44 protein-coding genes and 3 pseudogenes are annotated in these 43,654 nt (G+C 50.0%); 6 read left to right on the forward strand and 41 right to left on the reverse strand.

Translation table 11 applies throughout. The features are described from left to right. Positions 1 to 155: 155 nt before the first annotated feature. From G614_RS34555 to G614_RS0117630, 22 genes and pseudogenes are all read right to left on the reverse strand, one after another. Positions 156 to 1,110: pseudogene (locus G614_RS34555) on the reverse strand (AAA family ATPase). A gap of 89 nt (positions 1,111 to 1,199) precedes the next feature. Next, positions 1,200 to 1,382, reverse strand: a complete 183-nt coding sequence (rpmF, locus tag G614_RS0117530) for a 50S ribosomal protein L32 (protein WP_002564324.1) — start codon at positions 1,380 to 1,382, stop codon at positions 1,200 to 1,202. Positions 1,383 to 1,385: 3 nt separating this feature from the next. Next, on the reverse strand, positions 1,386 to 1,913 hold the full coding sequence (locus tag G614_RS0117535; RefSeq protein ID WP_027642992.1) for a YceD family protein: 528 nt from the start codon (positions 1,911 to 1,913) through the stop codon (positions 1,386 to 1,388). Positions 1,914 to 1,969: 56 nt separating this feature from the next. Next, on the reverse strand, positions 1,970 to 2,998 hold the full coding sequence (locus tag G614_RS0117540) for a response regulator (protein WP_027642993.1): 1,029 nt from the start codon (positions 2,996 to 2,998) through the stop codon (positions 1,970 to 1,972). Positions 2,999 to 3,000: 2 nt separating this feature from the next. Then, positions 3,001 to 4,332 (reverse strand): PocR ligand-binding domain-containing protein, encoded by a 1,332-nt coding sequence (locus tag G614_RS0117545; RefSeq protein ID WP_027642994.1) that lies wholly within the window; start codon positions 4,330 to 4,332, stop codon positions 3,001 to 3,003. Between the two features lie 178 nt (positions 4,333 to 4,510). Further along, complete coding sequence (locus tag G614_RS0117550; RefSeq protein ID WP_027642995.1) at positions 4,511 to 5,626, reverse strand: 1-propanol dehydrogenase PduQ; 1,116 nt, start codon at positions 5,624 to 5,626, stop codon at positions 4,511 to 4,513. Positions 5,627 to 5,673: 47 nt separating this feature from the next. Beyond that, positions 5,674 to 7,089 carry an aldehyde dehydrogenase family protein gene (locus G614_RS0117555; RefSeq protein WP_027642996.1) on the reverse strand — a complete coding sequence of 472 codons (1,416 nt, stop codon included), beginning with the start codon at positions 7,087 to 7,089 and terminating at the stop codon, positions 5,674 to 5,676. Between the two features lie 21 nt (positions 7,090 to 7,110). Beyond that, positions 7,111 to 7,935: an ethanolamine utilization protein EutJ gene (gene eutJ, locus G614_RS0117560; protein WP_027642997.1), complete on the reverse strand. Its 825-nt coding sequence runs from the start codon at positions 7,933 to 7,935 to the stop codon at positions 7,111 to 7,113. A 25-nt stretch (positions 7,936 to 7,960) separates the two neighbouring features. Then, complete coding sequence (locus G614_RS0117565; RefSeq protein WP_080664543.1) at positions 7,961 to 8,599, reverse strand: phosphate propanoyltransferase; 639 nt, start codon at positions 8,597 to 8,599, stop codon at positions 7,961 to 7,963. 62 nt (positions 8,600 to 8,661) lie between these two features. Then, the gene (pduA, locus tag G614_RS0117570; protein WP_002568818.1) at positions 8,662 to 8,940 is read right to left on the reverse strand and encodes a propanediol utilization microcompartment protein PduA; all 279 of its coding nucleotides are present in this window, start codon (positions 8,938 to 8,940) and stop codon (positions 8,662 to 8,664) included. Positions 8,941 to 8,983: 43 nt separating this feature from the next. After that, on the reverse strand, positions 8,984 to 10,168 hold the full coding sequence (metK, locus tag G614_RS0117575) for a methionine adenosyltransferase (protein WP_027642999.1): 1,185 nt from the start codon (positions 10,166 to 10,168) through the stop codon (positions 8,984 to 8,986). Between the two features lie 27 nt (positions 10,169 to 10,195). Continuing rightward, positions 10,196 to 11,518, reverse strand: coding sequence for an aldehyde dehydrogenase (locus G614_RS0117580; RefSeq protein ID WP_044918131.1), 1,323 nt, complete (start codon positions 11,516 to 11,518; stop codon positions 10,196 to 10,198). Between the two features lie 27 nt (positions 11,519 to 11,545). Beyond that, positions 11,546 to 11,809, reverse strand: coding sequence for a EutN/CcmL family microcompartment protein (locus G614_RS0117585; RefSeq protein ID WP_002568821.1), 264 nt, complete (start codon positions 11,807 to 11,809; stop codon positions 11,546 to 11,548). A 66-nt stretch (positions 11,810 to 11,875) separates the two neighbouring features. After that, a complete protein-coding gene (locus tag G614_RS0117590) occupies positions 11,876 to 12,424 on the reverse strand; it encodes a BMC domain-containing protein (protein WP_027643001.1) in 549 nt (182 codons plus the stop codon). Between the two features lie 21 nt (positions 12,425 to 12,445). Continuing rightward, positions 12,446 to 13,237: a hypothetical protein gene (locus tag G614_RS0117595; RefSeq protein ID WP_027643002.1), complete on the reverse strand. Its 792-nt coding sequence runs from the start codon at positions 13,235 to 13,237 to the stop codon at positions 12,446 to 12,448. Between the two features lie 94 nt (positions 13,238 to 13,331). Further along, complete coding sequence (gene pduA, locus G614_RS0117600) at positions 13,332 to 13,610, reverse strand: propanediol utilization microcompartment protein PduA (RefSeq protein ID WP_002583259.1); 279 nt, start codon at positions 13,608 to 13,610, stop codon at positions 13,332 to 13,334. 44 nt (positions 13,611 to 13,654) lie between these two features. After that, positions 13,655 to 14,449 (reverse strand): propanediol utilization microcompartment protein PduB, encoded by a 795-nt coding sequence (gene pduB / locus G614_RS0117605; RefSeq protein ID WP_027643003.1) that lies wholly within the window; start codon positions 14,447 to 14,449, stop codon positions 13,655 to 13,657. Positions 14,450 to 14,476: 27 nt separating this feature from the next. Then, entirely contained in the window at positions 14,477 to 15,394 is a 918-nt protein-coding gene (locus G614_RS0117610; protein WP_027643004.1) for a glycyl-radical enzyme activating protein, read from the reverse strand. A 36-nt stretch (positions 15,395 to 15,430) separates the two neighbouring features. Beyond that, complete coding sequence (locus G614_RS0117615) at positions 15,431 to 17,995, reverse strand: glycyl radical protein (RefSeq protein ID WP_027643005.1); 2,565 nt, start codon at positions 17,993 to 17,995, stop codon at positions 15,431 to 15,433. Between the two features lie 185 nt (positions 17,996 to 18,180). After that, positions 18,181 to 18,753, reverse strand: coding sequence for a DJ-1/PfpI family protein (locus G614_RS0117620; protein ID WP_027643006.1), 573 nt, complete (start codon positions 18,751 to 18,753; stop codon positions 18,181 to 18,183). Then, a complete protein-coding gene (locus tag G614_RS0117625) occupies positions 18,725 to 19,216 on the reverse strand; it encodes a EutP/PduV family microcompartment system protein (RefSeq protein WP_027643007.1) in 492 nt (163 codons plus the stop codon). Before G614_RS0117625 ends, G614_RS0117620 begins: the two co-directional genes overlap by 29 nt. Before the next feature lie 31 nt (positions 19,217 to 19,247). Next, the gene (locus G614_RS0117630) at positions 19,248 to 19,628 is read right to left on the reverse strand and encodes a BMC domain-containing protein (RefSeq protein ID WP_027643008.1); all 381 of its coding nucleotides are present in this window, start codon (positions 19,626 to 19,628) and stop codon (positions 19,248 to 19,250) included. Between the two features lie 224 nt (positions 19,629 to 19,852). On the opposite strand from G614_RS0117630, the gene G614_RS0117635 reads away from it, so the two are divergent. Genes G614_RS0117635 through G614_RS0117645 form a run of 3 tightly spaced genes read left to right on the forward strand, consistent with a single transcriptional unit; the run spans position 19,853 to position 22,242 of the window. Next, on the forward strand, positions 19,853 to 21,205 hold the full coding sequence (locus G614_RS0117635) for a 4Fe-4S dicluster domain-containing protein (RefSeq protein WP_027643009.1): 1,353 nt from the start codon (positions 19,853 to 19,855) through the stop codon (positions 21,203 to 21,205). A gap of 17 nt (positions 21,206 to 21,222) precedes the next feature. Next, positions 21,223 to 21,768 carry a BMC domain-containing protein gene (locus G614_RS0117640; protein ID WP_027643010.1) on the forward strand — a complete coding sequence of 182 codons (546 nt, stop codon included), beginning with the start codon at positions 21,223 to 21,225 and terminating at the stop codon, positions 21,766 to 21,768. Between the two features lie 15 nt (positions 21,769 to 21,783). Beyond that, the gene (locus G614_RS0117645) at positions 21,784 to 22,242 is read left to right on the forward strand and encodes a GlcG/HbpS family heme-binding protein (RefSeq protein WP_027643011.1); all 459 of its coding nucleotides are present in this window, start codon (positions 21,784 to 21,786) and stop codon (positions 22,240 to 22,242) included. 133 nt (positions 22,243 to 22,375) lie between these two features. Here the strand turns inward: G614_RS0117645 and G614_RS31995 are convergent, their stop codons facing one another. Then, a complete protein-coding gene (locus G614_RS31995; RefSeq protein ID WP_166430221.1) occupies positions 22,376 to 22,546 on the reverse strand; it encodes a hypothetical protein in 171 nt (56 codons plus the stop codon). Between the two features lie 92 nt (positions 22,547 to 22,638). Here G614_RS31995 and G614_RS0117655 point away from each other — a divergent pair. After that, positions 22,639 to 23,157 (forward strand): annotated as a pseudogene (locus G614_RS0117655) (peroxiredoxin); the annotation flags it as partial. Positions 23,158 to 23,205: 48 nt separating this feature from the next. Continuing rightward, the gene (locus G614_RS35075) at positions 23,206 to 23,424 is read left to right on the forward strand and encodes a glutaredoxin family protein (RefSeq protein ID WP_420341530.1); all 219 of its coding nucleotides are present in this window, start codon (positions 23,206 to 23,208) and stop codon (positions 23,422 to 23,424) included. Here G614_RS35075 and G614_RS0117660 read toward each other — a convergent pair. From G614_RS0117660 to G614_RS0117695, 8 genes are all read right to left on the reverse strand, one after another. Beyond that, positions 23,421 to 24,251: a hypothetical protein gene (locus tag G614_RS0117660; RefSeq protein ID WP_027643013.1), complete on the reverse strand. Its 831-nt coding sequence runs from the start codon at positions 24,249 to 24,251 to the stop codon at positions 23,421 to 23,423. The genes G614_RS35075 and G614_RS0117660 overlap by 4 nt on opposite strands. Before the next feature lie 50 nt (positions 24,252 to 24,301). After that, positions 24,302 to 24,460, reverse strand: a complete 159-nt coding sequence (locus G614_RS31400) for a hypothetical protein (RefSeq protein WP_155245073.1) — start codon at positions 24,458 to 24,460, stop codon at positions 24,302 to 24,304. 96 nt (positions 24,461 to 24,556) lie between these two features. Continuing rightward, positions 24,557 to 25,750 carry an acetate kinase gene (locus G614_RS0117670; RefSeq protein WP_027643014.1) on the reverse strand — a complete coding sequence of 398 codons (1,194 nt, stop codon included), beginning with the start codon at positions 25,748 to 25,750 and terminating at the stop codon, positions 24,557 to 24,559. Positions 25,751 to 25,769: 19 nt separating this feature from the next. Further along, positions 25,770 to 26,765, reverse strand: coding sequence for a phosphate acetyltransferase (pta, locus tag G614_RS0117675; RefSeq protein ID WP_027643015.1), 996 nt, complete (start codon positions 26,763 to 26,765; stop codon positions 25,770 to 25,772). A 125-nt stretch (positions 26,766 to 26,890) separates the two neighbouring features. Continuing rightward, the gene (locus tag G614_RS0117680; protein ID WP_027643016.1) at positions 26,891 to 28,246 is read right to left on the reverse strand and encodes a [FeFe] hydrogenase, group A; all 1,356 of its coding nucleotides are present in this window, start codon (positions 28,244 to 28,246) and stop codon (positions 26,891 to 26,893) included. After that, the gene (gene cooS, locus G614_RS0117685; RefSeq protein ID WP_027643017.1) at positions 28,239 to 30,119 is read right to left on the reverse strand and encodes an anaerobic carbon-monoxide dehydrogenase catalytic subunit; all 1,881 of its coding nucleotides are present in this window, start codon (positions 30,117 to 30,119) and stop codon (positions 28,239 to 28,241) included. The genes G614_RS0117680 and cooS overlap by 8 nt, the downstream gene beginning before the upstream one ends. 185 nt (positions 30,120 to 30,304) lie before the next feature. After that, positions 30,305 to 30,637 (reverse strand): cyclic-di-AMP receptor, encoded by a 333-nt coding sequence (locus G614_RS0117690; protein ID WP_002564328.1) that lies wholly within the window; start codon positions 30,635 to 30,637, stop codon positions 30,305 to 30,307. 93 nt (positions 30,638 to 30,730) lie between these two features. Beyond that, a complete protein-coding gene (locus G614_RS0117695) occupies positions 30,731 to 32,239 on the reverse strand; it encodes a S1C family serine protease (RefSeq protein ID WP_027643018.1) in 1,509 nt (502 codons plus the stop codon). A 259-nt stretch (positions 32,240 to 32,498) separates the two neighbouring features. Between G614_RS0117695 and G614_RS0117700 the strand changes: the two genes are divergently transcribed. After that, on the forward strand, positions 32,499 to 33,815 hold the full coding sequence (locus G614_RS0117700; protein WP_027643019.1) for a nucleotidyltransferase family protein: 1,317 nt from the start codon (positions 32,499 to 32,501) through the stop codon (positions 33,813 to 33,815). Between the two features lie 88 nt (positions 33,816 to 33,903). On the opposite strand, the gene G614_RS0117705 is transcribed toward G614_RS0117700, so the two are convergent. The 10 genes and pseudogenes from G614_RS0117705 to G614_RS27910 form a co-directional block, all read right to left on the reverse strand. Further along, entirely contained in the window at positions 33,904 to 35,124 is a 1,221-nt protein-coding gene (locus G614_RS0117705; RefSeq protein ID WP_027643020.1) for a class I SAM-dependent methyltransferase, read from the reverse strand. A 9-nt stretch (positions 35,125 to 35,133) separates the two neighbouring features. Next, the gene (locus tag G614_RS0117710; RefSeq protein ID WP_049948079.1) at positions 35,134 to 35,823 is read right to left on the reverse strand and encodes an HAD family hydrolase; all 690 of its coding nucleotides are present in this window, start codon (positions 35,821 to 35,823) and stop codon (positions 35,134 to 35,136) included. A gap of 20 nt (positions 35,824 to 35,843) precedes the next feature. Continuing rightward, a complete protein-coding gene (locus tag G614_RS0117715) occupies positions 35,844 to 36,485 on the reverse strand; it encodes a histidine phosphatase family protein (RefSeq protein WP_027643022.1) in 642 nt (213 codons plus the stop codon). A gap of 40 nt (positions 36,486 to 36,525) precedes the next feature. Beyond that, a complete protein-coding gene (locus G614_RS0117720; protein ID WP_027643023.1) occupies positions 36,526 to 37,896 on the reverse strand; it encodes a PFL family protein in 1,371 nt (456 codons plus the stop codon). A 57-nt stretch (positions 37,897 to 37,953) separates the two neighbouring features. After that, positions 37,954 to 38,226 (reverse strand): ACT domain-containing protein, encoded by a 273-nt coding sequence (locus G614_RS0117725; protein ID WP_027643024.1) that lies wholly within the window; start codon positions 38,224 to 38,226, stop codon positions 37,954 to 37,956. Positions 38,227 to 38,284: 58 nt separating this feature from the next. Then, the gene (locus G614_RS0117730) at positions 38,285 to 39,082 is read right to left on the reverse strand and encodes an MBL fold metallo-hydrolase (RefSeq protein WP_027643025.1); all 798 of its coding nucleotides are present in this window, start codon (positions 39,080 to 39,082) and stop codon (positions 38,285 to 38,287) included. A 23-nt stretch (positions 39,083 to 39,105) separates the two neighbouring features. Further along, positions 39,106 to 39,732: a dephospho-CoA kinase gene (coaE, locus tag G614_RS0117735; RefSeq protein ID WP_027643026.1), complete on the reverse strand. Its 627-nt coding sequence runs from the start codon at positions 39,730 to 39,732 to the stop codon at positions 39,106 to 39,108. Positions 39,733 to 39,787: 55 nt separating this feature from the next. Further along, positions 39,788 to 42,580 (reverse strand): DNA polymerase I, encoded by a 2,793-nt coding sequence (gene polA, locus G614_RS0117740; RefSeq protein ID WP_027643027.1) that lies wholly within the window; start codon positions 42,578 to 42,580, stop codon positions 39,788 to 39,790. Positions 42,581 to 42,605: 25 nt separating this feature from the next. Further along, complete coding sequence (locus tag G614_RS0117745) at positions 42,606 to 42,935, reverse strand: anti-sigma factor family protein (protein WP_027643028.1); 330 nt, start codon at positions 42,933 to 42,935, stop codon at positions 42,606 to 42,608. Between the two features lie 99 nt (positions 42,936 to 43,034). Beyond that, positions 43,035 to 43,562: pseudogene (locus tag G614_RS27910) on the reverse strand (helix-turn-helix transcriptional regulator); the annotation flags it as partial. Positions 43,563 to 43,654 lie beyond the last annotated feature (92 nt).

A 43,654-nucleotide genomic window follows, 5' to 3' on the forward strand; every position in this document is an offset into this window, starting at 1 on the left:
AAAAACTACATAGGCAACGTCATGGCGAAGTTACATCTTCGCTCTTTTGCTATGCCATTTTTTATTTCAAGTCTATTATACACCATTTTGGCCGATTTGCGAAGTTTCCTGAAAAGTAAAAAGAGTTCCCATACACGAGAACTCTTCCTTATTTTTTATGCCGCTGCTTTTTTTATATCGGCAATCATTTCTTTTGTCACCGTAATTTCTTTTACATCACCAGCTGGGGCGTGCAACATGATGTCCGTCATGGCAGTTTCCAAAATCGCCCTCAGTCCCCTGGCTCCTGTTTTGTTTTCCTGTGCGATCCTGGCAATTTCCTTTAATGCATCTTCTTCAAATGTCAATTCTACTCCGTCCATCCCCAGAAGTGCCTGATACTGTTTGATGATTGCATTTTTCGGTTTTGTCAGAATATTGATCAGTGCCTTTTCATCTAATTCATTCAGCACGACCGTCACCGGAAGCCGTCCGATGTGTGATGGAGACATTTTCTCCCTTTTTTGCGATCTTATCGATTTCGTCAATATAGATGATCCCCTGCTCAGCGCTTTTAATATCTCCATCGGCAGCCTGGATTAGTTTCAACAGGATATTTTCCACGTCCTCACCGACATATCCCGCTTCTGTTAAGGCAGTGGCATCCACGATTGCAAACGGAACATTTAAGCACTTCGCCAGCGTCTGCGCCAGATAGGTTTTACCTGAGCCGGTCGGGCCAAGCAATAAAACATTTGATTTCCCGATTTCTACTCCATTTGCTATCGGGTGCATCAGTCTCTTGTAGTGGTTATAGACTGCCACCGACAAGACCTTTTTTGCCTCATCCTGTCCGATTACATATTGATCCAGAAACTCCTTAATCTCTGTCGGTATCGGCAGTTTTGTTTTTTTCTTTGTTTTAAGAGAGAAGGTAGTGTTGTGATAAGGGTTACTGCCATCTTCTTCCAATATCCTCATTGCTGTCATTCATCCAGCTTCCAAACACTCCTCACAGATGAATGGACCTGCTGTTTCTTTTGCAGAAATCAATACACCCACTTCATCCGAACCCTTACCACAAAAACTACAGCATTGCTTATTGGCGGAAATTTTTCTATTTGCTGGCATCTGTTTTATGTAAACAAGGGTTCTCAGCTAATGAGCCGAAAACCCTTGTATTTACTAGCAATTTTCATTTTTTATGAAAATTTTGATTCTTAGTCCTCTACAGATACTATCTCGCGCTTGTTGTAAGAGCCACAAGCCTTGCAAACTCTATGAGGCATCATCAGGGCACCGCACTTGCTGCACTTTACCAGATTTGGAGCGCTCATCTTCCAGTTTGCTCTACGGCTGTCTCTTCTAGCTTTAGAAGATTTATTCTTTGGACAGATAGACATGGTTTACACCTCCTTCGACTGTTTAAAAATATCCTGGATAACTGACATCCTTGGGTCAAGTGGCCTATTATCGCAGTCACAAGTCTCGTGCTTGAGATTTGTGCCACATCTATCACAGATTCCCTTACAGTTATCACTGCAGAGAACCGCCATAGGCAGGTTCAAGGTTAACTCATTACCAACCAGCTGGTCGATATCCAGTTTATAACCATTTACGTAGGGCTGCTCGTCCAGATCTTCCACTCGTTCTTCATCACTCTGGTTCATGTCCAGTTCCTGGTCAATCTCCAGATGGAAAGGAACTCTCACAGGGTCAAGACATCTGGCACATGGCATAATCAGAACCAAATCAACGGTTCCCGCTAAGGTCAGCTTCTTATTTCCCATATTTGTTATCACGAATGACAACGGTCCCTTTTCTGCAATGTCGTATACAGCGTCGGCCATCCTGAACTGGGTCATCTCAAGCTCAGGCGTATATGTTTTGGACTTTCCCTCAACAGGAAACAGCTCAGATAAGTTAATTAGCATATTAACCTCCTAATACGCATCTCTTGCATTATACATACCATTGCACATTTTGTCAACTACATTTCCGTTTTTTTTCCAGAAGAATCGTGCCGAATTTGGTTCTTATATTGCTTTACCGTCATATTTTCAAACTTTTTGAAAACTTTGCTAAAATAACTGCTTTCATTGTAGCCCAAACGGAACGCAACCTCCGCAATGCTGTCCTCTGTAAAGTAAAAATAGCCCTTAGCCAGATGCAGTTTTCTCATATGAAGATACTCCGTAACGCTGACCTTAAACTGCTCCCTGAAAATACGGCTCAGATATCCCTGGCTGATTGCACAGTTCTCAATAATACTGTTGAGAGTGATATCTTCTTTTATATGTTTCTCTATATAAATAAAAATATTTTCCAGCAGCGGATAACGGCCGATGCTGTTTCGCCGGAACAGATAATCCATAACCCTGAAGAGCCAGAGTTCTGATGTTTTTCTGTCCGGAATCAGTACCTCATTGATTGGGAACAGTTCTGATATGTTTCCGCTGTCGCCATATACACTCCTGGTGTCCAGCAGGTTCTGTCCCAAATAGGTAAAAAGCTTAATCAGCCGGACGGAATCCTCCCCGCCAATTGCGTAAATTTCATCAATTACACCGGCAATTCCACCATAAAAATCCCCGAAATCTTTATTCCGAAGATAGGAAGCAAGGATTTCCAGTTGGTTCTGCACGGAATCCTCATGTTCTGTTTTGTAATTTTCCAGGATTTTCTTCATACAGCTGTATGTAATCGGCTTTTCCAGAACGTCCTTTACCTGGCTTTGGGCTGCACTTCGAATCAGAACATTGGCAGCATGGGCAGTAAGGATATATATACTAATCCCCGGATTGGACTGGTGAATAATCCTGCTGGCTTCCAGGCCGGTGATTCCCGGCATCTGCATATCCATGAATACAATATCAATCACATCCTCTTTACAGACACGGACCGCACGCTCACCGGTATCTGTCATGGAAACCACTTTGAAAGCACTATCCTTTGCAATCATCACATGCAGCGCTTCGCGCATCAGTATATCATCATCTGCTATCAAAACCCTGTACATGACTACTCAGTCCTTTCTTCATAATGCTCCGGCCACAATAAGATACTTTTCGATCCTTTGTTTCTGTAATTCTCCGTAATAATGCCGTACTCCTTTCCAAACAGTCTTTTCATCTTCTCCTTTGCATATTCCATACCCATTTTTATATAATAGCCTTCATGTTTGTCCTTATAAGCTTCATACTTGATATCCAGCTCTTCTTCCGTAAGTCCCGGGCCTGTGTCATTTATCTCCAGAAACATATTACCACTGTGCATATACCCTGTCACCGTAATTTCTCCGCCTTCCTTCTTCAGCATAATACCATTATAAAAGGCGTTTTGTATGAACGGCATTAAAATATCAGAGGGCATCTTCTGCATATGCAGTTCCTTCGGCACCTGGATGGAATACTTAAGCCGGTCCCCTGTTTTCTTTTTCTGGAATAACAGGTACTGCTCCGCATGCTCCAGCTCTCCGGAAATATGAACAAAGGCACTCTTTTCCGTATATTTATATTTTATATAATCAATATAGGAGCTCAGCAGTTCATTTGTCCTGTCGGCTTCTTCTATGATGGTCAGATTCAGCAGTGATGTCAGCATATCCAGAAGCTCGTATTGGTTGCTCCGCATCTCCAGTTCCATAAACCGCCTGTTAATTTGTGTAATTTCTTTGGCGTAGCTGTGGTTCAATACCTGCAGCTTTTTCATCCGTTTCTTCAGAATATCTTCCTGAAGGTGCTGGCTGACCTCGTTCTCGCTTAGCTGGTTGATTACCAGAAAAACCAGGTTCGCTATATCCAGAAATTTTTCATATGAATAAAAGGGAATCTCATCCAGTAACGGTCTGTATTCCGCAACCGCCTCATCCGCCTTGGCAGCGTGCATGACCGATGACAGCCTGCTGACAGATTCCGGGGCATCATTGCATTGAATCTGGCCTCCGATAAAACCTCCCAGATAATGGCCGCGGACAATAATTGGAATGGCCACCTCCAAAAGTCCGCAGGGACAAAAGTATACGTTTGTCTTTTGTGTAACCGCTGCCTGGATGGAACCGAAGGCATCCGAAGATTTACATCGCTCCATTGCCTCCGGGTTGCTGCGGACCTTTTCACAATAGCGTGAAAAGGAGGTTGCCGATGTAATGGGATCCCCCTTGAAATCAACTGTGATGAAAGCCAGTCCGGTTGCCTTGGAAAGGCTCTCCTGTATTGTCTCCAGCTTCTCTTTTCCGAACAGGTGGATGATATCCAGCTGATTAATACTGTTTTCTTCATTGATGCTGAGATATTCATCCAATGCATCTGGTTCTATCTCTTCCATATGCATCATCTTATGATATTCTGCCATCTGATTAATCCCTCTCTTTATGCCTGTAATTGTTATTTTAGCATCTTTTCACCATTTAAACAATCCTATTCCGGCCTGGGGCCAGGCGGTACAACGGCGTATGGAAAAAGGCCGTGCCAGCTCCTTTTGGGCAGCACGGTCTTATATCCAGCTTGTCATAAGGCATCTTCTCTGTCAATTAATAGATACTTAATAATATTTTCTTAATGGCCTCTGTTCCGGCTTCCCTTGGATTGCCTGCAAGGCAGTTGTCCATCAGGGCGTTATCCGTCATGTTCTGCAGCTGCTCTTCATATGCTTCTCTGCTGATTCCCAGCTCCCTGATAGAGGAAGGCATTTCCATGCACCGCATCAGGGTATGAATCAGCTCCTTTAAGGTGTTGACAGCCATTGCCGGTGATTCGTTCATGTCAACCAACTGGACCTTGTACGCAAGACTTGCGTATTTGTTCATGATATCATGGTTTACACTATTATAATCAATGACCTTATTTAACAGTATGGCATTGGCCAATCCATGGGGAATGTGGAACGTGCCTCCCAGCTGGTGGGCAATGCTGTGGTTCAATCCCAGGCCTGCCGTGTTAAAAGCCATTCCCGCCAATGTGGACGCCTCATGCATCAGGGTTCTGGCCTCTAAATTCTTTCCATCCCTGTAGCATTGTAAAAGCGCCTTAATCAGCAATTCAATTGCCTTTTCCGACAGCGCGTCCGAGAATACATTGCTCCCGTTTGCAACATAGGCCTCCAGGGCATGTGTCAGCACATCCATCCCTGTATTTGCCGTAATGGAAGGCGGTACAGACAATGTAAGCCTTGGGTCAAGGATGGCCACGTCTGCCAGAATATCATCCGATGATATCAGATGCTTGCTCTTACTCTCTGAATCCGTTATGACAGCGGCTGAGGTGACCTCTGAGCCGGTTCCGCTGGTTGTGGGTATGGTGATGAATTTCGGCTTCGGAACCAGATTCCTCACTCCGGCAAAGTAAATCATTCCCTTGGCCGTATCAATGGCAGATCCGCCTCCAAAACCAATGACAATCTCAGGACGTACCTTGCAGATTACGCTAAGCCCCTTTCCCACCACCTCGATGGTGGGATCCGGTATGGCCTGGTCAAATATATCCACGGTATTGCTGGAATCCAGCGCATCCAATATGTAGCTGATTGCCCCGCTCTCTGCAAGGAACTTATCACAAACCATCAGGACCCTTTTTTTTCGGATTTTCCGCAGATATTCCATTGCGTAGCTTCCGCTGCGTATCTTTGTTTTTATATATACATTAGACATTTGCACTTCTCCTTCACATTCAGTCCATATACTGCCGCGTACAGGGATTAACGGATACTAAAGGCATCAGTCATAACACATTTGCGCTTCCTGCAAAATGCCCTGGGGGATGTAAGTCCCTCTCCGGTAGGTCCGGCAATGGTGAAGGTGGTATACCCCTCGCCCCCCACACCGATTCCGGCGTAGGACGGAGCATTTTTGACAAAGATGGTGGTCTCCATAATTTTAGCCATCTTGCTGAGCTTTTCTACATTCCTGGAGTGCATCATGGCTGTGTGACGGTTCCCGTGCTCTGCCTGATGGGCATATTCAATTGCCGTATCCACATCACAGACCCGCACCACCGGAAGAATGGGCATCATCATTTCCTCCTGAACAAGCAGATGCTCCTTCGGAACCTCCATGATGATGACCCTGACACTGGCGTCCGCTGTGATTCCCAGCTTACCCAGGATATAACGGGCGCTCTTTCCCACAAAGGATGTCTTCGGACCTCCTTTTTCATTGGTTACAAGCGTTACCAGCTGCTCCAACTGTGCCGGGTCCGTAATTTGATACGCACCGTTTTCCTTCATGTTGTGAATCAGGTAATCACAGATTGAATCCACAGCAAAAACTTCCTTTTCTGCGATACATGGAACGTTGTTATCAAAACTGCATCCATCCACAATATCTTTTGCAGCCTTTACAATATCGGCTGTCTCGTCAACCACAACCGGAGGATTGCCGGCACCTGCGCCGATTGCCTTTTTTCCGGAAGACAGTACTTTCTTGACAATGGAGGGACCTCCGGTGGCCACCAGCAGACGGACACTTGGGTTCTCAATCATTTTATTGGTATTTTCTATGGACGGCTCTTCCACCATGGTAATCAGGTTCTCCGGGGCGCCGCTCTCTGTCAGGGCTTTGTTCAACAGCTTTACTGTCATCTGTGAAACCTTTTTTGCCCTGGGATGAGGACTGAACACAACTGTATTCCCTCCGGCAATCATGGAAATGGAATTGTTGATGATTGTCTCGGTGGGATTAGTGGTTGGCGTAATGGCGCCAATGACGCCAAAGGGACAATATTCCACCAAAGTCAGTCCGTTGTCACCGGTCATGGCCTCTGTCAGCAAATCCTCCGTACCTGGAGTCTTCTCAGCCGCCAGCCGGTTTTTAATTAATTTATGTTCATAGTCGCCAATCTCCGTCTCTTCCACAGACAGCCTGGATATCATCTCCAGATTCTCTCTTTTAAGAATCGTCCGGCGGATCACATCCACATATTTCTGCCTGTCTGAAATTTTAGAGAATAACAGCTTTTTCTGCGCTTCTTCTGAAGCTGCAATCGCCTCATCCATTGTTTTAAATACGCCATACAGCTCTGCCTTTGGCATTGTAAACTTCTGGGGCTGTTCTGCCTTTATCTCCTTTAAAGCCTGTTCTACCATCTGTTCAATTACTTTTATATCCATATCCAAGCGTATCACACCTTCCTTCATTTATACGGGGCCAGCAGAGGCATTCCATGCGATGCCGAGAGGAGTAACCAAGAGCGCATCATTCGTCTTGACCGTTGTGATGCCCAATGCCTTCTCAAATGTATGTTCAAACTCGCTGAAGCAGCTGGCTCCGCCTACTACATAAACACAGTCCACCTCATATCCGGAAAGGAATCCTTTGACGATAGATGCCATCTTTTCAACCACTGGTTTTATGATTGGAAAGACATCCCTTTCTTTGTCTTTATCTGTTTTCAGTTTTTCGGCTTCCTCAATTGAGATTCCATAATATCCCGCAAGGACCAGAGTCATATGGGTTCCGCCAGTAGGCTCATCTGCGGTAAAAATCACCCTTCCGTCTTTCAGTATGCTGATTCCGGTGGTTCCGCCTCCGACATCCACAACTGCCCCGTCTCTGATTCCCAGCACCGAGGCTGCCGCGGTGGGTTCATCAATCACATGAATCACTTCAAATCCGGCCCCCTCCACCACATTAGCAATACACCTTACGTTTCCCTCGATGATTCCCGGGGGAACCGCGGTGGCCGCTGTTTCCAGGGGCACTCCAAGCAATTCCTCCAGCTGGGCCTTCAGGCGGCGTACGGTCTGCATTGCGCCCACAAAATCCACCACAATGCCGTCCTTTACTACTTTGGAAACAGCGGTCGCGCCTGCAACGGGATGGTTATTCTCATCCGTGACAGCGATTACTATGTTGGCAGTTCCCAAATCCACACCTGTCTTTAACATCCCTGAAAAGGGATTGCATTTGTTCTCCCTTATCAGCTCCGAAAATTCAGACAGCACTTCTTTGGTCATGAGCATATAACCCCTCTTTTCTAAGCTTGATTTATCGCCGGATTATGACATAATCATTGTTCTTAAGCGCACATGCATTGGCTTCATCCACATCCACATGCATCTCCAGTTCAAATTGTTCTGACACCCGGATTAAAACATCTCCAAACACTCCGTGTCTTTCACCGAATGTTTCCACCTCCACGATATCCTTATCCCATACCCCCATGGCCTCCGCCTGCTGCGGCGTCATATGGATATGGCGGAGCGCTACAATCGCTCCCCGGGGCAGCCAAACCGTACCCTTGGGTCCCACCATTTCCAGTCCGGGCGTTCCTGTCAAATCTCCCGACTCCCTGATTGGAGCTTTGACGCCCAGGCGGAAGCTGTCTGTTTTGGATATCTCTATCTGGCTTTGCTTTCTGACCGGTCCCAGTATACGCACCCGTTCAAACTCACCTTTTGGTCCGCGGATTGTCACAGTCTCATTGCAGGCATATTGCCCCGGCTGTTTTAAATCGCTTTTTTTGGTGAGCTGATACCCTTTTCCAAACAAGGTCTCCAAATCTTCCGAAGTCACATGAACGTGCCGGTTGGAAACTCCTACAGGGATTTTAAACGCATTATATTTTGTAATCTTATCTATTACCCGTTCGGTAATCAGTTTCAGCAGTTCTTCATTTACCATCATGTTCAACCCCTTCCGGAAGTTTGTATACCGGCCACGGAAGCCGGTATACACTTACTGGCATATTATAATGATTTCGGTAAAATTTTCTCTACATCCGTATGCGGTCTTGGTATTACATGCTGGGATACTACCTGGCCCACGTTTGCCGCAGCGGCAGCGCCTGCATCAACCGAAGCCTTCACTGCGCCCACATCCCCGCGGACCATAACAGTTACCAGTCCGGAACCTATCTTCTCGTAACCGATAAGAGCCACATTTGCTGCTTTTGTCATTGCGTCCGCCGCCTCAATTGCTCCTACCAGACCTTTTGTCTCAACCATTCCCAATGCTTCATTTGACATATTATTTTCCTCCTGAATGTTATGTTTTATTTAATAAAAAAATCTAAAAAGCCAACTGTTTCAGCAGCCAGGCCTTGTCGGTTTCTTCCCACCTGAAACCCTGGTCATCCCTCCCGAAATGCCCGTATGCTGCTGTCTTTAAATACTGCGGTGTCCGAAGATTCAGTTCTGCGATGTAATCAGCTACCCCAAATGAAAATACGGATTTGACCAGTTCCTCGATGTGGCTGTCCGGAATCCTGCCCGTTCCAAAGGTATTAATGGTAATTGCCTCCGGTTCAATGCCTCCGATTACATATGCCAGCGCAACCTCACATCGGTCTGCCAATTCCGCCGCCACAATATTCTTAGCCACATAGCGGGCCATATAAGCAGCCGATCGGTCTACCTTTGTGGGGTCCTTTCCCGAGAAGGCGCCGCCTCCATGTTTTCCAACGGTACCATAGGTGTCAACCATGATTTTTCTTCCGGTGACGCCCGTATCCCCGGCAGGCCCTCCTATGACAAAGCGTCCTGTGGGATTTACATGAATCCTGGTTTCCGGCGTAATCCAGCGGGAATCAATTACCGGCTCTATGACCGTACAGCGTATGAACGCATCCAGCAGCTCATGGGAAACTGCCTCGCCGTGCTGTGTGGACACAACAACACTGTGAATGCTCACCGGTTTCCCTGCCTCGTCGTACTTCATCGTAATCTGGGTTTTGCCGTCAGGATATAAAAAATCTGTTTTCAGAACCTTCCTCACATAGGCCAGACGTTGGGCCAGGCGATTGGCCAGATGGCAGGACAGCGGCATCAGGCTTTCTGTCTCATTGACAGCATAGCCATACATGATTCCCTGGTCTCCTCCGCCCAGAACCTCCTTCCCGGTTTCGCTGCTTCTGGTGACACCCATGGAAATATCCGGTGACTGGTTATGGATATTGGTAAATATCATACATGTATCAGCGTCAAATCCTTTTCCATGTTCCGTGTAGCCTATTCTTCTGATAATCTCCCTGGCCTTTGCCGCTGCATCCACATGGCCCTTTGATGTGACCTCGCCTGCCAGCATCAGCGTGTTCGCAGATGCCATAGCCTCTATTGCCACCCTGGATTTCGAATCCTGCTCCAAATATGCATCCAGAATGCCGTCTGCAATCTGGTCACACACCTTATCAGGATGGCCTTCGGTTACAGATTCCGAAGTTACGTAATAAAATCTGTCATCCCGTCCTTCCATCATTCCATCAACCTGCTTTCCTAATTACAATCAGCGAATCGAAAATCCACTTGTCAACGTGCATCTTCTCCTGCGGGCAAAATGCCTTGCCGTGGTAGTACCCTCTCCTGTGGTGGTTGCGATTGTAAAGCTGGTATGACCTTCTTTATCAAAGCCGATTCCCATAAGGGAAGGACCGTTTTTAACAAACACTGAGGTCTGTAATTCCCTGGCGGCCCGGTTCAGATGCTCGATGGACTCAGAATGAATGGTTGCCGTATGTTTATATCCCTGCTCCACTTCCAAGGCGATTTCCAGAGCCTCGTCAAAATCAGCCGCCTTTACCAATGGCACAAGAGGCATCATAAGTTCCGTGGTAACAAAGGGATGCATCCGCCCTGTCTCTGCCACAATCAGTTTTATGGCTTTGCTGGCGGGAATGCCGGCATATTCAAGAATCTCCTTGGCGCTCCGGCCTTCCAGTTTCTTATTAATCACAAAATCCTCTGTGACTGCGGCATTCAGAAGTTTCTGGATTTCCGCCTCATTCCGGATATAGTACACACCGTTTTTCAGAAGTTCATATATAAAACGGTCTGATACGCTCTCCTCCACAACCATACACTTTTCTGATGTACACATCAGATTATTGTCAAACGAAGCGCCTCTTACAATATCTCTGGCCGCCTTTTCCAGATTGGCTGTGGCATCCACAATCGTGACAGGATTGGCCGGTCCGGCTCCAATTACCTTTTTACCGGACGTCATGGCCTGGCGCAGGGAACCGCTGCCCCCGGTGCAGACAACCAGGTCAACATCAGGATGGCTCATGACCTCTGTGGTAAATCCCATCAGACTTTCATGAAGGGTGACTACCAGATTGTCAATGCCGCTGATACTGCGGATTGTCTCGCTGATAATCGTGGTCAGGAACTGTGAAACCTTAACTGCTCTCGGATGTGGGCAATGGATGATTGCATTCCCCGCAGCCAGCATACCGATGGTGTTGCTGATAAGAGTCGCGCAGGGATTGGTGCATGGCTGTACCGCACATACGATACCAAAAGAGGAAAGTTCATAGAGTGTCATTCCATGGTCGCCTGTATTGACTTCTGTAATCAGGTCCTCCACGCCGGGCGTTTTCTCGATGGCAAGTTTTATTTTCTGTGCCTTATCCTGGACAATTCCCATGCCGGTTTCCGCAACTGTCATGGCGGCGAGTTCATTTGCAATGGGACGAAGTGCTTTTTTCACTCCTTCCAGGATTTCCTGCCGTTCATTCAGGGTCAGCTTTGTATATCTGCCATAGGCTCCCTTTGCAGCTGCTACTGCATCGGTCACGCTGGAGTAAATACTGCTTTTCATGTCATTCATTACCTCCTTTCCTTAAAAATGACTACACTATATATCCATTGTATCTACGATTCCGATAATTGCCATATCAATGACAGCCTCCCGCTTGGACTGGTCCACACGTACAGAAGAGCCCGAACCAATCAGGACTGTCTCACCAATTCCGGCCCCTACATAATCCACAGCCACTTCCTCTGAATCAATGAAATTACCATGTCCATCAATCCGTCTGATAATCATCAGTTTGTAGCCCACCAGGGAGTTATCTTTTCTGGTAGCCACAACTGTTCCTATTATCTTAGCTAATCTCATGCCATTCACATTCCTTTCACGGAGAATCCGGCTGTCCTATGTCATTACCGGTATTCCTGATTTCAATTAACTGTTTTTTTGCCTTGTGATACCGGTGCCCTTGGCAGATGATGCGCGCCGGACAGCTTTCTTTGGTTTTTCCGCCGGTGTTGCCGCCGGCTCAGACTCTTCTGGCTCAGACTCTTCTGGCCCTGGCTCTTCCGGCTCAGACTCTGATGTCGTGGCCTCATCCCCCGGCTTAAGCGGCTCTGTCTCTGACGGCTGTTCGGTCTCTTCTGTTTTCCCGGTTTCAGTCTCCTCCTGCCCGTCTTTCATCGGAGGGGAAGGCGGTACTGGAGGATCGGGACAGCAGAATGCCTGTTCCACATAATCGGACGGCCTTGGAATGACCTTCCATGAAACCAGTTTATTGTTTGCCGCTCCAATCTGCTTTCCCGCATTGACGGCAGCGTTAACGGCTCCCACATCCCCGGCAATCTTAATAGTCATGTATCCCAGCCCCTTTGTGTTTTCAATCTCCAGAATGCGGATATTGGCTGCTTTGGCCATGGTATCGGCGGCCACAACTGCTGTGGACAGTCCGCTGATTTCCACTAATCCCAATGCCTGTTTCATCCTATCACCTCACTCTCCTTTTTATTTGAATACTATCTTTAGAAATTTCGCCCTGTCTTTTGCCAAATCTGTAACGATATCTCCGGGCTGAAGATATATGACGCCGTCAGAAGCAAATTGTTCCACATTGGACGACGATATTACTCTTTTTTTCTTTTTATCCGGCTCCCGTGTACATGTGCTGTTTTCTGTCCGGCCAGTCGATATGCGGCAGGTCATTGCCAGGTCCGGCCCTTCACACGGTATTTCATAAGGGGCCCTGCCTGAAAACTCCTCTGCGCTGCATATCTCGATTCCAAACTCCAGCGCCTGCCTGTAATACTCCATGATACGTCTCCGGTACGCAGGTTTTTCATTTCCGGAAAACTTTGCCAGGCCCGAGCGAAGAAGTACAACCCGGCTGCCCTGTTCCATGCATTCTGCTATCCATGAAGTCTCATATGTATCGCTGATGCATAATGCTGTTTTCACCAGTACGTCCCTGGGAACTACCGGAAGCAGCGTCACTGCCCTGTCCAGGTCATCCGGCATTTCACCGGAGCGGTACAGGATTTTGCCGAACGATACGGACTGCCTGAGTCTGGCCTCATATCCCATATCCTTCCAGGATGAGGGAATTACGGGAACAATATCATATGCATCCGACCCTTCCATTTCCTTTAGAAACTCCATATACCGTTCGCTCCATGAGGATACGCACAGCATATACAGCGTCTGTCTGGTATCCTTCATGCATTCCGCCCTTTTTTCCGCCTCCAGATCACTTAACACACGCAGTACCAGTTCTTTCAACTGTTCTTCACTGATATTCAATTCTTTCACCTCGTTTCAAGGAATGCCCCTATCCAACGGATAGGGGCATTCCCCGCTGCAACCGCTGACAGATAAGTGATTCTATCTGCTGCCTTTATTCAAGATGTGGAAGAATCTTTTCAACATCTGTATGAGGACGTGGAATAACGTGGGTAGATACAACCTCTCCAACTGCTGCCGCAGAAGCCGCTCCGGCGTCGGTAGCTGCCTTAACCGCACCAACGTCACCTCTTACCATGACGGTAACAAGTCCTGAACCAATCTTCTCATATCCCACCAGTGAAACATTGGCTGCCTTGACCATGGCATCCGCTGCTTCGATTGCACCCACTAAGCCTTTTGTTTCGACCATACCTAATGCATCTGCATTCATATTAGAACCTCCTTAATTGATTCACATTCTCCAGACCGGTCTTACTAGATGTACGGAGTTGTTGTAGACTTCGGTTCAGCCCCCAATGCCCCCAGCATCTTCTTTCCGGCTTCAATGGAAGCCTTCACTGCCTGGCGAACGGCTCCTGAATCACCGGTAAATGTAAGGATAACCTCGTTGGAATAGCTGGTGCCGCAGGACGGTGAGCAGTATCCTACCACCTCCACATTAGCTGCCTTCACTGCAATATCTGCCAGAACCGTGCCGATTGCGGCCGGGCCTGCACATGTCATGCCGAATGCCCTTCCAACCGGTGCGCCCAGCGCCTTTTCCAGACAGTAGCTGGCTCTTGCGGTATACTGGAACTCCAGATGACCTGCATCGTTTCCATATACATCGCCGAAATATTTCGGAAGGACCTGAAGGGCGATCTCAACTGCTCTTCTTGCATCCGACACATCATCTGCACCAATATATATCAAACTGCCGTGTCCGGCCCCGCCTTTTGTATCTCTGGGAAGCTCCACAGAGATAATCTCGGTGTTGGTTGCCTTTACAGCCTCGTCAACCGCCCAAATCTGAGGACCGGCGCCGACTCTTCCGCCTACAATACCGATGGAACGGTATTTGCCTAATTTCATTACATCTACCAGAAGGGGGTCCACACTGGCAATCACAAGTCCGATTGTATCTCCGATTGCTGTTCCTACAAACTCGGTCAGTCCGATATTGCTGCCGCAGCATTCTTCCTTTGGCGCCTCTCCCCTGCATTCCTCCTGCTTGATGCCAAGCTCGTCAGAAACCTGCTTCATTACCTTCTCAATTAACTGCTGATCCATTCTTCTTCCTCCATTCTAAAATCGTGTCTAACCGCCAATGATACATTGAAAACCATAACTCTCCACCACTGTCCTGCATTCCTCCAAATCCTCCGGAGCCAGCGGTTTGACCTGCTTCATCGTATAGTCCTGGCCTAACAATCCATACTTGTTCTCGCCAAAGGAATGGTACGGCAGCAGATGTATGGTCCGTATGCCCACCAGAGTTCTGGCAAACTCCGAAATTGCCTTAATGGCCTCCACCGAGTAATTAAAGCCCGGTATCACAGGAACACGGATTACGGTATTGGATATTTTACAGATTTCGGGAGCATTTTTAATGACCGGTTCATTGCCAATGCCTGTAAACTTTTTATGCTGCCCGCTGTCCATGTGCTTGATATCCAGAAGCACCGTATCCACATAAGGAATTACCTTTTCAATGGCTTCCCTGCTTCCCGCGCCTGTGGTTTCAATGGCAGTGTGCCATCCCTGACCCTTGCACGCCTGCAGTAGTTCAGAAGCAAATTCATACTGTACCAGCGGTTCACCGCCTGACAGGGTGATGCCTCCGCCGGAACGCCTGTAGGTAGTGGCATCCTTCTTCAGCTCCCGGATTACCTGCTGGATTGACATTGTCTTTCCTTTAAGCACCAGAGCGCCCGCAGGACATGCGTTGGCACACTCACCGCATCCGCTGCACAGCTCCCTGTTGACCCAATTTTTATGTTCCGGGCTGATTGCCCCCCTCCTGCAGGCCGTCATACAACGGCCACAATGGAGGCAATCATCTGCTTTATACATGATAACTGGCTTGATACTTTGGGATTCAGGATTACTGCACCACTTGCAGGAGAGAGGACAGCCCTTTAAAAACACGATTGTCCGGATACCCGGCCCGTCATGCAGGGAAAACCTTTGTATGTCGAACACGGTTCCTGTTAAATTATAATTGATTGAATCCACGCCGAACTCCCTTCACTGTATTATGCTGAAACCCCGCTATAAAGTCTGTTCTGTACGGCTGATAATATCATCCTGAACTTCTTTTGCCAGAACGGTAAACTGCGCGCTGTATCCTGCGACGCGGACCACCAGGTCCTTGTAATCCTCAGGCCGCTCCTGGGCGGCAAGCAATGTTGCCCTGTCAATTACGTTAAACTGCACATGCATGCCTTTGTGGTCAAAATAGGAACGCACAATGGATGCGAAGCGCTTCAGTCCCTCGTCTCCTGCAAGTGCGGAAGGAAGGAACTTCTGGTTGTACAGAGTACCGTTGGAATAGTTTGCATGGTCCAGTTTAGCCACGGACATGGCTGCTGCTGTCGGCCCGTTGGTATCCTTGCCCTGTCTTGGGGATACGCCGTCGGCCAAAGGAGCCTTGGCAAGTCTGCCGTCCGGAAGGGCGCCTACGTCCTTTCCAAATAATACATTGGCTGATACAGGATAGCAGCCTGCCTGGAACTGTCCGCCGCGCGGATTCTTATACTTCTCTACCTCGTAGGAATAAATCTGTCCGCAGCGCCTTGCAATCATATCCACCTCATCATCATCGTTCCCGAACCAGGGCGTATTCTCCATCAGTCTCTTAATATGTGCATAATCAGCATTCACGCAGGCTGCTTCTGTCTTGGCCGGCTCTGCCGCTGACGGCCAGCGGCATGCCTGCGTTGGCGCGGACAGCTGTGCCTGAAGGTCTGCCAGATTGATGGAACCGTTATTGCTCAGAATCCGTTTCACTGCCTCGTAAATCTTCGCCTCATCCGTACAAGCATCAGCCGCGGGTGCAAAAGCATTGCATGCATAGCCGAAGTTATTGGCCAGGGCCTCCTTTAACTGGGCCATGGTCACTTCCTTGCTCTCAAATACATGTTTCTTGATAGCACACAGGGAATCGCCGGAATCAGCTACGCCAAATGCCTGCGGTCCTGTAAAGTTATAGATTGCTCCGCCCTCCTGAACGCTCTTTCCTCTTCCGATACAGTCATCAACCAGTGCTGACAGGAAGGGGAGAGGGGCTCTCTCTGCATGTGCGTAGTCAACACAGTTGTCAGCTTCGGCCAGATGATATACGAAATATTCCATCTGTTTTTTGTATGCCGCAAAGATATCCTCCAGGCTGTTAAAGGACGTGATATCACCTGTCTGCGGTCCCAGCTGCTTGTCGCCCACCTTGCCGTTATTCAGGGTGATTTCCAGGACCTTGGCAATATTAAAGAATGCGGCATCATGCCATCCCTCTGTCTTATGCGGGCACTGAGGCTCCACGCAGCCGATGATACAATAGCTTCTGGCATCCGCCAGGGATATGCCTCTGTTGCACAATGCGGGGATGATGACTTCGTCGTTATACATGGCCGGCACGCCCAGTCCAAGACGGGTCACTTCACACGCCCTGTAGAGGAATTCATCCGGTGTGTTCTGGTGAACACGGATGGAGAAGGACGGCGCGGGCAGTGCCACATGGGCAACTGCTTCCATACACATGTAGGAAACTTCGTTGGTTGCGTCCAGTCCGTCTTCTGTCTGACCGCCTACAATCAGGTTCTGGAACACTGCGTATCCTGCAAATGCCTGGGCGGACACCTCGTCGCGTGTCTTGTTGACGTCATTTAACTTAACCCAGATGCAGTCTACCAGTTCCTGTGCAAATTCCTTGGAAATATTCTTGTCTGCCGCCAGATGCGGATACATGTACTGGTCAAAACGTCCTGGTGAAATAGAATGTCCGTTGGCTTCAATCTGAAGGAGAATCTGAACAAACCAGAATGCCTGGCATGCCTCGTAGAAATTGGCCGCACCTCTTTCAGGAACTCTGTCACAGTTGGCGGCAATCTGAAGCAGCTCGGCTTTTCTTACCGGGTCCGGGCAGGACGCTGCCATTTCCCCTGCCTTCGCAGCATAGCGGTGCGCAAAGTTGATGGCTGCTGTATATGTAATCACAAGAGCCTCGTAAAAGTTTTTCTTTTTAATATATTCCGGGTCGCTGGTGTCCAGCTTATCCATTGCTTCAATCACCTGTTTGATGATTCCTGTAAAACCAATGGTCAGGACCTTGCCGTAGTCCACGCACACATGTCCTACGCCGCCGTAGAAATAATTGCCTACTGTAAATACTCCGTTGGCAATGCAGTCCTTTGTCTCCTGAGACATATAGGAGTCGGCTAAAGCGCTGGTGGTCTTTCCTTCCCAGTATTTGAACGCTTCATGCAGTTCTGCCGCGGTCTCTTTTGGTATCTGGAAGGGATCCGCCATTCTGGTGCCCATTGTCTCAAATTCCTTCTCAACCCAGTCATAAGAAAATTCAGGACAAATCTCTGTTGAACGCAGATTCTTTGTAATTGCGCCTACAATCAGCTCATCATCATGAATGGTAATGGGAAGATTGTTGAAAATCTTTTCAGCCGCCTTGGCACGGCGCATAATAGGAGACAGCCCCTCTGTCTCTTTGTAGGACTCTGTTACGAGAACCGCCCTCTCAGACTCAACATACGGAGTTGCATCCACTATTGCTCTCTTAAGACGTTTCACTCTTTCGGTTGGTTCTGTAAACCCCTTTGCTATCATACAAATATCCTCCTTTATTTTGTTTTCTATTTATGGTTTCCGGTTTCCAAGAATGCCCTGCCCACTTCCCCCAGGGCGTTCCTCCTCCTCATAATATCCTATGGAGGCGAAAAATAAGACATATTATTAAAACGTAAAAAAAGTAAAATACAAACTTTCTGTGTATTTGGCGCCTGCCATTTTCACTACAAGGCCGTGACGCCCAACAGCTTCAGAAACCCTCTCAGAATCTCTACATTTCCCGGCCATGCAGGGGATGTTACCAGATTATCACAAATCACCGCCTCGTACGGCTCCTTTTCCATAAAAATGCCTCCCGCAGCCAGCACCTCCGGACGTACTGCCGGATACGCCGTGACCTGTTTTCCCTTCATCACTCCTGCCGCAGTCAGAATCTGTACCCCATGACAGATAGCCGCAACCGGTTTTTTCAGATCCATAAAATAATGTACCATGTCCAGTACCCTTGGATTCAGTCTTAGATACTCCGGCGCCCTTCCGCCTGTAAGGAACAGTCCGTCATACTGCTCCAGCTTCAGGTACTGGAACGAAGCGTTGAGCACAAAATTATGGCCCGGCTTTTCAGAATAGGTCTGGTCACCTTCAAAATCATGGATAGCCGTCCTTATGACATCGCCCGCCTCTTTGTCCGGGCAGACCACATCCACCTCCACTCCAGCTACCTGCAAGGCCTGGTACGGAACCATTACCTCATAGTCCTCCGTGTAGTCACCTGCCAGCATCAACACCCGTTTCATCTGTTTCCTCCTCTTTCTCCCACGGCATCACATCTCCCTCTTCCCTCAGGTAATTCAGGATATCACCCACTCCTTCGCCGGTCACGGAGCTGACATAGAATATTTTTTTGCAGCCCGTAAGCTCCAGCCACATGGCAGCCAGGTCCGGCCTGGCATCCGGCTGGTCAATCTGAGTCACGATTCCTATGACCTCCCTGGTTGCCATGGACACAATATGGGGGCTGTATAATGAATAATCCTCAATGGCGCTTATCAGCAGTCCCACGACATCCGCCTCATAAGAGTACAGGATCAGCGCTCTTGCCAGTGTTTTGTTCTCCGCATATTCCCCCGGTGTGTCAATAATCACATCATAATTATTAATGTACTGGGTCTTATGGTATGTTATCCTCCGGCCCTTCATGGCCTGTGTCAGCGTTGTCTTTCCCGCGCCGCTGCGGCCCACCAGCATGATTTTCTTCATGTTCCATCCCTCCCTGCTTACTGTCATGGAATCAGGCCTTTGTTACCCTGCACACAGTAAAGCCCAGTTCAGACGACGTATACTCCAGAATCCGCTCAAACGCAATATTGACATCAGAAATGGTTCCCGTGATGATGAGCGTGCCGCTGAACCGGTCGATAAAACCAATCTGTATGGCAGATGCCTTGATGGCCAGGTCCGCGGTTATGATCGCTGTCTCACTGGGAGTAAGGGTCAGCACTCCAATGGCTGACCGGTGATAATCAACCCTTGGGTCCAGTCCCAATTTTCTGTAAATAACCTCATCCGGGCTGGCTATAATATGAGCCATGGTAATCTGTTTGCCTGGTACCGATTCCTGTATGATTCGCATTAAATCTCCCTGGCTGACCTTCCAGTCTTTTATTTCCATTTATCCCCATCACCTTTCCGACTTTATTTTTATATTGTAACATCACGCAAAGAGTTTCCCTTAGTAATAGACAAACTGATTTATTGTATTATCCAGACCTTTCTCTTGGAACGGTCAAGTTTGGATAATACCGTTTTTTAGACTGGCCATTCATTGTACGGGATGTCTTTTTTCTTTATAATGAATGAGAAAGGGTGCTTAATGATATACGAAGGGAGATATATATGACGCTGTTAGAACAAATAAAAGAAGCGGGGATCGTCGGGTGCGGCGGAGCCGGTTTCCCTGCCCATGTCAAGCTGAACTGTACCGTGGAATATCTCATTGTCAATGCCGCCGAATGTGAGCCGCTTCTGCGGACCGACCGCTGGCTCATGATTCACAAAGCAAAAGAGATTGTTGCCGCCGCCGGCATGATTGGCGACATGGTGCAGGCAGGAAAACGATATATTGCACTGAAGGAAACATATTCCGAGGAAATTGCTTCCCTGGAGGCCGCTATTAAAGAGCTTGGCAGTTCTGTCAGGCTTTACCGGATGAAAAACTTTTATCCGGCCGGCGATGAGCAGATCATGGTCTGCGATATCACGGGCCGTACGGTTCCTCCTTCCGGAATCCCCCTTGATGTGGGAGCCGTTGTCTCCAATCTGGCCACAGTCCACTCCATTTTCAATGCTGCCCAGGGGCAGCCCTTTACTGAAAAATATCTGACTGTCACAGGCACCGTCGGAGCCCCATGCATTGTCCGCGCCCCCCTGGGAACACCCTTTACAGAGTGCCTTTCCCTGGCAGGAGGAAGTCTGCTTTCTTCCTATCACGTAATCGCCGGAGGACCCATGATGGGAAAATGTTATGATATGAAAGAAGCCGCCGGACTGGCTGTCACAAAAACCACATCCGGTTATATCATTGTGGCTGATGATATCCCCCTGGTAAAACAGCATGATATTCCGGTATCTGTTACCCTGAAACGGGCTAAAATGTGCTGCATCCAATGTTCCTGCTGCACTCAGATGTGTCCGCGTCACCTTACGGGCCACCCCATAAAGCCCCACATGATCATGCGAAGGCTGGCATATGCCCAGTCTCCCCAGGATGTGCTGGAGGACGAGAATGTAAAACAGGCCATGATATGCAGTGAATGCGGCTTATGTGAAACCTATGCCTGTCCCATGGGCCTTCAGCCCCGCCAGGTCAATATCTATATCAAGAATCTGCTCCGGCAGAATAAGTTCCGCTACCAAAAGCCTTCCGGAACCTTCACACAGCTGGAAGAGCGAAACTGGAGGAAAGCGCCGTCTAAGCGCATGGCGATCCGTCTGGGCGTTGACCAGTATTACGACTATCACATTGACCGTTTGGTGACCGCAGAGCCCGATTTTGTGCGTATTTCCCTCAGGCAGCACATCGGGGCGCCAAGCGTGCCCAAGGTACAGCCCGGCGACAAAGTTGCGTGCGGTCAGCTGATTGGCGCGATCCCTGAACAGGCACTGGGGGCCAACATCCACGCAAGCATATCCGGAACTGTTGCCCAAGTCACTGAAACTGAAATTGTCATCTCTGCTGACAGGCAGTAATATAGGAGGAACATCGTATGATTACCATCGGTTTTTTAGAGTTAAACAGCATAGCCAAAGGTATCCAGGCGGCGGATATGATGCTTAAGGCGGCGGAAATCAGGCTTGTCTCTGCAAGACCCAGCTGTCCGGGTAAGTATCAGATATTAATAACAGGGGAGGTCTCGGCCGTGGAATCGGCTTTAAGAACCGGCGGGGAAAGTGCAAAAGCCAATGTGGTGGACCGCCTTCTCATTCCCAGGGTGCATCCCCAGGTGATTGAGGCCATCAACATGTCCTCCATGCCTTCCAGCCTGAAAGCCCTGGGTATCCTGGAATTCTTCTCTGTCACAGGCGCTATCATTGCAGCCGATGCAGCTGCCAAAGCAGCCAGTGTTTCCCTGATTGAGATTCGTCTGGGCACCGGCATCGGAGGAAAATCCTTTGTCACCTTTACAGGGGATGTGGGTGCAGTGGAAGAAAGTGTGAAGGCAGGGGCAAAAACAGCAGAAACCAACGGTACCCTGGTGGAGAAGGTCGTGATTGCACATCCGGACAGGGAACTGTACCGCAGCCTGCTCTGATAAGGAGGTAAAACCATGAATGATACATACGCAGCAAAGGAAATAACAGCTGCCCTGTTAGACGTTCTGAAGCCTCAGGGCTTATGTCTGAAGGAAGCTCTGCGGCTGATTGAAAAAGCCGAGAAAATGGCTGAAAGCATCCATGTCCCCATGGTCATCACAGTGGTGGACCAGGGAGGAAATATGGTTGCCATGCATCGGATGGATGATTCCCTCCTGGCCAGCATTTCCATATCATATTCAAAGGCATACACGGCAGCAGCCCTTCGCGTTCCGACCGAGGACGCTGCCAGGGATATCCTGCCGGGACAGCCTTTATACGGCCTCCAGCAGACTCATCCTGGCAGGTTCTGTATCTTCGGCGGAGGACTCCCCATTATGAAGAACGGAAGCTTAATCGGCGGCCTGGGAGTATCCGGCGGTACCGTGGAACAGGATATGGCCGTGGCCAGATATGCATTATTAGCGGACTAATCCATTATAATTAACCATATAAAAAGACAGGAAACTCTGAAGCCTTCAGATGTCTCCTGTCTTTCCCGTTTCCGGTCTTACATAAGGCTTTGTATACGGCCTTTTATGCGGCCATTGGAAGCCTTATATCCAGTTATTCCTGCCCTTCCTTCTTCTCCTTATTGGGAATGTAATAACAGTTGGGGCATTCATCCGGATCCTTCTCCGCCTTCTTATTTTGATAGATGCAGCTTGGACAATCGTCCGGAGTCTCTTCTATCTTATCCGTCTTGTAAAAATTGCCGGAATATTTTTTATCGCTCATACCGTTGCCTCCTTAAAAACGTGGTGTATTTCTCCTCTATTTATGATATCATTATAACAGAAATCATCATGCATATAAAGGAGGAATCAAGATTGAACCGAATCATTGGAAAAAAAGCTCCTGATTTTCATTTAAAAGCGGTCTCCGGGGATGGAGAAGATTTTTTTGACGTAAGCCTTGATACCTATAAAGGCCATTGGCTGGTCCTGTTCTTCTATCCTATGGACTTTACATTTGTCTGCCCTACTGAGCTCACTTCCTTCAGCAATGACCTGCCTCTGTTTGAAGATGCTGACGCCAGACTGCTTGCCGTCAGCACAGACAGTGAGTATACCCATCAGGCATGGATTAGAAACGGCCTGGGCCGGATTGGATATCCACTGGGCGCTGATAAGACCCTGTCCATGTCTGCTGGCTACGGCGTTCTTCTGGAAGACCAGGGTGTTGCACTGCGGGGCCTGTTCATCATTGACCCGGACCAGATAATCCGCTACAGCGTAATTCATGACAATAATATTGGCAGAAACACCCAGGAGGTTCTGCGCGTTTTAAAGGCGCTGCAGACAGGTTCGCTCTGCGGGGCTAACTGGACCATTGGAAGCCAGCCTCTGAAAGAGGACAGCCCCTCTCTCCCTGATGCCTTCTCTACTGACAAAACGGTGAGGATTTATACCCTTCCCGGCTGTTCCTACTGCCGCCAGGTCAAGGAATTCTTATCCGACAGAGGAATTTCCTACGAGGAAATCAATCTGGAAAACGACGCGGTAGGACAGGCCTTCATGGATAGCCGGGGCTATACAGCCCTTCCTGTAACCGTCATTGGCAGCCATGAGATATCCGGGTTCCGTCTGGATAAAATCAGGGAGCTTCTGCTTTAAACGCTGAAGAATCCGCTTCCAAACAGTATATTTATAATAAAAGTAAAGACAAAGATAGTAAAGGCCGGAGGGTCTATATGGGTGTCGCAGCAGCTGTTAAATGTCTTGCCCACAAAATCACCGAACAGTGAGGCCAGTATTCCAAATACAATACCCATAACGGGATTTTGGGAGGAAACTGCTGCCAATGCAGAAATCAGCGCAATGTGATGGGTTGCCGGCATGGCAAATCCAGTCTGGGCAAAAATCAGAGAAACAGCTGCTATTCCGAAACAGAGTACCGGATAGCTGCCTATGGCTGCCGCTGATGCCCCGCCATCCAGAAGCTCCTGATACACAAAACCGGTTGTGGTTCCCAGCCCCAGACCAAGGATTACATTACAGAGCATTCCCTTGCCGCCGGTAAAATACTCCCTGGACTCACCAGGCGCAGCCTTTCCTATAAGGCCGCTGGAGCCAAACACCAGGCGGGCAATGACGGCTGACAAGATGACGGTAAATCCGGGAAGATCTGTATTCAGGTGAAGAACCGACCCAATCAGATAATGAATGAGAAAACCTATTATGCCAAACACACCGCCTACCAGCAGTGTGGCAGGGTCTGCCAGTCCATTAAGACAAGACAGGATATCAGTTCCGCTGCCCAGCTTCTTTGTCCTGCCTGCGTAGGCGGATGCCGCCACGCCGCCGGCAAAGGCGATATGGGGACCAAGATAGGATCCAAAGGCAATAAATCCCACTGTCATGTCTGCGCCTCCTGCCATGGCTGCCACCGACCCTGCAATAGCAATTACGCCGGTCAATATAAATGCAGGAAGCGCTCCCATATATGCTCCTATGATTCCTCCCCCAAATGATGCTACTAATGCAAACAAATTCATATGCTTGTATTCTCCCTTCTCTTTTTTAATCTGCCTTCAGGCAGTCCCCTTATATGTCTCCTTCCCTCCTTTTCCTGCAATTTTGTTATAATGATTTTAACATCCAAAGTGCTGTTTTTCCTTATCCTATTCATACGAAAAACAGGTATTTTCAAGACATCTTCCTTCATTTATCCCAAAAACGGACAGCAAAAAGCCGGTGTACATGTCTCAAAATTACATGTACACCGGCTTCTCACCATTCAGATATACTATTTCACTAACGCAAGTGTTTCCCTTGCAATTGCCAGCTCCTCGTTGGTAGGAATAACCAGTACGCTTACCTTGGAATCAGGAGTCGAAATCACGATTTCCTGTCCTCTCTTTGAATTGGCCTCGTCGTCAATTTCAATTCCCAGGAATGCAAGATATTCGCACACTTTCTTCCTGGTAATCTTGTCGTTCTCGCCTACGCCTGCGGTGAACGCAATGGCGTCCACGCCGCTCATTGCGGCCGCGTATGCTCCCACGTATTTAGCTACCCGGTAGGCAAATGATTCCAGTGCGACTTCTGCTTTCTTATTGCCGTCATTTGCAGCGTTCTCCACATCGCGGAAATCGCTGGAAACACCGGACATACCGTATACGCCGGACTTCTTGTTCAGTACGTTTAACATCTGGTCAATGTCCATATTCTCTTTGTGCATGATGAACTGCAGGGCACCCGGATCTACATCGCCGCTTCTGGTTCCCATCACAAGACCCTCTAATGGAGTCAGTCCCATGCTGGTGTCCACGGATTTTCCGTTGAGGACAGCCGAAATGCTGGAGCCGTTGCCCAGGTGGCAAACCACTGTTTTAAGGGAATCATAAGGACGTCCAAGGACCTCTGCCGTTCTCTTTGACACATAGCTGTGGCTTGTCCCGTGGAAGCCGTATCTTCTCACCTTGTATTTCTCATAATACTCGTAAGGAAGTCCATACAGGTATGCCTTCTCCGGCATGGTCTGATGGAAGGCTGTATCAAATACACCTACCATTGGAGTATTGGGCATCAGTTCCTGGCAGGCACGGATGCCGATCAGGTTAGCAGGATTGTGAAGAGGCGCCAAATCGCTGCACTCCTCAATTGCCTTAACTGCCTCTTCCGTAATCAGGGTAGATGAGGTAAAGGCTTCTCCTCCATGAACGATTCTGTGTCCCACTGCCCCTACTTCGTCCAGGCTCTTAATCACGCCTGTCTTATCATTGGTCAGAGCATCCAGTACCATCTGAATGGCCTTGGTATGGGTAGGCATAGGAGAAACTGTTACTTCCTTTTCTCCGCCTGCCGGCTGATAGGTAATCTGGCTGCCCTCAATACCGATTCTTTCGCAAATTCCCTTTGCAAGCACAGCCTCTGATGCTGAATCAATCAGCTGATACTTTAATGATGAGCTCCCACAGTTAATAACTAATATATTCATTGATATCTCCTCCTCCGGCTTATTCAGCCTGTGCCTGAACAGCCGTAATTGCTACTACACCCACAATATCATCTGCACAACAACCCCTGGACAAATCGTTAACCGGCTTTGCGATTCCCTGGGTAACAGGGCCGTAAGCCTCTGCCTTAGCCAGTCTCTGAACCAGCTTGTATCCGATATTACCGGCATCCAGATCCGGGAACATCAGTACATTTGCCTTGCCTGCCACTTCGCTGCCCGGCGCCTTGGAGGAAGCAACCTTTGGTACAAGGGCTGCATCTAACTGGAGTTCCCCGTCCAGCTTCAGCTCCGGATAAAGCTCTTTTGCGATTCTGGTGGCTTCTACTACTTTGTCCACATCAGGATGCTTTGCAGATCCCTTGGTAGAATGGGACAGCATGGCAACCCTTGCCTCCTTCTGTACCAGCAGTTCAAATGAATCAGCAGATGATTTGGCGATTGCTGCCAGCTCTTCCGGATTCGGATTCTGGTTCAGTCCTGAATCGGCAAAAATAAAAGTTCCCTCTGCTCCGTATTCGCAGTCCGGAACTACCATGAGGAAGAATGCAGATACCAGTTTTGTGCCTGGTTTTGTCTTGACAATCTGCAGGCATGGCCTTAATGTGTCGGCCGTGGAGTGGCAGGCACCGGATACCAATCCGTCTGCATCTCCGTTTTTAATCATAAGACAGCCGTAGTAGGCATAATCGGACAAGATGATCTCCTTTGCCTTTTCCGGTGTCATTCCTTTTGATTTCCTCAGCTCTACAAATAAATCAATATACTCCTGAGTCTTCTCATAGGTCTGAGGATTGATCACTGTTGCTCCTGATACATCCAGTCCCTTGCTGTGGTCGGCAATATCCTCCGGTGTTCCTATAATGATCAGATTGGCGATGTCCTCTTTTAATATCGTTTCGGCCGCCTCCCAGGTTCTCCTGTCCATAGATTCTGGCAGTACTATAGTCTTTTTGTCAGCCCTGGCACGAGCTTTAATTAAATCGATAAATCCCATGATAATTTACCCCTTTCCTTGGTGTATTTAAGCATACGTCTTTATTATATACTGACAGAATTGGAGATACAAGCCGATTTTATCCAAATATTGCACTTTTTCGTATACCTGAGGTCTTTCTGTGTTTATTTTCCACCTTTTCTGCTGTGATAACAGGTGTGAAGCAGTGTCTGTGCCAGCTCGCCCATGGGTTCTCCCAGGAATCTTTCATACAGACGCTTTATTTCCCGGTTATCAAGGGAACTCCTGACCATTCTCTGTTCATCCGCCCGATAGAGAGATTTAATTCTTTCCATTCTCAGCCGGTCCGGAACCGGCAGAACGCCGTTGTCCGGCTGTCCGCCGCCGCTGATACACCCTCCGGGACAGGTCATTACCTCCACAAAATCATAGGAGTCAATGTTCCCTGTCCCAATCAGCTGCTCCGCTGCCCTGGTACCATAGATAACCGCGGCGCGCACATCCCGTCCTCCAAGGGACACCACGGTCTCCTTTACCTGGTCCAGCCCCCTGACAGGCCAGTACTTAAGCAGCAGATCCATTGGCTCCTTTCCGCTTACAACGGAATACGCCATGCGCAGGGCGGCTTCCATGACGCCTCCCGTATTGCCGAAAATCACGCCTGCCCCGCTTCCTTCTCCCATCAGGGAGTCAAAGGGAGATGGGTCCAGGCCGTAAAATTCAATGCCTGATTCCGTAATCCATTCTGCCAGTTCCCTGGTTGTCAGCACATAATCATTATCCATAAGCCCTGGTATGCCCTGGTATATTCCGGAAGAACACAGTTCCTCCCTGGATATCTCAAACTTCTTGGCTGTACAGGGAGCAACCGCGACATTCACAATCCGTCCGGGGTCAATCCCCTGCTCCCGGGCAAAATATGTTTTTATCAGTGCTCCCTGCATGCTGATAGGACTTTTTGCACTGGACAGGCATCCAATCCGATCAGGATGAAATGTTTCCACATACTTTACCCAGGCCGGACAACAGCTTGTAAACTGGGGCAGCGGATGGCTCCCGGTCAGAAAACGCCTGAGAAATTCCGTTCCCTCTTCCATGATTGTCAAATCTGCCGAAAATGCCACGTCCAGTACATAATCCGCCCCCAGCTCCCTGAGGGCCGATACCATACGGCCTTCCACAAAGTCTCCGGGCCGTCCTCCGAAGCACTCCCCCAATCCCACACGAACAGATGGAGCCGTAGAAAAAACAACAATATTCTGCGGGTCATTGATTGCCCGGACCACCTCTCTCCAGTGGCTTTTACCGCGGATTGCCCGCTCCGGACAGACTGCCGCGCACTGCCCGCAGTGGATGCAGGAAAAGGCATCTGCACTGATATCTGCCCATTGCCGGGCAACGCCGATTTCTTCCGAGCACACGGCCAGGCAATGGCTGCAGTCTGCACAGAGGTCCTGATTTTTTTCAATTGAAGGATTATTCAGGGATACGGGAACGCTTTTCATGCACCTGTCACTCATTAAATCCCAGCCCCCTTCTCTTGTCCATTATGACTGCCTCAATCTGATTTGCTGCTTGATCAATCTCAGTTTCCACAAAAAGCTTTCCGCCGGTCATCTCTTCCATTTTATTACAAAGCACATCCATGATAACCGGACTGCCTGTCACAAAGGGCGCCAGGCCCAGATGCAGGTGAAAGCCAAGGGCCAGGGCAAAGGCCCCGTCCGCCAGGGCCTGTTCCTCCAGCCATTGAGGTGCGGAGACCACAACCGGCAGCTGGGGCAAATCCACGCCCAGGGCTCCTGCCAGTTCCCCTGCAACAGCCTCAATCCTGCCGATGGCAAGACAGGGACCGAAATTGAGTACAGGAGGAATGCCAAGATTCTGACACACACCGGATAAGCCCGGGCCGGCCATTCCGGCAGCTTTGCGGCTCATAAGGCCGCAGTTTTCCAGACCTCCGCAGGTACATCCCGCCGACAGCACCAGTATGTCTTTAGCAATCAGTTTTTTTACCAGTTCCACCGTAAATACGTCATGGCCCCTGGCCCTCAGATTGGAGCAGCCCACAACCGCCGCCACTCCCTTTATTCTGCCGGCGGCAATTAAATCCGCCAGAGGAACGAAGCTTCCTCCCAATGCCCCTTTTAAGGTCATTTCCGTAACCCCTGTAATCGCCTCGCCGCATCCGTGCCCTTCCATGGGATTCTGCCGTTTTCCTGTTTTTACACGCCTCGCATAGGATGCAATGGCAGCCGCAATCACATTTATGCTTACATCCTCCCGCTCCGCCGCGCTATATGGCAGGTACCGGGCGCCTTTTTTCTTTGCCACATCATCCAGACAAAGCATGGGGATGGAACGCTTTTCACAGACAGGCTCAATTCCAGGAAGGGAACAGTTGAATTCCGATACCACAAGGTCAATGCAGCCGGTCATCAGTACTGCCTCGCTGCTGTAATTATTGCCTGCATGTCCGCAGAACACATCTTCATAGCGGCGGCCTCTGGCCTGGAAATCCTGCCCCACACAGGTACATCCGACAATCCGGATTCCCCTGGCTCCCGCTTTTTCTGCCATTGCCTTTATCTCAGGACGTTCCAGCAGTTCCGTCAGGCCTGCGAACATGGAGTGCTGATGCCCTGTAACCATGATGTTGATGCATTCCGGGTCAATCACCCGCATCCCCACCGGTTCAAAGCCTAATTCGGGTTCCCCCATCAGGATGTCGTTCAGGCGGTTGACCAGCACAAGTCCATATACTCCTGTGGAAATCCCCAGCCGCAGGCATTGGGCCAGCATGTCCATGGGATCTGAATTCAGATTGGTGGAAGTCTTCAGGACTGCATTAAATATCTCATCCTTGGCTCCCCCCGGAAGAATGCCTGCCTTTTCCCATAACCCGGTCCGCTTTCCATAGGCAAGCTTTTTTGTAAGCTGCATTTTCTCATCACAGGGCCTATGCAAATCCTCCAATACTGCCTCGGCCAGGCAAAGCGCCTTTTCGGAATCATCCGCCCCGTCAATACCCAGCTCACTGCACAGGCGGCGAAGCGCGGAAATCCCCCTCAATGTTCTTCCTGTCAGTGCTGCTGATTTTAATTCTTTGGCTGCCTGTTCCGCCACATGGATGTAGCAGCCTGAACCGGCTGCCACGGAGCGCAGGAAATTCCTTGCCGCTATGGTATCCCTGTCCGCGCCGCATACTCCTTTGGGTCTTGCCTTTGATATGCGGCACGGACCATTTGAACAGAGCCTGCAGCACACCCCATCCAGGCCGAAACCGCATTTTACCTCCTGTTGGACCATTCTGCGGTGGGAATGGTCCTCCGGCACTGATTCCAGAAACTCCTGCAGCTTTTTATCCGCACTGCTGCACATTGTTCTCTCCATATGTCCCTCCTTATGTATTTATATCATATGGATTCATTATAACATCTGGCCAATCAGTGTTATGTGTACAATCCAGACGTAAAACAGGCAATATCCATACCCCACCGTCAAAAACAGCCTTATCCGGAAACGCAAAAAATCCGCAGGGCCGCATCTTCCGGCCTGCGGATTCAGGTATCTGGTGATTAAATTTTCTCGTAACGGTCCACGTTAATCACAAAAATAGTGGCGCCGCCCACATCAACTGTCATGGGCATAGTTGCATAATTTACCATGGTGGTGCCTGATATATAAGGCATGTTAACAGTCAGCTTCTGATGCTGGCCGCACTCCTGCTTAATCACATCAATCACTTCCTGTACCTTATCATCTTCTGCACCAATCATCAATGTTGTATTCCCTTTTTTCAGGAAACCTCCTGTGGTGGAAAGTCTTGTAACACTGTAATGATGCTGGGTCAGCTGGCTTACAACATCATCTTCATTATCATTTCTCACAATTGCATACACTAATTTCATAAGCTGTACCTCCTTGGCGAGTTTATATACGTTAGTATAGCACATTTTCCAGTTAAGATCTGTAATTTTTTTAGCAAATGTTTCTTAAATTCATCAGCTCTGAGCTGCCGGCCTGGTTCCCAGGGTCACCTGCACATCGTGCTCCACATATGCCCCGTCCACCAGGGACTGCACCGTAAGGGTAACGGCTGCGCCGCCCTCATAGTAAGTGAGCATCTGCTTCAGTTCTTCCATACTGGTGACGGACTGTCCGTCAAACTTGGTGATGATATCCTTTTCCTTTAAATCAGAGGATGAGGCTGCTTGGCCCTCCACGATTTTATAGACATAGATTCCTACTGGCATGCCGTATATCTGTGATGTGGCGGCGTCAATGTTGGTACCCTGAATTCCCAGATAGCCCTGAGCGTCCTCGGATACAGCCACACGCGTTTTCTTTGTCATCAGGCTGTTTAAGATGTCCTGGGCCTTGGAAATCGGAATGGCAAAGCCCATTCCCTCCACTGCCGTGGAAGCTGTCTTGGCGGCGTTGATGCCGATGACATTTCCGCTTAAATCAATGAGCGCGCCGCCGCTGTTGCCTGGGTTGATGGCTGCATCTGTCTGGATAAAGGTCCTGTTAATTCCTTTTTCATCTGTGATCTCACGATCCAGGGCGCTTATATATCCCACGGTGACGGACTGGCCGTATCCAAGGGCATTTCCTATGGCGATGACCTGCTGTCCTACCTTGATTTCATCTGAATTGCCCAGGGTCGCCACCTTAATCTTGCTCATGGTGTCGGAAGGGATATCCTTTAACTGCACTGCGATGATTGCCAGGTCAGATGCTGAATCCGTTCCCTTCACCGCGGCGCTCACATCCTTGTTGTCAACAAATGTAACCTTTAAATCGGAAGCTCCATCCACCACATGGTTATTGGTGGCAATGAGAAGTTCCGTGTCGGTCTGGTTCACGATGATGCCGGAACCGCTGCTCTGCGCCGTGTAGGTCTGCGGCATTCCGAAGAAATCCCGCTGCTCCACAGTCATGGTGTCATTGATGGCCACAATGGACGGCATGGCGTTTTCCACGATGCCTGACACGTCGGTGACAGCGGATACTGCCGTGGCGCCCTGGTTTCCGGATGCCTGTGCATTGACCGGGGCTGCCTGCCCTATCTGGTTCTGCGCCTGTGTCTCAGCCAATGTGCCCGCGGTTCCATATGCGCCTGTGAGCCTGTTTCCCAGGTAATTCACACCTGTCATGACTCCGCCTGATACGGTTCCGAAGAGGACCGCTGCTGCCGTGATTCCTGCCACCCTCTTGGCATAGCGTCCTATGTTGGAATCATTCCGGCGCTTACCGCCGCCGCCCTGATATCCTTGATAGGAATTCCCGCCATAGTAGTCCTGGCGGCGGGCCTGGCTGCCGTATGGGCTGAATCCGGCATCTGCTCCCTGTGTATTCTGGCCCTGTGTATTCTGGCCCTGTGTATTCTGTCTCTGCTGGCTCCTCCCATCACCCGGGGTAGTCCAGTTTACGGTTGTCTCAGGTACATCCCTGTGTTCCATATTTTCATTTCCCAAGCCATTCATATTCTTATTTTCATTCTCGTACATAGCAAAGTCTCCTTTCATACTTTTCTCTGTTTTATTTAACTGTAAGGGCTGTTTCTTAATTGCTCTTGCTTTTTACAATTATTAATATAGCCGTCATTTATGGTGGAATTGTGAAACGATTGTGGAGAATCTGTGTTCTAATTATTATAGATTTATAAACTGAAGATTAACAAATGCCGTCTGGACGGAATGGATGTTTGCAGATATAATGGATATGATAAAATAAACTGAGAAAAAATCAGGACAGGGGTACAGAAACTTGGGACAGCCAGTAAAGTTGAAGCAGCCGGCAAAGGTAATCGGCATCATTGCCGAGTACAACCCGTTTCACGGCGGACATAAATTTCAAATGGAAGAAGCAAAAAAACGGACCGGGGCAGACTGGTGCATCGCTGCCATGAGCGGCGATTTTGTGCAGAGGGGGGAACCTGCGGTCTACAGCAAATATCTGCGCGCCAGAATGGCCCTTTCCTGCGGCGCGGACCTGGTGGTGGAGCTTCCCTCCGCCTTTGCAGTCAGCAGTGCAGAGGATTTTGCTGCCTGCGGCGTGGCCCTGCTCACAGGACTTGGGGCAGTGGATGTCCTGTGCTTTGGCAGCGAGGACGGGGATATCCGCAGGATTTGGACGGCTGCCGGTATCCTGGCACAGGAAGGCGGGGACTTCTCCTCACTGCTAAGCCTTGGACTGCGAAGCGGCCTCAGCTGGCCCCAGGCCCGCAACCAGGCCCTGCTTGAGATGGCGGACAGAGATAAGGATTTTCCTCTAAAGAGAGAAGAAATGGACAAACTCCTGGGCTCCCCCAACAATCTTCTGGGAATCGAGTACTGCAAGGCCATCCTGCGCCAGGACAGTCCGCTTATTCCGCTGACCATCCGCCGCCAGGGGCAGGGATACCACGATGAAGGTCTGGAGGGCGGACAGGCTTCCGCCTCAGCCATCCGGCGGATACTTAAAACCGGGGAGCCATCCGGGAATACGGACCTGCCTTCATATGCAAAACTGACTCCTGCCGCCAGGACGCACATTCCTCCGGCAATCTGGCCCCTGTACGGCCAGGAACCCTCCCTGGAGGCCAACGACCTGTCAGAGATACTGAACTTCCGTCTTCTGTCCCTGAAGCGGGAAGGAACGGATTATACGCAATACGGGGATATGTCGGCGGAAATGGCGCGCCGGCTGGACAACTGCCTTCTCCAACAGGTCAGCTGGGAAGGCCGGATTGAACAGCTTAAGACACGCCAGTATACCTATACCCGGATCAGCCGCGCCCTTCTTCACATGGTGCTGGGCCTGACCGCCGCCAGGGTACAGTCCTACAAAGAGGCCGGCCCTGCCCCCTATGCCAGAATCCTGGGGTTTCGCAAGGAATCCCGGGAGCTGCTGGCCCTGGTAAAGCAGCAAACCTCCATCCCCCTGATTACCAAGACAGCCGACGCCTCACACATCCTCACAGGAACAGCCCTGGACATGTTCTCACAGGACATCTACGCCTCCCATATCCGTCAGGCCCTGCTTTCAAAAAAACTGGGAAAGCCGGTTCGGAATGAATATAACCAGCCGATTTGTATTTTATGATATGATTTGTTTTTATGATATGAAAAGCAAAATGACAGGTCCGCGGATGCAATCCATGGCTGCGGACCTGTCATTTTATTTTCATATATCAGTTGTCTTTTATCTCTTCGCCGGACTCCCATAGCTCCGGGGCCAGCAGTTTAACCACAGTGGGCTTCACATGCAGGAAATCCGACAGCTCACGTAGCTGGGGGCCATTGTTCCGTTTCTTCCCCTGACGCACAGCCCGAATCAATATATTCTTTGGCGTATGCTCCATATCAATAAATTCCAGAATCTGGGTCCGGTATCCCCTGTATTCCAGGACCTGGGCGCGGATGGCATCTGTGTAAAGGGCTGCCATGCGCTCTTTTATCAGGCCGTATTGCAGTACCGGCTTAAGAAGGCTGTTTTCCATCTGCCCGTTGAGCTCATGCTGGCAGCAGGGAACCGACAAAATGACCCTGGCTCCCCAGTTCACTGCCTTTTCCAGGGCGTAATCCGTGGCCAGATCGCAGGCGTGGAGGGTGACCACCATATCCACCTTCTCCACGCCCTCAAAGGAGGCAATGTCCCCATGGCGGAAGGAAAGTCCCTCGTATCCATACTGCCGTCCAAGGCGGCTGCAATGCTCTATGACATCCTCCTTAAGGTCCAGGCCGATGATCCGCACCGGATATCCCTTCAGTTCCTTCAGATAATAATACATGGCAAAGGTGAGGTAGGATTTGCCGCATCCAAAATCAATAATGGTGGTCTCCCGGTCCTGGTCCAGGTTGGGAAGGATATCCTCAATGAACTCCAGGAAACGGTTTATCTGCCTGTATTTGTCATAGCGGCTGTTCACCACCCTGCCCTCTTTTGTCATAACGCCCAAATCCACCAGAAAGGGAACCGGGATTCCCTCTTCCAGGATATAGTGCTTCTTCCGGTTATGGGGCAGAAAGCCGGGAGAGCCTGATTCCCCAGCCGGTTGAATCCTGACAGACCGGGGATACCGTTTCACCTTCACTGTCACCTTTCCCTTCTTGCTTACCAGAATAAGGGCCTTTCCAAGGCCGGATGTAATCTCCGCCTGGCGGAATGCCCCTTCCAAAAGCCCTGTGACATAGTCTGCCGCCTCGTCTTTGTCCAGATTGCGGTGAAATGCCTGCTTTCCCGCCTGTTCTTCCGCCTGGAATACCAGCCTGCCCTTCATGAACAGGGGACGGATTCTGGACCTGGAGATTTTGCCGCTGTCCGTGGGGTTGCTCATGAGAATCCGCTCCAGAGATTCATTTAAGAACAGCTCCAGTGCCTGTTTGATTTCTTTACATTCTTCCTGATTCATGTCCAGCTCCTAATCCAGAAGTTTCTTTGCAAGGGCGGGGAGCTGGCTTAATGACTCGATGGAGCCAACCGGCCGCTCTGCCCTGCCAAAACCATATGCCGCGTGTACAAAGGGAATCCCGGCCACACCCGCCGCTTCCTCATCCATGTGGGTATCGCCCACATAAAAACAGCGTTCCAGATGATTTCTCTGCACTACCATGCGGATGTTATCTCCCTTTGGAAGGCCGGTATTGCCGTAGCACTCAATATCGCGGACATATTCCCGCAGGCTGCAGCTCTTTAGCAGCACCTCAATATATCCGCTCTGGCAGTTGCTGACAATATAAAGGCCATACTGGCGGCTGAGGCGCGCCATGATTTCCCCTGCCTCCGGATACAGGACTCCGGGATGGGACAGCAGGTAATGGTTCTCATAGGTCATGCACTCCTCCATCACCTTCCTGCACTTCTCCTGGGCCAGCCCCGGAAACAATGTCTTTCCAATATCCATCATGGTCTTTCCCATATTGTCATACATATCCTGAGCCGTAATCCTGACTCCTAAATGGGGATAACGGGCCAGCACCTCATTCCAGGATTCAGCCACCTGGGCAGCCGAATCCCAGAGCGTACCGTCCACGTCAAACAATATCCCTTTATTCATACCCACTACCATCCCTTTCCCATTCATATTCGCAGGCTTTGACTCTGAAACCATACAGCAGTCCTTCTGCATCCTTAATTTTCAGTACTGACCCATCCCTTTCGCAGCAAATCCGGATAGGGCTCCAGATGGGCATAATCGTTGAAGCGCTCCAATGTAAAACGGCCGGATGCCCCATCCCAGTTAAGCTCCGTGATGCTGCAGTTTTCCAGGTTCTTTCCGAGGATTCTCCATTTATTCATGGGAATTCCCAGGTAATGGGCTGTCATAGAACGGATGACGCCTCCGTGGGTCACCACAGCAATGCGCTCATAGCCGCTTTCTGTCATTTCCCTGAACACAGGTTGTGCGCGCCGGACCACATCCCCGGCGCATTCACCGCCAGGATAAGGCAGGTCCTCCTCCATAAGGGCCTGCTGCACCTTGAAATCCCTGTACTTCACCGCAATGTCCCGGTCTTCCATGCCTTCCATATGGCCAAAGGATATCTCCCTCAGCTCCGGCCGTATGATATGCTCCACATTCCAGTAGAGATTGGCTGCCTGAGCCGTTTCCACGGCCCGCAGCAGATTGCTGGAATACACCACCTGTATATTTTCATGAAACAGGCGCTCTCCTAAGAGAGACGCCTGCCTGTATCCTTCTTCACTTAAATCCACATCCACGTTGCACAGCTTGCTGCACTGCCTGCCGTGGCGTATCAAAAAAATCTTCATCTGTCTGCCCTCCATCCGGTTTCTTTAACCACGGACAGTATTAATTCTTAAAGCTGTGGATTGGCGCCGGAATTCTTCCGCCCCTGGTTACAAATCTCCTGCAGGAGAATGTGTTCACAGGCATAACAGGAGCATAGCCCAGCAGTCCGCCGAATTCAGCTGTCTCCCCTACCTTCTTGCCAATCACTGGAATCAGGCGTACCGCAGTCGTTTTCTGGTTCACCATTCCGATGGCTGCCTCGTCCGCAATGATGCCTGCAATGGTGCTGGAAGGTGTGTCACCCGGAATGGCAATCATATCCAGACCAACGGAACAAACACAGGTCATGGCCTCCAGCTTTTCGATGGTGAGGGCTCCCATGCTGACCGCGTCAATCATTCCCTGGTCCTCGCTGACCGGGATGAATGCGCCGCTTAAACCGCCCACATAGGAGGAAGCCATAACGCCGCCCTTCTTCACCTGGTCATTGAGCATGGCAAGGGCTGCCGTTGTTCCGGGCGCGCCCACGCGCTCCAGGCCAATCTCTTCCAGTATCTCAGCTACACTGTCTCCCACCGAAGGCGTGGGGGCCAGGGACAAATCAATAATTCCAAAGGGAATGCCCATGCGCTTGGATGCTTCCTGTGCCACCAGCTGGCCTACGCGGGTAATCTTGAACGCGGTCTTCTTGATGGTTTCACAGAGCACCTCAAAGTTGGCATCCCTTACCTTTGCCAGGGCAACCTTCACAACTCCCGGACCGCTTACGCCTACATTGATGATGGCTTCGGACTCAGTCACCCCGTGGAAGGCGCCTGCCATGAACGGGTTGTCGTCAGGGGCATTACAGAATACCACCAGCTTGGCACAGCCAAGGGAGTCATGGTCCCTGGTGGCTTCGGCTGTTTCAGTCACGATTCTTCCCATCAGTTCCACCGCGTCCATGTCAATGCCTGTTTTGGTAGAGCCTACATTGACGGAACTGCACACACGCTCTGTCTGGGACAGTGCCTGGGGAATGGAGAGAATCAGGTTCTTGTCAGCCCTGGTCATGCCCTTGCTCACAAGAGCGGAATAGCCGCCGATGAAGTTTACGCCCACTTCCTTTGCAGCCATGTCCAGAGTCTTGGCTATGGTGACGAAATCCTCAGGACGCTTGCAGGCAGAACCGCCCACCAGCGCAATGGGAGTGACGGAGATACGCTTATTTACAATGGGGATACCGAAATCAGCCTCGATATCCTGGCCCGTGGAAACCAGGTCCTTTGCCAGGGTAGTGATTTTCTTATAAATCTTTTCATTGAGCGCCTCAAGATTGCTGTCCACACAGTCCAGAAGGCTTATACCCAGGGTAATGGTACGCACATCCAGCTTTTCGTGTTCAATCATGTTGTAGGTCTCATTTACCTCGTACATATTTACGTTAATCATAGTTCTTTCGTCCCTTTCTTCTGAATTACAGGCCCGCCCTATCCTCTGGGGATGCCATTAGATACGGTGCATCTTCAGGAAGATTTCTTCCCGCTGAATCTTCACGCTCACGCCGATTTCCTCTCCGACCTGTTCCAGCTCCCGGGCTACTTCGCCAAAGGACTTGGGTATGTTCTCCACGTCCACAACCATCATCATGTTGAAAAATCCCTTTACAATGGTCTGGGTGATATCCAGAATATTAATCTGGTTCTCAGCCAGGTATGTACATACGCCTGCAATGATTCCTACCCTGTCTTTCCCTACTACTGTAATGATTGCCTTATTCATCCTCATTCTCCTCACGCTTTTGTTTTATTGAAATCCGGTGAACGGATATCCATACGTTTTACAGATATATGATTTCACTCATGCAGTCCCTGCTGGCCACGGAAATAGAAAAGTCAGAAGCCCCGTAAGGACAGTCTCCCTCGTCAATCTCCAGCCGTACGGTCTCGTAAGCCAGCTCCTCGTAATTATTCTCCTTGCTGAGATGTCCCAAAAGAATCTTTTTCAGTCTGTCGTGGAGGACGCAGTTCAAAAGCCTGCCCGCATTTTCATTGGACAGATGGCCGTGATCCCCTAAAATCCTCCGTTTCAGGTAATAGGGATAAGGGCCTGTCTCCAGCATCCTCACATCGTGGTTGGATTCCAGAAGCAAGGCGTCCAGTCCCTGAAGATGGTCTATGATATACTGGTCAAAATGTCCCATATCCGTGGCCACGGCCACGGACTTCTCCCCGTTCTGTACGCGGTATGCCACCGGATTCGCAGCATCGTGGTCAATCTTAAAGGGCTTCACAGTCAAATCACCTACCATGAAATCCAAATCCGGGCATACCGGAGTCAAAAGCCCTTTATCAAATTTGCCCAGGCTGCCCGCGGCCGCAATCTCATCCAGGGTTTCCCGGGTCCCGTATATGGGAATCTCATACCTGCGCGACAGCACTCCCAGTCCCTTGATGTGGTCCGAATGCTCATGGGTAATGAGAATCCCGTTTACATCGTTTCCCGTAAGTCCTATCTCATTTAATCCCTGCTGAATCCGCTTGTTGCTGATTCCCGCATCCACCAGCAGGTGGGTGCTGTCGGAACCTATGTAAATACAGTTGCCGCTGCTTCCGCTGGCAATACTTACCATTCTCATGTTTTACAGTCCTTTTGTCTTATTTATTCCATTCTGATTTTGTTCTTCAGGAGCCTTCGGATCTGTTTTCTGGTGTCCTCCACAGATCCGTTGTTGTCGATGACCGCATCGGAAAATTCCCTGAATCCGGCTTCCGGCGCCTGGCTGTTCATGATGCTCTCCGTTTTCTCCTTTGTGTAACCGCGGCTCTCTCTGAGACGCTCCATGCGGTTCTCCCTCAATGTATAAACATACCACATTTCCCCGCAGTTGTCACGGAATTCTTTTGAGGGAATGGCCGCCTCTATGACCACCAGAGGTTCAGGGCAGGCAAGCGCCTCCCCAAAGGCGGTATTCCATACCAGGGGATGGGTCAGGCGGTCCACCTGGACGCGTTTATCAGGGCATCCAAAGATTACCTGAGCCATGGCAGGGCGGTTGATGGTTCCGTCCTCATTCAGTATGGACGGCCCCAGGCAGTCCACCACTGCCCTGTAACTGTCCCGCCCCGGCTGCATCAAATCCTTCGCCACCTGGTCCGCCTGGATGACACGGAAGCCATACTCCTCCTTCAGTATCTCCAGCACCCGGCTTTTGCCGGATCCCACACCGCCTGTAATTCCCAATATGAACTTGCTGCCTGCGGGGGATGCATTTCCTATATTTTCCATATCCTGTAACCGCCCCTTCTGATGCCGTTATTTTCCTTACTTCTTCCCCTGTTTCCTACTTGGCGTCAAACCAGGATTTTCCCACTTCCGCCTCCACTTCCAGTGAGACTCTTAAATCCGCGGCATGTTTCATCTTATCGGTCAGAATGTCCTTAACCGCGTCAATCTCATCCTGGGCCGTCTCAATCAGAAGCTCATCGTGAATCTGAAGGACGATTCTGGATTTTAAGTTTCGCTTTTTCAGCTCCCTGTCCACCGCAATCATGGCTATCTTCATAACGTCTGCCGCGGTTCCCTGGATCGGTGAATTCATGGCCACCCGCTCTCCGAACTGACGCTGCATGAAGTTTGAGGACTTAAGCTCAGGAATGGGCCGCCTCCTGCCGTACAGGGTCGTCACGTAGCCTTGCTCCTTGCCCTGCTTGACCAGTCCGTCCAGGAATATCTTAACCCCCGGATAGGTCTCAAAATATTTGTCAATGTACTCCACTGCCTCCTTGCGGGAAATGCTGAGTCCCTCGCTGAGCCCAAAGGCGCTGATGCCGTATACGATTCCGAAGTTTACTGCCTTTGCGTTGCGGCGCTGGAGGGGAGTCACTTCATCAAGGGGTACATGGAATACCTGGGATGCGGTGATGGCATGGATGTCCTGGGCGGAACGATATGCCTCGATCAGCCTCTCATCCCCTGACATGTGCGCCAGGATACGCAGTTCAATTTGGGAATAGTCCGCGTCCACAAACACACAGCCTTCCTTGGGAACAAACACCTTGCGGATTTCCCTGCCCAGAGCCATGCGCACCGGGATATTCTGAAGGTTTGGCTCCGTGCTGCTGATGCGTCCCGTAGCCGTGATGGTCTGGTTGAATTTGCCGTGAATCCTTCCGTCCTCACCGATGTAGGATGCCAGGCCTTCCGCATAGGTGGAGTTCAGCTTTGTCAGCTGGCGGTAATCCAGAATTTTCTGGACCACCGGATAATCAGGCGCCAGCTTTTCCAGTACATCCGCTGCCGTGGAATAACCTGTTTTTGTCTTTTTTCCTCCCGGAAGCTCCATCTGTTCGAAAAGAATCTCTCCCAGCTGCTTGGGGGAATTGATATTGAACTCGTGGCCTGTCTCCTGGTAGATTTCCTGTTCCAGCTTGGCGATTCCCACCTTAAGTCTGTCCCCGTATTCCTTAAGCTCAGCCCGCTCCACCTTCACGCCCTCCTGCTCCATATGGAAGAGGCTGTAAATCAGGGGCATCTCTATATCTGTATACAGGCTGTACATTCCCGTATCCTTTAACTGTCCTGCCAGGGGTACAGCGGCCTTCCACGCGGTATACCCCATGTAGCATACACAGTCAACGGCATTCTTCTCACCCTTCCATAGGGCATCTCCCAGGTCCTCCTTCGCCAGCAGATCCGCCCTGGAGGGCACGGTAAGTCCCAGATAGTCCCTGGCCAGATCATCGTAGGCATAGGTATCCTTAAGGGGGTTCAGAAGATATCCGGCCACTCCTGCGTCATACACAGGATCCGTGTCCTTAAGTTCCAGGTACCCAAGCATGGATTTTAAATCCAGCGCCCAGAACTCCTTAGCGCCGTGGCTGTCCTGGCCCTGATTATTCTGGCCGTGGCTGTCCTGGCCCTGATTTCTCCCGCACAGCGCCCTGAGCTGCTCCAGAAGATATTCACCGGTAATCTGTTCTCCTGCCGCCAGACAGTAAATTTCCTCCTCGCCCAGGCATAGGGCCAGGCCTGTCACGGGATTCAGCCCGGATCTGGCCTTTTTTCCCGCTTTTACTTCCCCGTTCTCGTCAAAGCTGAAGGACAGCTGCTCCACGGTCTCCTTTAAAGCCTCGTCACTGCCCAATATGAGCTGGAAACCCGCCAGCGCTGCGCCTGCTGCCCTGCCAAATATCTTATCCGCTGTCCTTACATCCTTCACAAGGGTGAAATGGGATTTTATATCAGGTGCAGCGGCTTCCTGGGCAGCGGTTTTGTCAAACCGGGCCAGGATGGACTTGAATTCCAGACGCTTCATATACTGGTAAGCCTCCGGGGTATACAGGTCCTCAATCCGGGCGTCCCCGTAATTAAATTCCACAGGACAGTCCGTACAGATGGCCGCCAGCTTCTTGCTCATCTGAGCCATGTCGTAATGCTCCTCCAGAGCCTTTCTGGCCCTGGGAGGCTTAAGCTCCTCCAGATGGGCATAGGCGTTCTCTATGGACTTGTACTGGGCGATGATACTGGTTGCTGTCTTCTCCCCGATGGAAGGCACGCCCGGTATATTGTCAGAGACATCCCCCATGAGGGCCTTCACATCAATGAATTCCTCAGGCGTCACCTGATACTCCCGCAGCACATCCTCCGGGAAATAGTCCTTAATCTCAGTCACACCCCTGCCGGTTCTGGGGATCCGTATCTTAATGTGTTCATCAGCCAGCTGCAGAAGATCCCTGTCCCCCGATACCACGGATACCTGGATGCCCTGGGCCTGACACCGCTTTGCCACGGTTCCCAGTATATCGTCCGCCTCAAATCCCTCCAGGGTTATGATGGGAATTCCCATGGCCTTCAGCACATCCTTCATCACAGGAATCTGCTCATGAAGCTCCTGGGGCATGGGCTTTCTCGTCCCCTTATAGGCGTCATACATCTCATGCCGGAAGGTAGGCTCCTTTAAATCAAAGGCAACGGCTGCGTGGTCCGCCTTTTCCTCCTCCAATATCTTCAGCATGATATTTAAAAAACCGTACACTGCGTTGGTATGCAGACCCTCCGAATTCGTAAGGTCCGGTACCCCGTAAAATGCCCGGTTCATAATACTGTGTCCATCAATCAAAACCAATTTATCCATTAATACGAGTTCCTTTCTGTCTCTGTCACCACATTCTGAACTGAAGCACCAGCACTACCAGCACGGCCCAGAAGCACAGTGTGTTCACCGCATAGCGGGCTGTCTCAAGGATGCCCAGGGTGTGCACCCTCTGCCGGGACAGCTCCAGGGCTGTCTCAAGGGCTCCCTTGATGTTATAGGTGCCTGTTCCCTGGTCCAGCTGGCGGATACCCACGTCCACTGTGAAGTAAATCTCCAGCTCTTCCCGGCATTCCTCGCAGGTCTCAATGTGTTTTAAGAATTCTTTCAGTTCCTCGTCCGTAATGCTGCCGTTGATATACGGCATCACCAGACGCTCCGCTTCCCTACAGGTCACAGCCAGCACCTCCTGTCTATCATTTTAATCAAATTCTTCTTACATCATACAATAAATCAGCTTACTTTTCAATGAAAGATTGGGACGCCCATCACCTGGTTAAGGGCTGATTCCTGTATCCGACCCTGACATGAACCTGACGCGGCCCTGGTTCAGGACAGTCTGCCCCTTCCTGTATTCCCTGGGAGAAACGCCTGTCAGCCGCCGGAACACATCCCCGAAATAATTGCCGTCCGAGAACCCGCAGGCCATGGCCACACCGGTCACGGACAGATCCGTATTGCGCAGCATATCCGATGCCTTCTGGACGCGGATGTAGTTCAGATACTCCTTAAAGCAGAGGCCGGTGGAGCCCTTGAATTTCTTTGAAAAATAGGTAGGGCTCATATTGGCAAATGCAGCCACCTCCCCCAGCGTCAGCCCTTCCTGATAATGCTGGTTCATGTACCGGGCCGCACTGACCATGGCCTCCTCCGTCTCCTCCAGCGCGTGCCCCTCCCCGCGGGTCTCCTGGCAGCGTCCCAATACCACAAGAATCTGGTGCAGGAGACTGCGAAGCTGTATCTGGCAGTAGCTGTCACCCTGCTTTTCCTCATCCTGCATCTGGGCCAGCAGTTCCTCTATCCTAGTACAACTCGATTTAAATAAGCTTACAATTTAAGCATTGGTAGTAATCTGATTTCTTGGCTTACGTGTCCGTGCTTTGGGCGCACGTTTCC

Source organism: [Clostridium] clostridioforme AGR2157, from assembly GCF_000424325.1.
In the GTDB taxonomy this organism is placed as follows: Bacteria; Bacillota; Clostridia; order Lachnospirales; family Lachnospiraceae; genus Enterocloster; species Enterocloster clostridioformis_A.

Bases quoted from the DNA above. Each gene is read 5' to 3' on its own strand.
- coaE (WP_027643026.1), bottom strand. From the start codon at position 39,732: ATGGAAAATATAGGAAATGCATCCCCCGCAGGCAGCAAGTTCATATTG.
- G614_RS0117535 (WP_027642992.1), bottom strand. From the start codon at position 1,913: ATGCTAATTAACTTATCTGAGCTGTTTCCTGTTGAGGGAAAGTCCAAA.
- G614_RS0117630 (WP_027643008.1), bottom strand. From the start codon at position 19,628: ATGGAAATAAAAGACTGGAAGGTCAGCCAGGGAGATTTAATGCGAATC.
- G614_RS0117690 (WP_002564328.1), bottom strand. From the start codon at position 30,637: ATGAAATTAGTGTATGCAATTGTGAGAAATGATAATGAAGATGATGTT.
- pduB (WP_027643003.1), bottom strand. From the start codon at position 14,449: ATGGATCAGCAGTTAATTGAGAAGGTAATGAAGCAGGTTTCTGACGAG.
- G614_RS0117580 (WP_044918131.1), bottom strand. From the start codon at position 11,518: ATGAATGACATGAAAAGCAGTATTTACTCCAGCGTGACCGATGCAGTA.
- G614_RS0117640 (WP_027643010.1), top strand. From the start codon at position 21,223: ATGATTACCATCGGTTTTTTAGAGTTAAACAGCATAGCCAAAGGTATC.
- G614_RS0117720 (WP_027643023.1), bottom strand. From the start codon at position 37,896: ATGATTAACGTAAATATGTACGAGGTAAATGAGACCTACAACATGATT.
- cooS (WP_027643017.1), bottom strand. From the start codon at position 30,119: ATGGAGAGAACAATGTGCAGCAGTGCGGATAAAAAGCTGCAGGAGTTT.
- G614_RS0117725 (WP_027643024.1), bottom strand. From the start codon at position 38,226: ATGAATAAGGCAATCATTACAGTAGTAGGGAAAGACAGGGTAGGAATC.
- G614_RS0117645 (WP_027643011.1), top strand. From the start codon at position 21,784: ATGAATGATACATACGCAGCAAAGGAAATAACAGCTGCCCTGTTAGAC.
- G614_RS0117620 (WP_027643006.1), bottom strand. From the start codon at position 18,753: ATGAAACGGGTGTTGATGCTGGCAGGTGACTACACGGAGGACTATGAG.
- G614_RS0117550 (WP_027642995.1), bottom strand. From the start codon at position 5,626: ATGTCTAATGTATATATAAAAACAAAGATACGCAGCGGAAGCTACGCA.
- G614_RS0117590 (WP_027643001.1), bottom strand. From the start codon at position 12,424: ATGAAACAGGCATTGGGATTAGTGGAAATCAGCGGACTGTCCACAGCA.
- G614_RS0117680 (WP_027643016.1), bottom strand. From the start codon at position 28,246: ATGAGTGACAGGTGCATGAAAAGCGTTCCCGTATCCCTGAATAATCCT.
- pduA (WP_002583259.1), bottom strand. From the start codon at position 13,610: ATGAATGCAGATGCATTAGGTATGGTCGAAACAAAAGGCTTAGTGGGT.
- G614_RS0117635 (WP_027643009.1), top strand. From the start codon at position 19,853: ATGACGCTGTTAGAACAAATAAAAGAAGCGGGGATCGTCGGGTGCGGC.
- G614_RS0117705 (WP_027643020.1), bottom strand. From the start codon at position 35,124: ATGAATCAGGAAGAATGTAAAGAAATCAAACAGGCACTGGAGCTGTTC.
- G614_RS0117540 (WP_027642993.1), bottom strand. From the start codon at position 2,998: ATGTACAGGGTTTTGATAGCAGATGATGATATACTGATGCGCGAAGCG.
- G614_RS0117730 (WP_027643025.1), bottom strand. From the start codon at position 39,082: ATGAGAATGGTAAGTATTGCCAGCGGAAGCAGCGGCAACTGTATTTAC.
- eutJ (WP_027642997.1), bottom strand. From the start codon at position 7,935: ATGCTCATGACCAAAGAAGTGCTGTCTGAATTTTCGGAGCTGATAAGG.
- G614_RS0117545 (WP_027642994.1), bottom strand. From the start codon at position 4,332: ATGGCAGAATATCATAAGATGATGCATATGGAAGAGATAGAACCAGAT.
- polA (WP_027643027.1), bottom strand. From the start codon at position 42,580: ATGGATAAATTGGTTTTGATTGATGGACACAGTATTATGAACCGGGCA.
- G614_RS0117615 (WP_027643005.1), bottom strand. From the start codon at position 17,995: ATGATAGCAAAGGGGTTTACAGAACCAACCGAAAGAGTGAAACGTCTT.
- metK (WP_027642999.1), bottom strand. From the start codon at position 10,168: ATGATGGAAGGACGGGATGACAGATTTTATTACGTAACTTCGGAATCT.
- rpmF (WP_002564324.1), bottom strand. From the start codon at position 1,382: ATGTCTATCTGTCCAAAGAATAAATCTTCTAAAGCTAGAAGAGACAGC.
- G614_RS0117660 (WP_027643013.1), bottom strand. From the start codon at position 24,251: ATGGGAGCGCTTCCTGCATTTATATTGACCGGCGTAATTGCTATTGCA.
- G614_RS31995 (WP_166430221.1), bottom strand. From the start codon at position 22,546: ATGAGCGATAAAAAATATTCCGGCAATTTTTACAAGACGGATAAGATA.
- G614_RS0117710 (WP_049948079.1), bottom strand. From the start codon at position 35,823: ATGGTTTCAGAGTCAAAGCCTGCGAATATGAATGGGAAAGGGATGGTA.
- G614_RS0117625 (WP_027643007.1), bottom strand. From the start codon at position 19,216: ATGAAGAAAATCATGCTGGTGGGCCGCAGCGGCGCGGGAAAGACAACG.
- pta (WP_027643015.1), bottom strand. From the start codon at position 26,765: ATGGGATTTATCGATTTAATTAAAGCTCGTGCCAGGGCTGACAAAAAG.
- G614_RS0117565 (WP_080664543.1), bottom strand. From the start codon at position 8,599: ATGATGGTAAATGAAGAACTGCTGAAACTGATTACCGAACGGGTAATA.
- G614_RS0117715 (WP_027643022.1), bottom strand. From the start codon at position 36,485: ATGAAGATTTTTTTGATACGCCACGGCAGGCAGTGCAGCAAGCTGTGC.
- pduA (WP_002568818.1), bottom strand. From the start codon at position 8,940: ATGTCAAATGAAGCATTGGGAATGGTTGAGACAAAAGGTCTGGTAGGA.
- G614_RS0117695 (WP_027643018.1), bottom strand. From the start codon at position 32,239: ATGTACGAGAATGAAAATAAGAATATGAATGGCTTGGGAAATGAAAAT.
- G614_RS0117585 (WP_002568821.1), bottom strand. From the start codon at position 11,809: ATGAGATTAGCTAAGATAATAGGAACAGTTGTGGCTACCAGAAAAGAT.
- G614_RS0117670 (WP_027643014.1), bottom strand. From the start codon at position 25,750: ATGAATATATTAGTTATTAACTGTGGGAGCTCATCATTAAAGTATCAG.